56 protein-coding genes and 5 tRNA genes (1 of these 61 cut by a window edge) are annotated in these 57549 nt (G+C 54.2%); 30 read left to right on the plus strand and 31 right to left on the minus strand.

From position 1 onward, the window contains the following. The first annotated feature begins 365 nt into the window (after positions 1 to 365). Complete coding sequence (gene alaE / locus ACLD4F_RS08845) at positions 366 to 815, plus strand: L-alanine exporter AlaE (RefSeq protein WP_023201822.1); 450 nt, start codon at positions 366 to 368, stop codon at positions 813 to 815. Positions 816 to 849: 34 nt separating this feature from the next. Here the strand turns inward: alaE and ACLD4F_RS08850 are convergent, their stop codons facing one another. After that, positions 850 to 1200, minus strand: a complete 351-nt coding sequence (locus tag ACLD4F_RS08850) for a DUF2002 family protein (protein ID WP_000281305.1) — start codon at positions 1198 to 1200, stop codon at positions 850 to 852. A gap of 161 nt (positions 1201 to 1361) precedes the next feature. Between ACLD4F_RS08850 and ACLD4F_RS08855 the strand changes: the two genes are divergently transcribed. Continuing rightward, positions 1362 to 1688 carry a DUF883 domain-containing protein gene (locus ACLD4F_RS08855; RefSeq protein ID WP_001519557.1) on the plus strand — a complete coding sequence of 109 codons (327 nt, stop codon included), beginning with the start codon at positions 1362 to 1364 and terminating at the stop codon, positions 1686 to 1688. An 83-nt stretch (positions 1689 to 1771) separates the two neighbouring features. On the opposite strand, the gene ACLD4F_RS08860 is transcribed toward ACLD4F_RS08855, so the two are convergent. Next, a complete protein-coding gene (locus tag ACLD4F_RS08860) occupies positions 1772 to 3106 on the minus strand; it encodes a PLP-dependent aminotransferase family protein (RefSeq protein ID WP_411010798.1) in 1335 nt (444 codons plus the stop codon). Positions 3107 to 3194: 88 nt separating this feature from the next. On the opposite strand from ACLD4F_RS08860, the gene ACLD4F_RS08865 reads away from it, so the two are divergent. The 12 genes from ACLD4F_RS08865 (at position 3195) to emrB (ending at position 16543) form a co-directional block, all read left to right on the plus strand. Continuing rightward, positions 3195 to 3626 (plus strand): carboxymuconolactone decarboxylase family protein, encoded by a 432-nt coding sequence (locus ACLD4F_RS08865; RefSeq protein ID WP_023204257.1) that lies wholly within the window; start codon positions 3195 to 3197, stop codon positions 3624 to 3626. Between the two features lie 271 nt (positions 3627 to 3897). After that, positions 3898 to 4143, plus strand: coding sequence for a glutaredoxin-like protein NrdH (gene nrdH / locus ACLD4F_RS08870; RefSeq protein WP_000028870.1), 246 nt, complete (start codon positions 3898 to 3900; stop codon positions 4141 to 4143). Beyond that, complete coding sequence (gene nrdI, locus ACLD4F_RS08875) at positions 4140 to 4550, plus strand: class Ib ribonucleoside-diphosphate reductase assembly flavoprotein NrdI (RefSeq protein ID WP_001275402.1); 411 nt, start codon at positions 4140 to 4142, stop codon at positions 4548 to 4550. Before nrdH ends, nrdI begins: the two co-directional genes overlap by 4 nt. Next, the gene (gene nrdE, locus ACLD4F_RS08880) at positions 4550 to 6667 is read left to right on the plus strand and encodes a class 1b ribonucleoside-diphosphate reductase subunit alpha (RefSeq protein ID WP_411010835.1); all 2118 of its coding nucleotides are present in this window, start codon (positions 4550 to 4552) and stop codon (positions 6665 to 6667) included. Before nrdI ends, nrdE begins: the two co-directional genes overlap by 1 nt. Before the next feature lie 10 nt (positions 6668 to 6677). Beyond that, positions 6678 to 7637, plus strand: a complete 960-nt coding sequence (nrdF, locus tag ACLD4F_RS08885; protein WP_079943986.1) for a class 1b ribonucleoside-diphosphate reductase subunit beta — start codon at positions 6678 to 6680, stop codon at positions 7635 to 7637. 354 nt (positions 7638 to 7991) lie between these two features. Continuing rightward, positions 7992 to 9194, plus strand: coding sequence for a glycine betaine/L-proline ABC transporter ATP-binding protein ProV (gene proV / locus ACLD4F_RS08890; RefSeq protein ID WP_000985529.1), 1203 nt, complete (start codon positions 7992 to 7994; stop codon positions 9192 to 9194). Further along, a complete protein-coding gene (gene proW / locus ACLD4F_RS08895) occupies positions 9187 to 10251 on the plus strand; it encodes a glycine betaine/L-proline ABC transporter permease ProW (protein WP_023244300.1) in 1065 nt (354 codons plus the stop codon). Before proV ends, proW begins: the two co-directional genes overlap by 8 nt. 69 nt (positions 10252 to 10320) lie before the next feature. Continuing rightward, entirely contained in the window at positions 10321 to 11316 is a 996-nt protein-coding gene (gene proX / locus ACLD4F_RS08900) for a glycine betaine/L-proline ABC transporter substrate-binding protein ProX (RefSeq protein ID WP_001216613.1), read from the plus strand. A 164-nt stretch (positions 11317 to 11480) separates the two neighbouring features. Next, entirely contained in the window at positions 11481 to 12665 is a 1185-nt protein-coding gene (locus ACLD4F_RS08905; RefSeq protein WP_000165759.1) for an MFS transporter, read from the plus strand. 496 nt (positions 12666 to 13161) lie between these two features. Continuing rightward, complete coding sequence (mprA, locus tag ACLD4F_RS08910) at positions 13162 to 13692, plus strand: transcriptional repressor MprA (RefSeq protein ID WP_000378431.1); 531 nt, start codon at positions 13162 to 13164, stop codon at positions 13690 to 13692. A 126-nt stretch (positions 13693 to 13818) separates the two neighbouring features. Further along, entirely contained in the window at positions 13819 to 14991 is a 1173-nt protein-coding gene (gene emrA, locus ACLD4F_RS08915; RefSeq protein ID WP_017441159.1) for a multidrug efflux MFS transporter periplasmic adaptor subunit EmrA, read from the plus strand. A 16-nt stretch (positions 14992 to 15007) separates the two neighbouring features. Then, a complete protein-coding gene (gene emrB, locus ACLD4F_RS08920; protein WP_023253897.1) occupies positions 15008 to 16543 on the plus strand; it encodes a multidrug efflux MFS transporter permease subunit EmrB in 1536 nt (511 codons plus the stop codon). A gap of 48 nt (positions 16544 to 16591) precedes the next feature. Here the strand turns inward: emrB and ACLD4F_RS08925 are convergent, their stop codons facing one another. From ACLD4F_RS08925 to pncC, 15 genes are all read right to left on the minus strand, one after another. Next, positions 16592 to 17962: a carbohydrate porin gene (locus tag ACLD4F_RS08925; protein WP_000645137.1), complete on the minus strand. Its 1371-nt coding sequence runs from the start codon at positions 17960 to 17962 to the stop codon at positions 16592 to 16594. 345 nt (positions 17963 to 18307) lie between these two features. Continuing rightward, positions 18308 to 18823 carry an S-ribosylhomocysteine lyase gene (gene luxS / locus ACLD4F_RS08930; RefSeq protein WP_001130194.1) on the minus strand — a complete coding sequence of 172 codons (516 nt, stop codon included), beginning with the start codon at positions 18821 to 18823 and terminating at the stop codon, positions 18308 to 18310. A 149-nt stretch (positions 18824 to 18972) separates the two neighbouring features. Continuing rightward, positions 18973 to 20529 (minus strand): glutamate--cysteine ligase, encoded by a 1557-nt coding sequence (gshA, locus tag ACLD4F_RS08935; RefSeq protein WP_000611821.1) that lies wholly within the window; start codon positions 20527 to 20529, stop codon positions 18973 to 18975. Positions 20530 to 20605: 76 nt separating this feature from the next. Continuing rightward, positions 20606 to 21031, minus strand: coding sequence for a YqaA family protein (locus ACLD4F_RS08940; RefSeq protein ID WP_001279499.1), 426 nt, complete (start codon positions 21029 to 21031; stop codon positions 20606 to 20608). Further along, on the minus strand, positions 21028 to 21594 hold the full coding sequence (gene yqaB, locus ACLD4F_RS08945) for a fructose-1-phosphate/6-phosphogluconate phosphatase (protein ID WP_000271291.1): 567 nt from the start codon (positions 21592 to 21594) through the stop codon (positions 21028 to 21030). The genes ACLD4F_RS08940 and yqaB overlap by 4 nt, the downstream gene beginning before the upstream one ends. A gap of 235 nt (positions 21595 to 21829) precedes the next feature. Next, a tRNA-Arg gene (locus ACLD4F_RS08950) sits at positions 21830 to 21906 on the minus strand. A 193-nt stretch (positions 21907 to 22099) separates the two neighbouring features. Beyond that, positions 22100 to 22176, minus strand: a tRNA-Arg gene (locus ACLD4F_RS08955). Between the two features lie 61 nt (positions 22177 to 22237). Next, positions 22238 to 22314 (minus strand) — tRNA-Arg (locus tag ACLD4F_RS08960). A gap of 61 nt (positions 22315 to 22375) precedes the next feature. Continuing rightward, a tRNA-Arg gene (locus tag ACLD4F_RS08965) sits at positions 22376 to 22452 on the minus strand. 3 nt (positions 22453 to 22455) lie between these two features. Continuing rightward, positions 22456 to 22548, minus strand: a tRNA-Ser gene (locus ACLD4F_RS08970). Positions 22549 to 22851: 303 nt separating this feature from the next. Continuing rightward, positions 22852 to 23037 carry a carbon storage regulator CsrA gene (csrA, locus tag ACLD4F_RS08975; protein ID WP_000906486.1) on the minus strand — a complete coding sequence of 62 codons (186 nt, stop codon included), beginning with the start codon at positions 23035 to 23037 and terminating at the stop codon, positions 22852 to 22854. A gap of 234 nt (positions 23038 to 23271) precedes the next feature. Further along, positions 23272 to 25902, minus strand: coding sequence for an alanine--tRNA ligase (alaS, locus tag ACLD4F_RS08980; protein ID WP_000047228.1), 2631 nt, complete (start codon positions 25900 to 25902; stop codon positions 23272 to 23274). 235 nt (positions 25903 to 26137) lie between these two features. Further along, entirely contained in the window at positions 26138 to 26638 is a 501-nt protein-coding gene (gene recX, locus ACLD4F_RS08985) for a recombination regulator RecX (protein WP_001294861.1), read from the minus strand. Between the two features lie 116 nt (positions 26639 to 26754). Continuing rightward, a complete protein-coding gene (gene recA, locus ACLD4F_RS08990; RefSeq protein ID WP_000963150.1) occupies positions 26755 to 27816 on the minus strand; it encodes a recombinase RecA in 1062 nt (353 codons plus the stop codon). 84 nt (positions 27817 to 27900) lie between these two features. Next, positions 27901 to 28398 carry a nicotinamide-nucleotide amidase gene (gene pncC, locus ACLD4F_RS08995; RefSeq protein WP_010835022.1) on the minus strand — a complete coding sequence of 166 codons (498 nt, stop codon included), beginning with the start codon at positions 28396 to 28398 and terminating at the stop codon, positions 27901 to 27903. 195 nt (positions 28399 to 28593) lie between these two features. Here pncC and ACLD4F_RS09000 point away from each other — a divergent pair, with 195 nt between their 5' ends. After that, positions 28594 to 28839: a hypothetical protein gene (locus ACLD4F_RS09000; RefSeq protein WP_001519391.1), complete on the plus strand. Its 246-nt coding sequence runs from the start codon at positions 28594 to 28596 to the stop codon at positions 28837 to 28839. A 37-nt stretch (positions 28840 to 28876) separates the two neighbouring features. On the opposite strand, the gene mltB is transcribed toward ACLD4F_RS09000, so the two are convergent. Next, complete coding sequence (mltB, locus tag ACLD4F_RS09005; RefSeq protein WP_411010799.1) at positions 28877 to 29956, minus strand: lytic murein transglycosylase B; 1080 nt, start codon at positions 29954 to 29956, stop codon at positions 28877 to 28879. 252 nt (positions 29957 to 30208) lie between these two features. On the opposite strand from mltB, the gene srlA reads away from it, so the two are divergent. The 7 genes from srlA (at position 30209) to gutQ (ending at position 35270) form a co-directional block, all read left to right on the plus strand. Then, positions 30209 to 30772 (plus strand): PTS glucitol/sorbitol transporter subunit IIC, encoded by a 564-nt coding sequence (gene srlA, locus ACLD4F_RS09010; protein ID WP_000573333.1) that lies wholly within the window; start codon positions 30209 to 30211, stop codon positions 30770 to 30772. Beyond that, positions 30769 to 31740: a PTS glucitol/sorbitol transporter subunit IIB gene (locus ACLD4F_RS09015; RefSeq protein ID WP_000199039.1), complete on the plus strand. Its 972-nt coding sequence runs from the start codon at positions 30769 to 30771 to the stop codon at positions 31738 to 31740. The genes srlA and ACLD4F_RS09015 overlap by 4 nt, the downstream gene beginning before the upstream one ends. An 11-nt stretch (positions 31741 to 31751) precedes the next feature. Then, positions 31752 to 32114 (plus strand): PTS glucitol/sorbitol transporter subunit IIA, encoded by a 363-nt coding sequence (srlB, locus tag ACLD4F_RS09020; protein WP_000111553.1) that lies wholly within the window; start codon positions 31752 to 31754, stop codon positions 32112 to 32114. Between the two features lie 11 nt (positions 32115 to 32125). Beyond that, a complete protein-coding gene (srlD, locus tag ACLD4F_RS09025) occupies positions 32126 to 32905 on the plus strand; it encodes a sorbitol-6-phosphate dehydrogenase (RefSeq protein WP_001077372.1) in 780 nt (259 codons plus the stop codon). Positions 32906 to 32981: 76 nt separating this feature from the next. After that, positions 32982 to 33341, plus strand: a complete 360-nt coding sequence (gutM, locus tag ACLD4F_RS09030) for a transcriptional regulator GutM (RefSeq protein ID WP_000255198.1) — start codon at positions 32982 to 32984, stop codon at positions 33339 to 33341. A gap of 197 nt (positions 33342 to 33538) precedes the next feature. Next, on the plus strand, positions 33539 to 34312 hold the full coding sequence (gene srlR / locus ACLD4F_RS09035) for a glucitol operon DNA-binding transcriptional repressor SrlR (protein ID WP_000804536.1): 774 nt from the start codon (positions 33539 to 33541) through the stop codon (positions 34310 to 34312). Then, on the plus strand, positions 34305 to 35270 hold the full coding sequence (gene gutQ, locus ACLD4F_RS09040; protein WP_001278201.1) for an arabinose-5-phosphate isomerase GutQ: 966 nt from the start codon (positions 34305 to 34307) through the stop codon (positions 35268 to 35270). Before srlR ends, gutQ begins: the two co-directional genes overlap by 8 nt. Here the strand turns inward: gutQ and norR are convergent. Further along, positions 35267 to 36787: a nitric oxide reductase transcriptional regulator NorR gene (norR, locus tag ACLD4F_RS09045; RefSeq protein ID WP_000010808.1), complete on the minus strand. Its 1521-nt coding sequence runs from the start codon at positions 36785 to 36787 to the stop codon at positions 35267 to 35269. The genes gutQ and norR overlap by 4 nt on opposite strands. Positions 36788 to 36972: 185 nt before the next feature. On the opposite strand from norR, the gene norV reads away from it, so the two are divergent. Together norV and norW are read left to right on the plus strand one after the other, a co-directional pair. Then, positions 36973 to 38412, plus strand: a complete 1440-nt coding sequence (gene norV / locus ACLD4F_RS09050; protein WP_000026012.1) for an anaerobic nitric oxide reductase flavorubredoxin — start codon at positions 36973 to 36975, stop codon at positions 38410 to 38412. Then, positions 38409 to 39542: an NADH:flavorubredoxin reductase NorW gene (gene norW / locus ACLD4F_RS09055; protein ID WP_079943982.1), complete on the plus strand. Its 1134-nt coding sequence runs from the start codon at positions 38409 to 38411 to the stop codon at positions 39540 to 39542. The genes norV and norW overlap by 4 nt, the downstream gene beginning before the upstream one ends. Before the next feature lie 98 nt (positions 39543 to 39640). Here the strand turns inward: norW and hypF are convergent, their stop codons facing one another. The 12 genes from hypF to hycA all read right to left on the minus strand — a co-directional run bounded on the left by hypF (position 39641) and on the right by hycA (position 51492). Continuing rightward, positions 39641 to 41881 carry a carbamoyltransferase HypF gene (hypF, locus tag ACLD4F_RS09060; RefSeq protein WP_079943981.1) on the minus strand — a complete coding sequence of 747 codons (2241 nt, stop codon included), beginning with the start codon at positions 41879 to 41881 and terminating at the stop codon, positions 39641 to 39643. Between the two features lie 145 nt (positions 41882 to 42026). Continuing rightward, a complete protein-coding gene (hydN, locus tag ACLD4F_RS09065; protein ID WP_001078791.1) occupies positions 42027 to 42572 on the minus strand; it encodes an electron transport protein HydN in 546 nt (181 codons plus the stop codon). Between the two features lie 200 nt (positions 42573 to 42772). Continuing rightward, positions 42773 to 43582 (minus strand): hypothetical protein, encoded by an 810-nt coding sequence (locus ACLD4F_RS09070; RefSeq protein WP_078057679.1) that lies wholly within the window; start codon positions 43580 to 43582, stop codon positions 42773 to 42775. Positions 43583 to 43608: 26 nt separating this feature from the next. Continuing rightward, positions 43609 to 44079 carry a hydrogenase maturation peptidase HycI gene (gene hycI / locus ACLD4F_RS09075; RefSeq protein WP_000132984.1) on the minus strand — a complete coding sequence of 157 codons (471 nt, stop codon included), beginning with the start codon at positions 44077 to 44079 and terminating at the stop codon, positions 43609 to 43611. Next, positions 44072 to 44482 (minus strand): formate hydrogenlyase maturation HycH family protein, encoded by a 411-nt coding sequence (locus ACLD4F_RS09080; protein ID WP_000003725.1) that lies wholly within the window; start codon positions 44480 to 44482, stop codon positions 44072 to 44074. Before ACLD4F_RS09080 ends, hycI begins: the two co-directional genes overlap by 8 nt. Next, the gene (gene hycG, locus ACLD4F_RS09085) at positions 44479 to 45246 is read right to left on the minus strand and encodes a formate hydrogenlyase subunit HycG (RefSeq protein ID WP_000067419.1); all 768 of its coding nucleotides are present in this window, start codon (positions 45244 to 45246) and stop codon (positions 44479 to 44481) included. Before hycG ends, ACLD4F_RS09080 begins: the two co-directional genes overlap by 4 nt. Beyond that, on the minus strand, positions 45246 to 45788 hold the full coding sequence (gene hycF / locus ACLD4F_RS09090) for a formate hydrogenlyase subunit HycF (RefSeq protein WP_000493773.1): 543 nt from the start codon (positions 45786 to 45788) through the stop codon (positions 45246 to 45248). Before hycF ends, hycG begins: the two co-directional genes overlap by 1 nt. Positions 45789 to 45797: 9 nt before the next feature. Then, a complete protein-coding gene (gene hycE / locus ACLD4F_RS09095) occupies positions 45798 to 47507 on the minus strand; it encodes a formate hydrogenlyase subunit HycE (protein ID WP_001288155.1) in 1710 nt (569 codons plus the stop codon). 17 nt (positions 47508 to 47524) lie between these two features. Continuing rightward, entirely contained in the window at positions 47525 to 48448 is a 924-nt protein-coding gene (locus tag ACLD4F_RS09100; protein WP_000110562.1) for a respiratory chain complex I subunit 1 family protein, read from the minus strand. A gap of 2 nt (positions 48449 to 48450) precedes the next feature. Then, on the minus strand, positions 48451 to 50277 hold the full coding sequence (gene hycC, locus ACLD4F_RS09105) for a formate hydrogenlyase subunit 3 (protein WP_000097040.1): 1827 nt from the start codon (positions 50275 to 50277) through the stop codon (positions 48451 to 48453). Further along, on the minus strand, positions 50277 to 50885 hold the full coding sequence (hycB, locus tag ACLD4F_RS09110) for a formate hydrogenlyase subunit HycB (protein ID WP_001079164.1): 609 nt from the start codon (positions 50883 to 50885) through the stop codon (positions 50277 to 50279). Before hycB ends, hycC begins: the two co-directional genes overlap by 1 nt. Positions 50886 to 51030: 145 nt before the next feature. Next, positions 51031 to 51492: a formate hydrogenlyase regulator HycA gene (hycA, locus tag ACLD4F_RS09115; protein ID WP_000158075.1), complete on the minus strand. Its 462-nt coding sequence runs from the start codon at positions 51490 to 51492 to the stop codon at positions 51031 to 51033. A 209-nt stretch (positions 51493 to 51701) separates the two neighbouring features. Here hycA and hypA point away from each other — a divergent pair, with 209 nt between their 5' ends. From hypA to flhA, 6 genes are all read left to right on the plus strand, one after another. Beyond that, complete coding sequence (hypA, locus tag ACLD4F_RS09120) at positions 51702 to 52058, plus strand: hydrogenase maturation nickel metallochaperone HypA (RefSeq protein WP_000544461.1); 357 nt, start codon at positions 51702 to 51704, stop codon at positions 52056 to 52058. A 68-nt stretch (positions 52059 to 52126) separates the two neighbouring features. Next, positions 52127 to 52999: a hydrogenase nickel incorporation protein HypB gene (gene hypB, locus ACLD4F_RS09125; protein WP_000337631.1), complete on the plus strand. Its 873-nt coding sequence runs from the start codon at positions 52127 to 52129 to the stop codon at positions 52997 to 52999. Next, positions 52990 to 53262 (plus strand): hydrogenase 3 maturation protein HypC, encoded by a 273-nt coding sequence (hypC, locus tag ACLD4F_RS09130; protein WP_000334871.1) that lies wholly within the window; start codon positions 52990 to 52992, stop codon positions 53260 to 53262. The genes hypB and hypC overlap by 10 nt, the downstream gene beginning before the upstream one ends. After that, positions 53262 to 54383 carry a hydrogenase formation protein HypD gene (gene hypD / locus ACLD4F_RS09135; protein ID WP_001212962.1) on the plus strand — a complete coding sequence of 374 codons (1122 nt, stop codon included), beginning with the start codon at positions 53262 to 53264 and terminating at the stop codon, positions 54381 to 54383. The genes hypC and hypD overlap by 1 nt, the downstream gene beginning before the upstream one ends. Further along, positions 54380 to 55390 (plus strand): hydrogenase expression/formation protein HypE, encoded by a 1011-nt coding sequence (gene hypE / locus ACLD4F_RS09140; protein ID WP_001059962.1) that lies wholly within the window; start codon positions 54380 to 54382, stop codon positions 55388 to 55390. Before hypD ends, hypE begins: the two co-directional genes overlap by 4 nt. Positions 55391 to 55608: 218 nt before the next feature. Then, a protein-coding gene (gene flhA / locus ACLD4F_RS09145) for a formate hydrogenlyase transcriptional activator FlhA (protein ID WP_000122681.1) crosses the window boundary here: on the plus strand, positions 55609 to 57549 show its 5' portion. 138 nt of this gene lie beyond the right edge of the window; only the first 1941 of its 2079 coding nucleotides appear in the window; its start codon is at positions 55609 to 55611; its stop codon lies beyond the right edge, outside the window.

Genomic DNA, 57549 nt, shown 5'->3' on the forward strand with positions numbered 1-57549 from the left:
GCTTTATGCTAAAAATCAGCCTGCAATAGCTATAATTATGCTGAGAAAAGTAGAACGCGTGCCGTTAGCCGAGAATACATCGCATCTGACAACATTTGGAATGTGGCTGAAAATCGCCAGAAAAACAATGCATTATAATACATTGATTTAAAAGTAATTAATGACTAACAACAACGAAAATCTCGCCGCGAGCAAAAAACACACAATCACAGAGTATTTTATCGACAAAAAACCTATAAATAAAAATATCACACTAGTTGATAGTTATTATATAGGGATATACTCTATGCAAAGACAAAAGTGCTTTATGATTTCACTACCAACCATCACCTCATTCTGATCGATACACTACAAGGAGCATTAACATGTTCTCTCCACAGTCACGCTTGCGTCATGCCGTAGCAGACACGTTTGCGATGGTTGTTTACTGTTCTGTTGTGAACATGTTGATCGAGATATTCCTCTCCGGAATGAGCTTTGAGCAGTCGCTTTCTTCCAGGCTGGTGGCGATACCTGTCAACATTTTGATTGCATGGCCATACGGCGTTTACCGCGATCTGATTATGCGCGTCGCGCGTAAGGCAAGCCCGGCGGGATGGGCCAAAAACCTGGCGGATATATTGGCTTATGTCACCTTTCAGTCACCCGTTTATATTATCATCTTGCTGACCGTCGGCGCCGGCTGGCATCAGATAGTGGCCGCCGTGAGTTCAAACATTGTTGTTTCAATGTTAATGGGCGCGGTTTATGGCTACTTCCTGGATTATTGTCGTCGCCTGTTTAAAGTGAGCAGCTATCATCAGGCTAAGGCGTAAGTTAGAGTCGCGACTGGCATTGCCAGTCGCGCTTTTAGTCGGTTTTTTCGTCGCCAAAAAGCCCATTCAGATAACGTTCTAACGCTATTCGGGAGCTAAAGCCGTGGGGAATACCGTAATGTTCGTGGGTCTCGCCGCCTAAATAGAGCGGAAAATTTTGGTAGTGATCGCAGGTTTTAATATCCGAAGCCGGGTCAGCCAGTGATGAGCTACGGTCTTTTAATCTGGGGTGAATGATCAGCGCGGTACGCCCCATACGCGCCTCGCGGTTAACATAAACATAATTCTCGCCGCGTCGATAACCATACGTCTTATTCGTCACCACATCGACGGTAAACCCTGCCTTTTCCAGTACCCGCGCCACCTCGTCAGGTCGTAAATACATATTTTATCCTCATTCTCTTGTACTGCGGGCTTACCTTACCCGATAGCGCGTTATCAACGCTTTCAGAAAAGTCCAGAAACGCATGATATCGCCGTAACAAGCCTCAGCAGGTAAAAATATGAACTACACTGAAAGCTACATCGAAATCAATGGAGGATCATATGCTTAACAAACCGAACCGAAACGACGTCGATGATGGTGTTCAGGATATTCAGAATGATGTCAATCGATTAGCCGACAGTCTGGAAGATGTCCTTAAATCCTGGGGAAGCGATGCGAAAGACGAAGCCGAGGCTGCGCGACGTAAAGCACAGGCGTTGCTGAAAGAGACCCGGGCGCGGATGCAGGGTCGTACTCGCGTAAAACAAGCCGCCTGTGATGCGATGGGGTGCGCGGATACGTTTGTGCGTGAAAAACCCTGGTGTAGCGTAGGAACCGCCGCAGCGGTAGGAATTTTTATCGGGGCGCTGCTTAGCCTGCGTCGCTAACGACGTGCGCTGCCGGATGGCGACATACTTTATTGGGCCTGCATCATTGCCGCAGGCCCAGGTCGCGCCATTCGGCGAAACGGTTACTGTATCGCCTGTCGAAGCTGCCATGCGACCTGTTTCGCCATGCCAGCGGAAGTAATATTGGTAAACGACAGTAAAATGCCCCCCTTTCCTGACGAAACCACTCGCCAACGGCTTAACGCCTGTACCGCCAGTCCGGCCTGATTCGCTTTTGCTACCTGCGCTTTATCATCGCCTTCAACCTCAATAACCAATTGAATACCGCCTTTCTGTAATGTCACGACAAATCCCTGTTCTGCCAGCGCCTCTTCAATCCATAACCGTCGCTGAGCATAATGTTGACGCATCTTTTTCAGATGCCGCCAGAAATGGCCATCACGGATAAAATCAGCCAGCGTGTGCTGCCATAACAACGGTACGCTACAGGGCATCAGCGACGCCTGCTGGCGGAAAGGCTCAATCTGCTTTATCGGCACCACCAGCCAGGCGGTACGTAATGCCGGAAAGAGCGACTTACTGAACGTTCCGGCGTAAATCACTCGCTGCGGGGCATCCAGACTCTTGAGCGGCGGAAGCGGTTTACCGTGATAACGAAATTCGCTGTCGTAGTCATCTTCAATAATCCAGGCCTGCACATTCGCCGCCCATGCCAGAAGTTGCCGTCGGCGAGTTAACGACAGCGCTACCCCCAAAGGACTTTGGTGGGCGGGCGTCACCAATGCAAAGCGCCCCTGCAGGCAATCCCGCATCCCCGCCGCGACATTCAGCCCATCGGCATCGACCGGAATCGGCGCCAGCGTAATCCCCTCCTGCGTTATCACCGGGCGAATTAACGGAAAACCGGGATCTTCCACCCACATGCTGTCTCCCGGCACAGACAATGTACGCAGGATTAGCCGCATAGAATCCGCATATCCGGAGGTAATAAATACCTGTTCCGGCAGACATTCAATACTACGCGAAACCCGCAGGTAATCGACTATCGCCTGGCGCAAAATCGCCTCGCCGCAGACGTCGCCTAATGCCAGATCGAAGCGCGTCTGCGTGCGCAACCGACGCCCCATCACTCGCGCCCACTTCTCGCGTGGAAAGAGATCCAGCGCCGGTAACCCCATCTGAAAGGGTTTCGGCTCCGGACTTTCTCCGGCAAAAACGGCGGGTATCGGCGGCGCCGTCTCAAACCGTAGAGCGTTGCTCACAAACGTGCCTGCCTGGCCACGTCGCTCCAGCCAGCCCTGCGCCACCAGCTCGCCATAGGCATTTTCCACCGTGGCGCGAGAAACACCCAGTTCCTGCGCCCACGTCCGGCTGGAAGGCAAACGCGTTCCGGGCGCGAGTTCTCCTTGCTCAATGGCTGTTTTTAACTGACGAGCGATGTGCTGATAGCGCGGCATATGGTCTGCTTTTTCTGTAAAAATATGGCTCTCTTTTACAGACCATTATAGTGCTACAGTGCTCGTCATCAACACGAGGAGAAACATGATGACGACGTTACGCCAACCCTATTATGAACTGAGCCCGGAGGTTTATAGCGCTCTGGTGCAGGCGAAAAACGCGCTGGAAAAGAGCACGCTTGACCTCACTCTGATGGAGCTGATTTACCTGCGTGTTTCGCAAATAAATGGCTGTGCATTTTGCCTGGAGATGCACAGTAAAGCGCTGCGTAAGGCTGGCGTAAATCAAGCTAAATTAGATGCGCTGGCAGGATGGCGGGTAAGCCACCATTTCAGCGAGCAAGAGTGCGCGGCGTTAGCCTGGACGGAATCGGTGACGCACATTGCTGAAACCCACGCCGAAGATAATGTTTACCTGCCGCTGCTCGATCATTTCAGCGCGCGTGAAATCAGCGATCTGACCTTCGCTATTGGTTTAATGAACTGCTTTAACCGTCTGGCGATCGGTATGCGAATGTGACGCATTGTTGCCGGATGGCGCTGATGTCAGCCAACTCTGTTATGCGTGAACCTGCAGGCCGGATCGGGCATTCACGCCGCCATCCGGCAAAAATTAGCCATGCCGCCCCTACCCCACTGCGTTCATCAGCGGCGTTAAAATCAATCGAAAATTCCCATATCTTGTATGGTTGAATCTTAATTCAACTACATCTAGTATTTCCTGTATCAACACACGACAATCCGACGCGTTTCATCGCGCCGTTTTCTCATTTTAAATGGAAATACGAATCATGAGCATTACTATTTACACTCGCAATAACTGTGTTCAGTGCCACGCCACAAAGCGGGCGATGGAAAGCCGTGGATTTGAATTTGAGATGGTGAACGTCGATCTGGTGCCGGATGCAGCGGATACGCTCCGGGCGCAAGGGTTTCGTCAATTACCGGTGGTGATGGCGGGCGATTTGAGCTGGTCTGGCTTCCGCCCGGACATGATTAACCGTCTGCACCCGACACCCCACGCGGCAAACGCATGAGCGCGCTCGTCTACTTCTCCAGCAGCTCTGAAAATACGCACCGCTTTATGCAGCGTCTGGGGCTGCCTGCCACGCGTATTCCGCTCAATGAGCGGGAGCGAATTCAGGTAGACGAACCGTACATTCTGGTTGTGCCGTCATACGGCGGCGGCGGGATGGCCGGTGCGGTGCCGCGACAGGTGATCCGCTTTTTAAATGATGAACACAACCGGGCGCGCATTCGCGGCGTTATTGCCTCCGGTAACCGCAATTTCGGCGATGCCTGGGGATGCGCTGGCGATGTGATAGCACAAAAATGCGGCGTTCCCTGGCTGTACCGCTTTGAGCTCATGGGCACACAACGCGACATCGATAACGTCCGAAAAGGAGTAAATGAATTTTGGCAACAACTATCCCGGAGCGCGTAATGCAGGAAACCATGGATTACCACGCCCTGAACGCGATGCTGAATCTTTATGATAAAGCAGGCCATATTCAGTTCGACAAGGACCAGCAGGCGATCGACGCCTTCTTTGCCGCCCACGTCCGCCCGCATTCCGTGACGTTTGCCAGCCAGCATGAACGTCTGGAAACGCTGGTTCGGGAAGGGTATTACGATGACGCTGTCCTCGCGCGTTACGACCGCGCCTTCGTCCTCCGCCTGTTCGAGCACGCCCACGCCAGCGGCTTTCGCTTCCAGACGTTTCTTGGCGCCTGGAAGTTCTATACCAGTTACACGCTGAAAACCTTCGACGGCAAACGTTATCTGGAACACTTTGAAGATCGGGTGACAATGGTGGCGTTGACGCTGGCGCAGGGTGACGAAACGCTGGCCACCCAACTGACCGATGAAATGCTTTCTGGTCGCTTTCAGCCCGCCACCCCGACTTTTTTAAATTGCGGTAAACAGCAGCGTGGGGAACTGGTCTCCTGCTTCCTGCTCCGTATCGAAGACAATATGGAGTCGATCGGGCGGGCGGTGAATTCGGCGCTACAACTCTCCAAACGCGGCGGCGGCGTCGCGTTTTTACTCTCCAATCTGCGCGAGGCGGGCGCGCCGATCAAACGCATTGAGAATCAGTCTTCCGGCGTGATCCCGGTGATGAAAATGCTGGAAGACGCGTTTTCGTATGCCAACCAGCTTGGCGCGCGCCAGGGGGCCGGCGCGGTTTATCTCCATGCGCACCATCCGGATATTCTGCGTTTTCTGGATACCAAACGGGAAAATGCTGACGAAAAAATCCGGATCAAAACGCTCTCTCTCGGCGTGGTGATCCCGGATATCACCTTCCGGCTGGCGAAAGAAAACGCGCAAATGGCGCTCTTTTCGCCCTATGACGTACAACGACGCTACGGCAAACCGTTTGGCGATATCGCCATTAGCGAACGGTACGATGAATTAATTGCCGATCCGCACGTGCGTAAAACCTATATTAACGCCCGTGACTTTTTTCAAACACTGGCGGAGATTCAGTTCGAATCCGGGTATCCCTACATCATGTTTGAAGATACGGTAAACCGCGCGAATCCCATTGCTGGGCGCATTAATATGAGTAATCTGTGCTCGGAAATTTTACAGGTCAATAGCGCCTCCCGTTACGACGATAACCTTGACTATACCCACATCGGGCATGACATCTCCTGCAATCTCGGCTCGCTGAATATCGCTCACGTCATGGATTCACCGGACATTGGCCGTACCGTAGAAACCGCTATTCGCGGCCTGACGGCGGTGTCGGACATGAGCCATATACGCAGCGTGCCCTCAATAGCCGCCGGTAATGCCGCCTCTCATGCCATCGGTCTGGGCCAGATGAATCTGCATGGCTATCTGGCGAGAGAAGGCATTGCCTACGGTTCGCCGGAGGCGTTGGATTTCACCAATCTCTATTTTTACACCATTACCTGGCATGCCGTGCATACTTCAATGCGGCTGACCCGCGAACGCGGCAAAACCTTCGCCGGATTTGCGCAGTCGCGCTATGCCAGCGGCGACTATTTTACGCAGTATTTACAGGACGACTGGCAACCGAAAACAGCGAAAGTCAGGGCGCTATTTGCCCGCAGCGGCATTACGCTGCCCACACGAGAAATGTGGCTAAAGCTGCGCGACGATGTGATGCGCTATGGCATCTATAACCAAAATTTGCAGGCGGTGCCGCCGACCGGTTCGATTTCTTACATTAATCATGCGACCTCCAGCATTCATCCGATTGTGGCCAAAATTGAGATTCGCAAAGAGGGCAAAACCGGGCGTGTGTATTACCCCGCGCCGTTTATGACCAATGAAAATCTGGACATGTATCAGGATGCTTACGATATCGGTCCGGAAAAAATTATTGATACCTATGCCGAGGCCACGCGCCACGTCGATCAAGGGCTGTCGCTCACCCTGTTTTTCCCCGATACCGCCACGACCCGCGATATCAACAAAGCGCAGATCTATGCCTGGCGAAAAGGTATTAAGTCCCTGTATTACATCCGGCTTCGCCAGTTGGCGCTGGAAGGTACTGAAATTGAAGGCTGCGTATCCTGCGCGCTATAAGGAAAGCCATATGAAATTATCTCGTATTAGCGCCATCAACTGGAACAAGATCCAGGACGACAAAGATCTGGAGGTGTGGAACCGGCTGACCAGTAACTTCTGGCTGCCGGAAAAAGTGCCGTTATCGAATGATATTCCGGCCTGGCAGACGCTGAGCGCCGCCGAACAGCAGCTCACCATTCGCGTGTTTACGGGACTTACGCTGCTTGACACTATCCAGAACATCGCAGGCGCGCCGTCGTTAATGGCAGATGCCATCACGCCGCATGAAGAGGCAGTGCTGTCGAACATCAGCTTTATGGAAGCGGTACACGCCCGCTCTTACAGTTCTATTTTTTCCACGCTGTGCCAGACGAAAGAGGTTGATGCCGCCTACGCCTGGAGCGAAGAAAACCCGCCGCTTCAGCGTAAGGCGCAGATTATTTTGGCTCATTACGTCAGCGATGAACCGCTAAAGAAAAAAATTGCCAGCGTCTTTTTAGAGTCTTTTCTGTTCTATTCCGGCTTCTGGCTGCCAATGTATTTCTCCAGCCGCGGTAAGCTCACGAACACTGCCGACCTGATTCGTTTAATCATTCGCGATGAAGCGGTTCACGGTTATTATATTGGCTATAAGTATCAGATAGCGCTACAAAAACTATCGGCAATCGAGCGTGAAGAGTTAAATCTTTTCGCGCTGGATTTGTTGATGGAACTGTACGACAACGAAATCTGCTACACAGAAGCGTTATATGCGGAAACCGGCTGGGTTAACGACGTCAAAGCCTTCTTGTGCTACAACGCCAATAAAGCCTTAATGAACCTGGGTTATGAGGCGTTATTTCCGCCGGAGATGGCAGACGTGAATCCCGCAATCCTTGCTGCGCTCTCGCCGAATGCCGACGAAAATCATGATTTCTTTTCCGGATCAGGTTCATCTTATGTGATGGGGAAAACAGTCGAAACCGAAGACGAAGACTGGAATTTTTAACCTTGCGGGCATGGGAAATAACGTTACATTTTCCATGCCTTTATTTCAAGCAATACCGGGTTAAATCGCGAAAATATTACAACATGTCCTACACTCAATACGAGTGACATTATTCACCTGGATTCCTCCAATTCAGGTGGATTTTTGCTGGTTGTCTCAAAAAATATCTCTCCCTCCCCATTCGCGTTCAGCCCTTATATCATGGGAAATCACAGCCGATAGCACCTCGCAATATTCATGCCAGAAGCAAATTCAGGGTTGTCTCAGATTCTGAGTATGTTAGGGTAGAAAAAGGTAACTATTTCTATCAGGTAACATATCGACATAAGTAAATAACAGGAATCATTCTATTGCATGGCAATTAAATTAGAAGTGAAGAATCTGTATAAAATATTTGGAGAGCATCCGCAGCGTGCCTTCAAATATATTGAAAAGGGACTATCGAAAGAGCAAATACTGGAAAAAACGGGGCTATCGCTTGGCGTTAAAGACGCCAGTCTGGCCATTGAAGAAGGCGAGATATTTGTCATCATGGGATTATCCGGCTCGGGTAAATCCACAATGGTACGCCTTCTCAATCGCCTGATTGAACCCACCCGCGGACAGGTACTGATTGACGGCGTTGATATTGCCAAAATATCAGACGCTGAGCTTCGCGAGGTGCGCAGGAAAAAGATTGCGATGGTCTTCCAGTCATTTGCGCTCATGCCGCATATGACCGTGCTGGATAATACGGCATTCGGTATGGAATTAGCGGGCATCGCGGCGCAAGAGCGTCGAGAAAAAGCGCTGGACGCCTTGCGTCAGGTGGGGCTTGAGAATTACGCTCACGCCTACCCGGATGAACTTTCCGGTGGGATGCGTCAGCGTGTTGGGCTTGCCCGCGCGCTGGCAATCAACCCTGATATCTTATTAATGGATGAAGCGTTTTCCGCCCTCGATCCATTAATTCGTACCGAAATGCAGGATGAGCTGGTGAAATTACAGGCGAAACATCAGCGCACCATTGTCTTTATTTCCCACGATCTTGATGAGGCTATGCGTATTGGCGACAGGATTGCCATTATGCAAAATGGCGAGGTTGTACAGGTTGGTACGCCGGATGAGATCCTGAATAATCCGGCAAATGATTATGTCCGCACGTTCTTCCGTGGCGTGGATATTAGTCAGGTCTTTAGCGCCAAAGATATTGCCCGTCGCAGTCCGGTCGGATTAATTCGTAAAACGCCAGGTTTCGGTCCCCGTTCGGCACTGAAATTATTACAGGATGAAGACCGTGAATATGGTTACGTCATTGAGCGTGGCAATAAATTCGTGGGCGTCGTGTCCATCGACTCATTAAAAGCGGCATTAAGCCAGGCGCAAGGGATTGAAGCGGCGCTTATCGACGACCCTTTAGTCGTTGATGCGCAAACCCCACTCAGCGAGTTGCTCTCTCACGTCGGTCAGGCGCCCTGCGCGGTGCCGGTTGTCGATGAAGAACACCAGTATGTTGGCATTATTTCAAAACGTATGTTGCTACAGGCTTTAGATCGCGAGGGGGGTAACAATGGCTGATCAAACGAATCCGTGGGATACCGCACAGGTAGCCGATACGACGACGCAAACAGCTGATGCCTGGGGAACACCGGCAGGCGTAGCCACGGACGGCGGCAGTACCGACTGGTTGAACAGCGCGCCCGCGCCAGCCCCTGAACACTTTTCTCTTCTGGACCCGTTCCATAAGACGCTGATCCCGCTGGATAGCTGGGTCACAGAGGGAATCGACTGGGTCGTCACCCATTTCCGTCCCCTTTTTCAGGGGATTCGTGTGCCGGTGGATTACATCCTTAACGGCTTTCAGCAACTGCTGCTGGGAATGCCCGCCCCTGTGGCGATTATTCTCTTTGCGCTGATTGCCTGGCAGGTTTCCGGCGTGGGCATGGGGATCGCGGCGCTGATATCGCTGATCGCCATCGGCGCGATCGGCGCCTGGTCGCAGGCGATGATTACCCTGGCGCTGGTGCTGACCGCCCTGTTGTTCTGCGTCGTGATCGGATTACCGATGGGAATCTGGCTGGCGCGCAGCCCGCGCGCGGCCAAAATAGTTCGTCCGCTGCTGGATGCGATGCAGACCACGCCCGCGTTTGTCTATCTGGTGCCGATTGTCATGTTATTCGGCATAGGTAACGTACCGGGCGTGGTGGTGACGATTATTTTTGCGCTACCGCCGATTGTACGCCTGACGATCCTGGGCATTAACCAGGTGCCTGCCGACTTAATTGAAGCGTCGCGCTCATTCGGCGCCAGCCCGCGCCAAATGTTGTTCAAAGTGCAGCTACCGCTGGCGATGCCCACCATTATGGCAGGCGTTAATCAGACGCTGATGCTGGCTCTCTCGATGGTCGTCATCGCCTCGATGATTGCGGTCGGCGGGCTTGGCCAGATGGTACTACGCGGCATTGGTCGTCTTGATATGGGGCTGGCAACCGTCGGCGGCGTCGGCATTGTGATTCTCGCCATCATTCTGGACCGTCTGACGCAGGCCGTCGGGCGCGACTCGCGTAGCCGCGGTAACCGTCGCTGGTATACCACCGGTCCTGTTGGGCTAATCACCCGCCCTTTCGTTAAGTAACTCTCCTGACGCCCGGTGACGCTGCGCTTACCGGGCTTACAACTCCCTACCATAATTAAAGGAACAACGATGCGACATACTGTGATATTTGCCTCAGCGTTTGCCACCCTTGTCACCGCCAGCGCTTTCGCTGCCGACCTGCCTGGCAAAGGCATTACCGTTCAACCTATCCAAAGCACGATTTCTGAAGAGTCCTTCCAGACGTTACTGGTCAGCCGGGCGCTGGAAAAGTTGGGTTATACCGTAAATAAGCCGAGTGAAGTCGATTACAACGTAGGCTATACCTCCATCGCCTCTGGCGATGCGACGTTTACCGCCGTGAACTGGCAGCCGCTGCATGATGATATGTATGCCGCAGCAGGCGGAGACAAAAAGTTTTACCGCGAGGGCGTCTTCGTCTCCGGCGCTGCGCAGGGCTATCTGATCGATAAAAAAACCGCCGAGCAGTACAACATCACCAATATCGCTCAGCTAAAAGATCCGAAAATCGCCAAAATCTTCGATACCAATGGCGACGGAAAAGCGGACATGATGGGCTGCTCGCCGGGCTGGGGCTGCGAAGCCGTGATCAATCACCAGAATAAAGCGTTTGATCTGCAAAAAACCGTTGAGGTCAGCCACGGTAACTATGCGGCGATGATGGCTGATACCATTACCCGTTTTAAAGAAGGCAAGCCGGTGCTGTATTACACCTGGACCCCGTACTGGGTGAGCGACGTAATGAAGCCGGGTAAAGATGTCGTCTGGCTACAGGTGCCGTTCTCCTCCCTGCCGGGCGAACAGAAAAATATTGATACTAAACTGCCGAACGGCGCGAACTATGGGTTCCCGGTTAATACCATGCATATTGTCGCCAATAAGGCATGGGCGGAGAAAAACCCGGCGGCGGCGAAACTGTTCGCCATCATGAAGCTGCCGCTGGCGGATATCAACGCGCAGAACGCCATGATGCATGCCGGTAAATCGTCTGAAGCCGATGTTCAGGGCCACGTGGACGGCTGGATCAACGCCCACCAGCAGCAGTTTGACGGCTGGGTGAAAGAAGCGCTGGCCGCGCAGAAATAAGATCGTTTTTTATGCCGGATAAAGCGCAGTTCATGCGCCGCTATCCGGCCTATTCAATCTCTCCTCAAAGCGCACGATTCATCACGTCACCGTTCCCCTTTATTCATCAACATCCGCTATGATTGTTTTCCCAGGAAATAATTATCTGAATCACGATTACCATAATGACGAAACCCACTCATGAGCTTAGCCCGGCGCTGATCGTTTTAATGTCTGTGGCCACGGGTCTGGCGGTCGCCAGCAACTACTATGCCCAGCCGCTGCTTGATACCATCGCGCATCACTTTTCGCTTTCCGCCAGCTCCGCAGGGTTTATCGTTACCGCCGCGCAGTTGGGCTATGCCGCTGGCCTGTTGTTTCTGGTGCCGCTCGGCGACATGTTTGAACGCCGAACGCTGATTGTCTCCATGACGTTGCTGGCGGCTGGCGGAATGCTGATCACCGCCAGCAGTCAGTCGCTTAGCATGATGATACTCGGAACGGCCTTAACCGGACTGTTCTCTGTGGTGGCGCAAATTCTGGTTCCGCTGGCCGCCACGCTTGCGACGCCCGCCACCCGCGGTAAAGTGGTCGGCACCATTATGAGCGGCCTGTTGCTGGGAATCCTGCTGGCGCGAACGGTCGCCGGACTGCTGGCAAACCTCGGCGGTTGGCGCACCGTATTTTGGGTAGCGTCGGCGCTGATGGCGCTGATGGCCGTCGCGTTATGGCGCGGACTGCCAAAGCTCAAATCCGACACCCATCTTAACTACCCGCAACTGTTGGGTTCTGTATTCAGCCTGTTTATTCACGATAAGCTGCTGCGTACCCGCGCAATGCTGGGCTGCCTGACCTTTGCTAATTTCAGCATCCTCTGGACGTCAATGGCCTTTTTGCTCGCCGCGCCGCCGTTTAGCTATTCCGAGGGGATGATTGGCCTGTTTGGCCTGGCGGGGGCCGCCGGCGCTTTAGGCGCGCGTCCGGCTGGCGGATTTGCCGATAAAGGTAAATCTCACCTCACCACCACGTTCGGCTTACTGCTGCTGTTACTCTCCTGGCTGGCTATCTGGCTTGGGCACACCTCGGTACTGGCGCTGATTATTGGCATTCTGGTACTGGACCTCACCGTTCAGGGGGTACATATCACCAATCAGACGGTCATCTATCGTTTGCATCCGGATGCGCGTAACCGGCTCACCGCCGGCTATATGACCAGCTACTTTATCGGTGGCGCTGCAGGGTCGCTGATTTCCGCCTCCGCCTGGCAACATGCCGGCTGGGCCGGCGTTTGTCTGGCGGGTGTCACGGTAGCCTTACTTAATTTACTGGTCTGGTGGCGAGGTTTTCACCGACAGGAAGCCGTAAATTAAGCGGATAGTGAGCGTTTACCTTTGTTTAAGCTCCTTAGGGTGTTAAGGAGCTCCCCAGTCTGTTAAGGTTATGCTATTCATTTATCATGGTTATTTTTATACCGGTGAAGAATAATATAATTCTATGGAAAGCCCTGCATCCCCATCTGCTTCCAGGCCAATAGCGCCCGTTCAAGGATTCGAAGGTCGTTCACCGATAGCTATCCGTGATATTCCGGTGGCTTTTGCATCGGGTTGTAAGGCCGTTTACCCGGCTTTCGCCCCTCCCGCTTATCGTTCTCTCCTGATTTTTTCATGCAGGCACTCACGCTTTTCTCGTCATTCCTGGATTTGCCGCAGGCGGCGCTTTACCGGGCCCAATGTTCCCGCTGGCGTCTCAGTCTGCGTATCATTGGTTGCTTTATAGCCTGAAAGAATGATTTTGTATTAATAATACATTTACTTTATTTGTCACTGTCGTTACTATATCGGCTGAAATTAATGAGGTCATGCCCAAATGGATAGTTCGTTTACGCCCATTGAACAAATGCTAAAATTTCGCGCCAGCCGTCACGAAGACTTTCCTTATCAGGAAATTCTTTTGACTCGTCTTTGTATGCACATGCAAGGCAAGCTCCTGGAAAACCGCAATAAGATGCTGAAGGCTCAAGGGATTAACGAGACGTTGTTTATGGCGTTGATTACGCTGGAGTCTCAGGAAAACCACAGTATTCAGCCGTCTGAATTAAGCTGCGCGCTGGGTTCATCTCGCACCAATGCGACACGCATTGCAGATGAGCTGGAAAAACGCGGCTGGATTGAGCGTCGTGAGAGCGATAACGACCGCCGTTGCCTGCATCTGCAATTAACGGAGAAAGGCCAGGCATTTTTGCAAGAAGTGCTTCCGCCTCAGCATCATTGTCTGCATCAACTCTGGTCATCACTTAGCACTGCCGAAAAAGATCAACTTGAGCACATCACTCGTAAACTCCTGACGCGTCTTGATCAAATGGAGCAGGAAGGCACTGTTCTTGAGGCGCTGCGCTAAAGCGCCGACCCGCTCAAAAATCCAGATTAATAACAGGAAAGCGGACAGGCCGGCACGCGTTACTGCTGGCCTTTCTGACAACAGGTCGGCTCAGCCGATGTGAATAATAAGATCGTGGAGAACAACATGAGCGCAAATGCGGAGATCCAAACCCCGCAGCAACCGGCTAAGAAGAAAGGCAAACGCAAAACAGCGCTGCTACTTCTTACCTTGCTCTTTGTTATTATTGCCGTGGCATATGGAATTTATTGGTTTTTAGTATTGCGTCATATTGAAGAGACAGATGATGCTTACGTGGCAGGGAACCAGGTTCAAATCATGGCGCAGGTGTCAGGCAGCGTGACGAAAGTCTGGGCTGATAACACCGACTTTGTAAAAGAGGGCGATGTTCTGGTCACGCTCGATCAGACTGACGCCAAACAAGCGTTTGAAAAAGCTAAAACGGCGCTGGCCTCCAGCGTGCGTCAGACGCACCAGTTGATGATTAACAGCAAGCAGTTGCAGGCGAATATCGACGTGCAAAAAACCGCCCTGGCGCAAGCGCAAAGCGACCTTAACCGTCGTGTGCCGCTGGGTAACGCCAATCTTATTGGCCGTGAAGAGCTGCAACACGCCCGCGATGCCGTCGCCAGCGCGCAGGCACAGCTGGATGTCGCCATTCAACAGTACAATGCCAACCAGGCAATGATACTCAACAGTAAACTGGAAGATCAGCCCGCGGTTCAACAAGCGGCGACCGAAGTGCGTAACGCCTGGCTGGCGCTGGAGCGTACCCGCATCGTCAGCCCAATGACCGGTTATGTCTCCCGCCGCGCCGTCCAGCCTGGCGCGCAAATCAGCCCCACCACGCCGCTGATGGCCGTGGTGCCTGCAACCGATCTGTGGGTGGACGCTAACTTTAAAGAGACCCAATTAGCGAATATGCGCATTGGGCAGCCAGTGACGATTATTACTGACATTTATGGCGACGACGTAAAATACACCGGTAAAGTCGTCGGTCTGGATATGGGGACAGGCAGCGCCTTCTCCCTGCTGCCCGCGCAAAATGCGACGGGTAACTGGATTAAAGTGGTTCAACGTCTGCCGGTACGCGTCGAACTGGATGCCCGCCAGTTAGAACAACATCCGCTGCGCATTGGTTTATCGACGCTGGTCACCGTGGATACCGCTAATCGCGACGGTCAGGTACTGGCCAGCCAGGTACGAACGACGCCGGTTGCCGAAAGTAACGCACGCGAAATTAATCTCGCGCCGGTCAATAAACTGATCGACGACATCGTACAGGCTAACGCGGGTTAATCCTGAGGTGCGTGTGATGCAACAGCAAAAACCGCTGGAAGGCGCGCAGCTCGTCATCATGACGATCGCGCTGTCGCTGGCGACATTCATGCAGGTGCTGGACTCCACCATTGCCAACGTGGCGATTCCGACCATCGCCGGGAACCTGGGTTCTTCCCTAAGCCAGGGGACATGGGTTATCACCTCTTTCGGGGTGGCGAACGCTATCTCGATTCCCTTAACCGGCTGGCTGGCGAAACGTTTTGGCGAAGTCAAACTGTTCATGTGGTCGACGGTCGCCTTTGCCGCGGCCTCCTGGGCCTGTGGCGTATCCAGCAGCCTGAATATGCTGATCTTCTTCCGCGTGGTGCAGGGCGTGGTCGCCGGGCCGCTGATTCCGCTCTCGCAAAGCCTGTTGCTGAATAACTATCCGCCTGCAAAGCGCTCCATTGCGCTGGCGCTCTGGTCAATGACCGTCATTGTCGCGCCGATTTGCGGCCCGATTCTGGGGGGCTACATCAGTGATAATTACCACTGGGGATGGATTTTCTTCATCAACGTGCCGATTGGCATCGCCGTCGTCCTGATGACGTTACACACGCTGCGCGGACGTGAAACGCATACCGAACGGCGACGTATTGACGCCGTCGGGCTGGCGTTACTGGTGATTGGCATCGGCAGCCTGCAAATTATGCTCGATCGCGGTAAAGAGCTGGACTGGTTCTCCTCGCAGGAAATTATCATCCTGACCGTGGTCGCCGTCATCGCCATCAGTTTCCTGATCGTCTGGGAACTGACCGACGATCACCCTATCGTCGATCTTTCTCTTTTTAAATCGCGTAACTTCACTATTGGCTGCTTGTGCATCAGCCTTGCCTATATGCTCTATTTCGGCGCCATTGTTCTACTGCCGCAGCTTTTGCAAGAGGTGTACGGCTATACCGCAACGTGGGCAGGTCTGGCGTCGGCGCCAGTCGGCATTATTCCGGTAATTTTGTCGCCGATTATCGGACGCTTCGCGCATAAACTGGATATGCGCAGGCTGGTCACGTTCAGCTTCATTATGTACGCCGTCTGTTTTTACTGGCGCGCCTGGACGTTCGAACCGGGTATGGATTTCGGCGCTTCCGCATGGCCGCAGTTTATTCAGGGATTTGCCGTCGCCTGCTTCTTTATGCCGCTGACCACCATTACGCTCTCCGGGTTACCGCCAGAACGGCTGGCGGCGGCATCAAGCCTGTCGAACTTCACGCGAACGCTGGCGGGCTCCATCGGCACCTCGATTACCACCACTATGTGGACCGATCGTGAGTCGCTACACCATGCGCAGCTCACCGAGTCGATTACGGCGTATAATCCAAACGCTCAGGCTATGTACGATAAACTGGAAGGCTTAGGGATGACGCACCAACAGGCGTCAGGCTGGATAGCCCAGCAAATCACGAATCAGGGGCTGATTATTTCCGCCAACGAAATCTTCTGGATGTCGGCGGGGATCTTCCTGGTGCTGCTCGGCCTGGTGTGGTTCGCCAAACCGCCCTTCGGTGCGGGCGGCGGCGGCGGCGCGCACTAACTATCTGATAAAAGGGATCTGCGGATCCCTTTTTTAGTAGACCAACAATCAGAAGAAATATTTGAATCTCAGACGCCCGCCGTAACGCGCATCTTCACTGTTATCGCCATTATTCGGATTGGCCTCTACCCATGAAGCATAGGCACCGAGGTAGATGTTAAAGTTTTTCATATCCATCACGTTGGGGAATAAATATGAGGCATGAATAGTGTGAATGTCATAATTGCCGGGATCGGTGATCCAACAATCGTCCTCACAAACGGCATCGATATTAGTAGCATTGAAGGCTTCGATTTTGTTATGCGCATAGATATAACCCAGTTCAAATCGATGCCACAGCGCATTCACCCCAGCGGTAAAATCTGTCTCATCGGTCGCATCCATATAGGCGGTATTCAGGTTAATCACTGCGCCATCTTCCGGGTCAGTTTTTTGACCATTCCAGGTCATGGTAAAACCATAGCCCGTACGATCTGACTGATCGATCCACTTCCCATTCTCATAATAGCCATAGGCGTTGTTAACGACGTTACTTTCCATCGCTATCGCCGTTGAAAAACGCCCGTTTTGCCAGGCGATAACCGGACGGACGTAAGCCACGTTTTTATCGTTGGTTAAATCCATTCCGTGGTACTGCTTCTCGGTATATAACGTACTGCCATTTTCCAGCAATGTGTTAACTTCGAAATACCAGTTGTCGATGGTTTTACTCAGCAGGAAGTTACCCCCACTGTCGCTACGTCCCCGTCCTTCTTTCATCATATAGATATAGCCGTAACCGTCACTGTAAAGATCGTTCGCTGTATTCCCCGAATATTCAATAAACGTATCCTGATTCAGCGGGAACATATCGTAGGCTTCAAAACGACCAACCTTAATTTTCCAGTCATTCTCACGACCAAAGAAGAAAACGGCATCATCAAGGTTCATTTTTCCGGTCAGGTCCGCCAGAGGCTGTACAGAGAATCCGGCAAAATTACCGTTGTCCAGCCGCTGGTAGCCATCAAAGCCCAACAACAGGCGTCCGTTAATATCCCAGCGTTCATTGGTTCCTGATGCCCAATCTTTATTCGCTGACGTTCTCATCGAGGTCAGGCTACCGGAACGGCTTGCCGCATCCATATTAAATTCGACATCGCCATAGAACTTAATATCGCTGAATCCGGATAAGGTCAGCTTCGGCGGCGTTTTATCTGCTGCAATGGGCTCGGCGGACTGGACATTCACCGTCGGCGTAGCGGCGACCTGCTGCTGTTTCAACGAGCGAATTTGCGCCTCGGCATCGGATGCCCGTTTTTCAGCATTAACAACACGTTGCTCCAGTTCAGCCAGACGCTGCTCAATAGTGATATTATTCGCTGCCCAAAGGTTATGAGAAAAGCAAGCACCGATCATCAGCGCCAAATATTTAGCCTTCATTTTTTATCCCTTAAGTTTGATGTATACCAGATAAGATTTGCTAAAAACCCCATCGACCGGCTATTAGTAGAGTCTTGTTATTACCTGGATATCTGGCGCATTCCATTATGTTTTTCTATTAATTATTTATGATTTTTAGTTTATGTGATCAATACACTCTGGCATCGTGAGTTATCCGCCTTTTCTGTTTGCCAGATCACATTTTATTATTTAACAGGCCAGGCATTACTTAATTTAAAATGTATTCTCGCCGCAAATATAATAAACGCAAATTATATTAAGCAATAAAAAACCCCGGCCATAAACCGGGGTTAATTTAAATACTGGAACCGCTTACCAATAAGACTAAATATGCAGTTCCTGCAGCTTTTCTTTCGGCAGCGCCAGCTCTTTATTGCTGTTCACGCGCACATCACGCTCCAGAATATGACGGGCAATGTCCTGCGCTTCACTGAGCGAGTGCATCTGATACGTACCGCACTGGTAAACGTTCAGCTCCGGGATCTGGTTTTGATCCTGCACTTTCAGCACATCCGCCATCGCCGCTTTCCAGGCGTCGGCAACACGCTGCTCGTCCGGCGTGCCAATCAGGCTCATGTAAAAGCCGGTGCGGCAGCCCATCGGCGAGATATCGATAATCTCAACGCCGTTACCGTTGAGGTGGTCGCGCATAAAGCCAGCAAACAGATGCTCAAGCGTATGAATCCCTTTTTCCGGCATCACTTCTTTGTTCGGAATGCAAAAACGCAGATCAAACACGGTGATTGCGTCGCCATGCGGGGTGTTCATCGTTTTTGCAACCCGGACCGCCGGCGCTTGCATCCGGGTATGATCGACTGCGAAGCTATCTAATAATGGCATTTAGTCACCTCCGATAATTTTTTAAAAATAAACTGAACTCTTTGTTCCGGGGCGAGTCTGAGTATATGAAAGACGCGCATTTGTTATCATCATCCCTGTTTTCAGCGATGAAATTTTGGCCACTCCGTGAGTGGCCTTTTTCTTTTGGGTCAGGCGTGTTTTGCAAGCCACGCGGCAAACGGCTCGGTATCCGCCGCCTCAATCTCCTGCTGACGACGTACTGAAGCGTCACGTTCAGCAATAAACTCTTCTTCCTGTAAAATCTCCAGCGGCTCTTCGCGTAACAGATTACGGTAAGCCTCACCGAACGCTTTCCCGGTGCCGCCAATGCCTTCATCAATCATAGACCGTAGGATCCGGGCGGAGAATGTCAGTTCAGGATTATCAAAGCAGGCGACCAACTCGTCACACACCTTTTGATACTCCTCTCCCCCGTGGATACTGTCCAGCGTTTGCGCCACGCGTTTCAGATCGCGGAAAAGATCTTTCCCGACTTTGGGCAGCGGGAATTGCGCAGTTTCACAGCCAATGCCTAACGTCAGGCCCGGCTTACGCCCTTCCAGAATAACGCGATTCCAGTTAGTACGCGTACATAACAGCTCATCGCTACTCATTTCCGGCGCATCGGCCAATACGCACCAGACCATAAACAGATCGAGGAAGCGCACCTGTTGCTCGTCTACGCCGATCGGTGAGAACGGATTAATATCGAGAGAACGAACTTCAATATACTCAATACCACCACGCAGAAGCGCGTCAGAAGGCGATTCGCCGCTGCGCGTCACGCGCTTGGGACGAATGGGCGCGTACAGCTCATTTTCAATTTGCAGAACGTTGCTGTTAATCTGTAGCCGCTTACCGTCTTTTTCCACACCAATCCGCGCGTACTCCTCGGAAGGGGTTTTAATCGCCCGCTTCAGACCTGCCACATACTCATGCAAATCGTTAAACGTAATTCCGAGATTGCTTTGCGACTTATTGGTATAGCCCAAATCACTCAAACGCAGCGACGTCGCATATGGCAGGTAGTACATGCCGCAGTCCGTTTTTTCAAACGGTAATGTGGTTGGCTTTCCTTGCAGGAAAGAGGAACAAATGGCCGGAGACGCGCCAAACAGATAGGGGATGACCCAGCCAAAACGGTAATAGTTGCGAATCAGACGAAAATAGCCGGCAGAAATTTTTTCTTTTGCCGCTTCGCCTTCCGTAACGCCGCATTTCGCCTGCCAGAACGCCATCGGTAATGAAAAATTGTAATGTACGCCGGAGATGGTTTGCATCAAAGCGCCATAACGATTTTTCAGCCCTTCGCGATAGAGCGTCTTAAAGCGCCCGGTATTGGATGTGCCGTACTGCGCCAGCTCTATGTCCTGCCCTTCCGCAATATAGCAGGGCATACTTAATGGCCACATCCGCTCATCGCCCAGTTTCCTGGCCGTATACCGATGGAGATCGCGCATAAAAGTGAGCATATGCTGGATATCGCCATCGACTGGCGTAATAAACTCCAGTAGGGCTTCCGCAAAATCCGTGGTAATCCATTTATGGGTCAGCGCTGAACCTAACGCTTCAGGATGACCTGTTGTCGCCAGCGTGCCATCAGCATTGACACGCAGCGTTTCGCGCTCTAACCCGCGCTGTATCCCCTTTAACGCCTGAGGATGTTTTTCCAGCCAGGCCAGAGCCTGTGATACGTCCGGGATCAAATTGACCTCCCGCCTGTCCAAATCGTTTTAATAAGCATAACTGTAATGGCGGCCATACATGCCAAACCTACAATTATTACCACCACATCATGCCCTGAACCGTCGCCGCTGCGAGCGCAACATAGCGCAGCGCCTTACCAAGACACAAAAAAAAGATCGTCCGCCCCCACGGGATGCGCATCCATCCCGCTAACAGGCACAACAAATCACCGATGACCGGCATCCAGCTTAATAATAGTGTGGCTGCGCCATAACGCTTTAGCCAGCCAGTCGCTTTTTCCTGCCAGCGCGACGTTTTGCGCAGCGGAAAGAAACGCCCAAGAATAACGTTAGTTACCCCTCCAAGGCTATTACCCATTGTTGCTGTTAAGACTAAGACCCAAGGATGGCTGACGCCGGAGACCAGCATAGCAACCAAAACCACCTCAGAATTACCGGGTAACAGCGTCGCGCTGAGAAAACTACTGGCAAACAGAGACAGGAGCGACAGTCCGTCACTCACAATAGTCGGACATCCACGGCATCCATTCCCGCCGCCCGCGCCGCCTGTAAACCAAAATCGGCATCTTCAAATACCACGCACTGCGTCGGCATGACGCCCATCTGCTGGGCGCACAGTAGGAAGGTGTCAGGCGCAGGTTTGTGATGCTGTACGTGATCTGCCGCCACAACCGCATCAAAATAACGACGCAGCCCCAGATGCGCTAACAAGGCTTCCGCGATAGCGCTTTCGCTACCGGTACCGACCGACATGGGACGCCGCCCATGCCACGCTTTAACCACCTCAACCAGCGGCAGCGGTTCTACGCAGTCCAGCAGGATGCTTTTTACCGCGTCGGTTTTCTCACGCGCCAGTGACAGGGGATCAAGATCGGCATGGTTAAGCTCAATGATTGACTGGGCGATAAGCCAGGTTGGCGAACCGTTAAGCGCGACCATTGCCTGTTCATCAAAACGAAGACCATAGCGCCCCAAAACCTCACGCCACGCTTTGCGATGCGTGGGTTCGGTATCCAGGAGAGTACCGTCCATATCAAAAATCAAACCAGCATAACGTGCGTACATCGTGTTCTCGCAAACCGAATAACCAGACAGTACTTTATCGCAATTGGTTGATTTTGTCGCTAATAGAGATGAAGAGGTATGTTCAGGATAAGGGGAAAAGCGATTGCGGGGCAGTGACGTATCCGGGAGGATTATTCGCCTTATGGGCCGTTGCTGACGCAACGTTATCCTTCTGATGCCAGCGGTGATTACCGCTATCTTATCTGCATCTTCATCGCTGAAAGTACGGAGAATATGGTGCATCCGGGAGGATTCGAACCTCCGACCGCTCGGTTCGTAGCCGAGTACTCTATCCAGCTGAGCTACGGATGCATTGGAAATGATGTTTACTACAAGATTTGATGTCGCATTTACTGCCACACTAAATAAGATGGCGCATCCGGGAGGATTACTCGCCTTAAGGCTCGCCCTTCGGGCCGTTGCTGATGCAACGTTATCCTTCCTGGTGCCAGCGGTGATTACCGCTATCTTATCCGTATCTTCATCACTGAAAGTACGGAGAATATGGTGCATCCGGGAGGATTCGAACCTCCGACCGCTCGGTTCGTAGCCGAGTACTCTATCCAGCTGAGCTACGGATGCATCGGGAAACTTACTTTACTGCAGATTTTGATACCGCGGGAAAGCCGTATCAAGTAAGAGATGGTGCATCCGGGAGGATTCGAACCTCCGACCGCTCGGTTCGTAGCCGAGTACTCTATCCAGCTGAGCTACGGATGCATCGGGAAACTTACTTTACTGCAGATTTTGATACCGCGGGAAAGCCGTATCAAGTAAGAGATGGTGCATCCGGGAGGATTCGAACCTCCGACCGCTCGGTTCGTAGCCGAGTACTCTATCCAGCTGAGCTACGGATGCAAATGGCGGTGAGGCGGGGATTCGAACCCCGGATGCAGCTTTTGACCGCATACTCCCTTAGCAGGGGAGCGCCTTCAGCCTCTCGGCCACCTCACCACACGCCTCTTACGAGTGCTTCGAAGAACTTGTTCTGCTCATCGTCGCTGCGTGGCGCACATATTACTTTCTGGGACTTATAAGTCAAACAATTTTTCCAGAGCTTTTATCGTTTGCACACTTCACGCTCAATTAGTCTGTAAAAAAGCCAAAAAGAGTGTTTTATCAACAGATAATTTGATGACACGCTGGCCGCCAAAAGCGCACCATATCAACAGTGAGGTTGAAAAAAGTCATGAAGGGACAACGCGGGCGAGCGAGAAGAGAGGCTGCGTCTCACCCGAAAAGTGAGACGCGAAAACCTTAGTAACTGGACTGCTGGGATTTTTCAGCCTGGATACGCTGGTAGATCTCTTCACGATGGACAGAAACTTCTTTCGGGGCGTTCACGCCAATACGCACCTGGTTGCCCTTCACCCCTAAAACTGTCACGGTGACCTCATCGCCAATCATGAGGGTCTCACCAACTCGACGAGTCAGAATCAGCATTCTTTGCTCCTTGAAAGATTAAAAGAGTCGGGTCTCTCTGTATCCCGGCATTATCCATCATATAACGCCAAAAAGTAAGCGATGACAAACACCTTAGGTGTAAGCAGTCATGGCATTACATTCTGTTAAACCTAAGTTTAGCCGATATACAAAACTTCAACCTGACTTTATCGTTGTCGATAGCGTTGAAGTAAACGCCGCAGCATGGGCTGCGGCGCCAACGAACGCTTATAATTATTGCAATTTTGCGCTGACCCAGCCTTGTACACTGGCTAACGCTGCAGGCAGAGCTGCCGCATCCGTACCACCGGCTTGCGCCATGTCCGGACGACCGCCACCCTTACCGCCCACCTGCTGAGCGACCATACCAATCAATTCCCCTGCTTTAACCCGGTCGGTCACATCCTTCGACACGCCCGCAATCAGAGAAACCTTACCTTCAACAACCGTTGCCAGTACGATAACGGTAGACCCCAGTTGATTTTTCAGATCATCAACCATGGTTCGCAGCATTTTCGGCTCAATACCAGCAAGCTCGCTGACCAGGAGCTTCACGCCGTTGAGATCGACCGCTTTACTGGAAAGATTTGCACTCTCCTGCGCTGCGGCCTGGTCCTTCAACTGCTGCAACTCTTTTTCCAGCTGACGTGTACGTTCCAGCACGGCGCGCACTTTGTCGCCCAGATTCTGGCTGTCGCCCTTCAGCAGATGCGCAATATCGTTTAAGCGATCGCTTTGCGCATGAACGGTGGCCATAGCGCCTTCACCGGTTACCGCCTCAATACGACGAATGCCCGCTGCGGTGCCGGACTCAGAGATAATACGGAATAGACCGATATCACCGGTACGACTGGCGTGAGTACCGCCGCACAGTTCGGTAGAGAAATCGCCCATGCTCAGAACGCGTACACGTTCGTCGTATTTCTCGCCAAACAGCGCCATAGCCCCTTTCGCCTTCGCCGCGTCGAGATCCATGATGTTCGTTTCAATCGGCAGGTTGCGGCGAATTTGCGCATTCACCAAATCTTCAACCTGACGAATCTCCGACGGCTTCATCGCTTCATTGTGCGAGAAGTCGAAGCGCAGCACTTTATCGCTAACCAGCGAACCTTTCTGCGCAACGTGTGTCCCAAGCACCTGGCGCAACGCCGCGTGCATCAGGTGCGTGGCGGAGTGGTTCAGGCGGATACGTGCGCGGCGCGCTTCATCTACGTCAGCCTGTACCGCATCGCCCACTTTCAGAGCGCCCGCAGACAATTTGCCGAGGTGACCAATCGCCTGACCATATTTTTGCGTGTCGTCCACAGCGAAAGTAAATCCAGCGCCTTTCAGCTCGCCTTTATCGCCAACCTGACCGCCTGATTCCGCATAGAATGGGGTCTGATCCAGCACGACAACCGCTTCCTGTCCCGCGTTAATCGCTTCAACCGCTTTACCATCGACAAACAGCGCAGTCACTTTGCCGTTCAGTTCCAGATGGTCATAACCTTTAAATTCAGAAGCGCTATCAACGCGGATCATCGCGTTGTAGTCCGCGCCAAAACCGCTAGCTTCGCGCGCACGACGGCGTTGCTCTTCCATAGCGGCTTCAAAACCGGCTTCATCGACTTTGATGTTGCGCTCACGGCAGACGTCCGCCGTTAGATCGACCGGGAAACCATAAGTATCATACAGACGGAAAGCTGTTTCGCCGTCCAGGGTGTCGCCCTGCAATTTCGCCAGTTCTTCATCCAGCAGCGCCAGACCGCGCTCCAGCGTACGGGCGAACTGCTCTTCTTCCGTTTTCAGAACCTGCTCGACCTGCGCCTGCTGACGTTTCAACTCTTCGCCTGCGGAGCCCATTACCTCAATCAGCGGCCCAACCAGCTTGTAGAAGAAGGTCTCTTTCGCGCCCAGCATGTTGCCGTGACGAACCGCGCGACGAATAATGCGACGCAGCACATAGCCACGGTTTTCATTCGACGGCAGCACGCCATCGGCAACCAGGAATGCGCAAGAACGGATGTGGTCGGCGATAACGCGCAGCGATTTATTACCCAGATCGGTGGCGCCGGTGACTTTCGCTACCGCTTCAATCAACGTGCGGAACAGGTCGATGTCATAGTTAGAGTTAACGTGTTGCAGTACCGCGGCAATACGCTCCAGCCCCATACCGGTATCTACAGACGGTTTCGGCAATGGTTCCATAGTCCCGTCAGCCTGACGGTTGAACTGCATAAAGACGATGTTCCAGATCTCAATATAGCGATCGCCGTCTTCTTCCGGGCTTCCCGGAGGGCCGCCCCAGATGTGGTCGCCATGATCGTAGAAGATTTCGGTGCACGGACCGCAGGGACCGGTGTCGCCCATCTGCCAGAAGTTATCCGATGCGTATGGCGCGCCTTTATTGTCGCCGATGCGGATAATACGCTCGCGCGGGATGCCGACTTCTTTTTCCCAGATCTCATAGGCTTCGTCGTCGGTTTCATAAACGGTGACCCATAAACGCTCTTTTGGCAGAGCAAACCAGTTTTCACCGGTCAGTAATTCCCATGCGAACTGAATGGCGTCGTGTTTGAAGTAATCGCCGAAGCTGAAGTTGCCCAGCATTTCGAAGAAAGTATGGTGACGTGCAGTGTATCCGACGTTTTCCAGATCGTTGTGTTTACCCCCCGCGCGTACGCAACGCTGGGAAGTGGTTGCACGGGAATAATTACGTTTATCGAGCCCAAGGAAAACATCCTTGAACTGGTTCATCCCGGCATTGGTAAACAACAGAGTGGGGTCATTGTTAGGCACCAGGGAACTGCTGGCAACTACCTGATGCCCTTTACTATGGAAAAAGTCGAGAAACGCCTGACGGATCTCAGCGGTGCTCTTGCTCATAATTATCCTGAAATCAAGCTACACTTCATCCTTCAGGCCGCCTCTGCGTTGGCTGCGAGTTTCCCGGTCACGCGTTCCCGAGGCTCACTTGCCGCTTTGATGCGGCTTGAATGATTTTGTGTATTTAAGGAATATTCGTCGCAGACGCTGTTCGCCGTTAAGCAACCCGCGTCCAGACGGAAAAAGTGGGAATAAGATAAGTTTTCTTTACCGGGAAGTAAAATCCCGTATGCGCTCAATCTGCAAAATTTCGCCATATTTGCTGGATATCGTCCATCAGATACCCGCGATAGAGCAAAAAGCGCTGTACCTTAACCTTTTCTGAAAAGTTTGAAGGGAGCGGCTCGCCATATTTGCGAACGGCCTGTTCATGTGCCATTTCACTCCAGTCAATTTCACATTCTCGCATCGCTTTTTCAGTCGATTCACGGGAAATGCCTTTCTGATTCAACTCCTGGCGAATACGCGCCGGGCCATAGCCTTTGCGGCTACGACTGGCGATAAAGCGCATCACGAAGCGCTCGTCATCAAGATAGTGATGTTCGTGGCACCAGGCGATCACGCGTTCATAATCGTCTGCCGTCGCATCAATCTCTTCCGGCCCATTTTTGCCCATCACCGGCGCGGAGAGTTTACGCCGTAATTCCTGCTCGCTGTGATCGCGGACAGCAAGAATACGTACCGCACGATCAAGGAGACGAGCATAAGCGGGACGGCGCGATGTGGGTTCACTCATAAAAAACCTTAACAGGGAGAAATGCCAAAAGGGCCGCATAAATGCAGCCCTTTATGGTAATTTAACGTTTTGCTGAATGGCGGCTTCGTTTTGCCCGACCCACCATCACCTGATGATTAAAAATCTTCGTTGGTTTCTGCAACGCCTTCGCTATCGTCAACGGCGAAATCGGGCGTGGCATTCTGATTACTCAACAGTAATTCACGAACCCTTTTCTCGATCTCTTTCGCTGTCGCCGGGTTCTCTTTCAGCCAGGTAGTCGCGTTCGCTTTACCCTGGCCAATCTTCTCGCCGTTGTAGCTGTACCATGCGCCCGCTTTCTCGATCAGCTTCTCTTTCACGCCCAGGTCAACCAGTTCGCCATAGAAGTTGATGCCTTCACCGTAGAGGATCTGGAACTCGGCCTGCTTAAACGGCGCGGCGATTTTGTTTTTCACCACTTTCACACGCGTTTCGCTACCCACGACATTATCGCCCTCTTTCACCGCGCCAATACGACGGATATCAAGACGAACAGAGGCGTAGAATTTCAGCGCGTTACCGCCGGTGGTGGTTTCCGGGTTACCGAACATCACGCCAATCTTCATACGGATCTGGTTGATGAAAATCAACAGCGTGTTGGACTGTTTCAGGTTCCCCGCCAGCTTACGCATCGCCTGGCTCATCATACGCGCCGCGAGGCCCATGTGAGAGTCGCCGATTTCGCCTTCGATTTCCGCTTTCGGCGTTAGCGCCGCTACGGAGTCGACCACAATGACGTCCACCGCGCCTGAACGCGCCAGCGCGTCACAGATTTCCAGCGCCTGCTCGCCGGTATCCGGCTGAGAGCAGAGCAGGTTATCGATATCGACGCCCAGCTTGCGTGCGTAAACAGGGTCAAGCGCGTGTTCCGCATCGATAAACGCACAGGTTTTACCTTCACGCTGCGCAGCGGCAATCACCTGTAGCGTCAGGGTCGTTTTACCGGAAGATTCCGGCCCGTAAATTTCGACGATACGCCCCATCGGCAGACCGCCCGCACCGAGTGCGATGTCCAGTGAAAGCGAACCGGTGGAGATAGTTTCCACATCCATAGAACGGTCTTCACCCAGACGCATGATGGAGCCTTTACCAAATTGCTTTTCAATTTGGCCCAGTGCTGCCGCCAACGCTTTCTGTTTGTTTTCGTCGATAGCCATTATTACTCCTGTCATGCAACTTGGTATTGAACCGGATAGTGAATTCGTACTGTTGAAGCAATTATACTGTATGCTCATACAGTATCAAGTGTTTTGTAGAAATTGTTGCCACAGGGTTTGTAGCGCGTACGTCGTCGCCTGTCGACGCACCGATTCACGGTCGCCGCTGAAGCATTCCCGACGCGTAATCCCTTCTCCACTGACGCTGGCGAAAGCAAACCACACCGTACCAACCGGCTTTTCTTCACTGCCGCCATCCGGCCCGGCAATCCCGCTAATAGCGACAGCAAAATCGGCGCGAGCGGCCTTCAGCGCCCCGATCGCCATTTCGACCACTACGGGTTCGCTGACCGCGCCATGCTGCGCCAGAGTCTCTTCACGCACGCCAATCATCTGCGCTTTGGCTTCATTACTATAGGTGACAAAGCCGCGTTCAAACCAGGCGGAGCTTCCGGCGGTGTCGGTAATGGCTTTCGCCAGCCAGCCGCCGGTACAGGACTCTGCTGTCGTTACGGTCGCCCCGCGCGCTTTTAACGCCAGCCCGACCTGCTCGCTAAGCCGCATCAGTTCACTGTCAGTCATCATGACCTCTGTCAGTTAGAAATCCTGCCGCACAAGATAGCACTTTCTCACCAGAGATGGGGACGAGCAGTCGATTTTACGAGTCGGATTCCGAAAAAATGCCAGCAGGTTATTTATGCAGAATGAAATGAGGTAGCACATGACTAAATAGCAGTACCATGTCGCTAAATTTACACGCACGGAGAGAAAGCAAGGATGTCACTCAAAAAAACGGAAAGCACACAGCACAAACTGAAACAAACCTGTCAACTACGGCTGTGGTTAATTGTGGGTGGAGTATGTTCATTAGGAATGGGAGTACTGAATATATTGTCGTCAGGCTATTTTGAACCGTATGACGGCGGTCAAATTATCTTAGGCCTGGGATGTCTGGGATATAGTCTGGCACTATCAAAGAAGATATCCCACTTGCAGGCAGAGAATCAGCCCAAAAAGCCATAATAATAGCGGAGGGGGTGCTCCCCTCCCTAAGCGTAAATTAGCGCACCCGCGCCAGCGCTACCGCCTGGCCCAGTTGCCAAACCGCCATCGCATAATGCGTGCTGTGGTTATATCGGGTAATGGTGTAGAAGTTCGGCAGGCCGTACCAGTACTGGTAGCCCGTACCGATATCCAGACGCAGCAGGCTGGCTTCCTGATGATTGCCCAACAATTGCTGCGGCGTTAAGCCTGCGGCGGCAAGCTGAGAGAGGCTGTATTTTGTTTTGAAACCATTCGCCAGTCCCGGCGCCTGACCATTCGCTGGCACCGCAACCGTATCGCCTTTCACCCAACCATGCGCCTTGAAGTAGTTCGCCACACTGCCGATGGCATCTACCGGATCCCACAAGTTAATGTGCCCATCGCCATTGAAATCGACCGCATATTCTTTATAGGAAGACGGCATAAACTGGCCGTAGCCCATCGCGCCGGCAAAGGAACCTTTCAGATTGAGCGGATCGTCTTGCTCATCGCGCGCCATGAGCAGGAAGGTTTCCAGCTCGCCGGAGAAATATTCCGCCCGGCGCGGATAGTTAAATGACAGCGTCGCCAGCGCGTCCAGAATCCGCGTTTTCCCCATGATACGTCCCCAGCGGGTTTCCACGCCGATGATGCCCACGATGATTTCCGGCGGTACGCCGTATACCTGCCAGGCGCGGTTCAGCGCGTCTTCATACTGATTCCAGAACGCGACGCCGTTTTGCACGTTATCCGGCGTAATAAATTGTTTGCGGTAGCGCAACCAGGCGCCATTTGGTCCAGCGGGCGGCTGAGTGGTCGGCGCTTGTCTGTCCATCAGACGCAGGACGTAATCCAGTCTTTTAGACTGCGAGAGGATCTCCTGCAGTTGCTGACGGTCGAAACCGTGTTTACTGACCATTTTATCAATGAACTGCTGCGCATTAGGGTTGTTGGCGAAGTCGCCGCCCATTTGCATGACGTTATGCTGCGGCTCAAGCAGGAAGCCGCCGGAAGACGTGCCCGTCGTCGCTTGAGTCTCGGAAGATTTTGGCGTGCTGCTACAGGCAGCAAGCAATACGCAAAGTGGAAGTAACGCTACATAACGACGCTTGAACATGAGAGATCCATTAAACAAATTCAGCCAGGGAGAAGTATGGTAAAGCATCCCCCGCCGCACAAGGAAGCGGCACAAGAGAATAAATCACCTTTCTCCTCTTTTCAGTTTGTATCTGCTCCCCCACCCCACAAACTTTCAACTTAAAATATTTTTCTTTTATTTTGCGATCACAATAACACTTTTGAATCTTTCAACATGATTAAAATGAACAGGAAATTAGCAAGAAAACTAAAAACCCTACAGGAGAGAACAATGATCGAAACCATTACACATGGTGCGGAGTGGTTCATCGGGTTATTCCAGAAAGGCGGAGAGGTGTTTACCGGTATGGTGACCGGTATTCTTCCGCTACTGATAAGCCTGCTGGTTATCATGAATGCGCTCATCAATTTTATCGGCCAGCAGCGTATTGAGCGTTTTGCCCAACGTTGCGCCGGAAATCCGCTATCTCGTTACCTGCTTTTACCGTGTATCGGGACATTTGTTTTTTGTAATCCGATGACCCTGAGTCTGGGACGCTTTATGCCGGAGAAGTACAAGCCGAGCTATTACGCGGCGGCCTCCTATAGCTGTCACTCCATGAACGGTCTGTTTCCGCATATCAATCCCGGCGAACTGTTTGTTTATCTGGGTATCGCCAGCGGACTCACCACGTTAGGGCTTCCTCTCGGCCCGCTCGCGGTGAGCTATCTGCTGGTAGGTCTGGTGACGAACTTCTTCCGCGGTTGGGTCACCGATCTCACCACCGCTATTTTTGAGAAAAAAATGGGGATTCAACTTGAGCAGAAAGTACATCTGACAGGAGCGGTATCATGACACGGGTTCGTATTGAGAAAGGCGCCGGCGGCTGGGGTGGCCCGCTTGAGCTGGACGTTACGCCAGGCAAAAAGATCGTCTATATCACAGCCGGTACGCGCCCGGCGATCGTCGACAAACTGGCGCAACTAACAGGCTGGCAAGCGGTGGACGGCTTTAAAGAAGGCGAACCGCCGGAAGCGGAGATCGGCGCGGCCATTATCGACTGTGGCGGTACGCTGCGCTGCGGTATCTATCCGAAACGCCGGATTCCAACCATTAATATTCACTCGACGGGTAAGTCCGGCCCACTGGCGCAGTATATTGTTGAGGATATTTATGTCTCCGGCGTAAAAGAAGAAAACATTACTCTTGTCGGCGAAACGCCTGCCAGTCCCCAGCCTGCCAAAACGACATTAGGACGTGACTACGACACCAGCAAAAAAATCACCGAGCAGAGCGACGGGCTGCTGGCAAAAGTCGGTATGGGAATGGGCTCCGCCGTGGCGGTACTGTTCCAGTCCGGTCGCGACACCATTGATACGGTTCTGAAAACAATCCTGCCGTTTATGGCGTTCGTTTCGGCGCTGATCGGCATCATTATGGCCTCAGGTCTTGGCGACTGGATCGCCCACGGCCTGGCGCCATTAGCCAGCCATCCACTGGGGCTGGTGACGCTGGCATTGATCTGCTCTTTCCCGCTGCTGTCGCCCTTTCTCGGCCCTGGCGCGGTTATCGCTCAGGTCATTGGCGTCCTGATCGGCGTTCAGATAGGCCTGGGCAATATCCCCCCGCATCTGGCGCTTCCCGCCCTGTTCGCGATTAACGCGCAGGCGGCCTGCGACTTTATCCCGGTCGGCCTGTCACTGGCGGAAGCGAAACAAGACACCGTTCGCGTCGGCGTACCTTCTGTGCTGGTCGGACGCTTCCTGACTGGCGCGCCCACGGTACTTATCGCCTGGTTTGTTTCCGGCTTTATCTATCAATAAGAGGTTCAGACATGAGCGTGATTTATCAAACCACCATCACCCGTATCGGCCAGAGCGCGAAGGAGGCGCTCGGCGAACAGATGCTGATTACGTTTCGGGAAGGCGCGCCGGCGGATATCGAAGAATTTTGCTTCATCCATTGTCATGGCGAACTGACCGGCGCGCTGCAGCCTGGCGCGCGGTGTGAATTGGGCCAACATTGCTATCCGGTCACGGCGGTCGGCAGCGTAGCCGAGCAAAACCTGCGTGAACTGGGGCATATCACTTTGCGCTTCGATGGTCTGCGTGAAGCGGAATTTCCCGGCACCGTGCACGTTGCGGGGCCTGTACCGGACGATATCGCGCCGGGCTGTATTTTGACGTTTGTCGCTTAAGGAGAAAAAACATGAATCAAGTTGCCGTTGTCATTGGCGGAGGCCAGACCCTGGGGGCATTCCTTTGCCGTGGGCTTGCAGAAGAAGGATACCGCGTGGCGGTCGTTGATATTCAAAGCGATAAAGCCGCGAATGTCGCCCAGGAAATTAACGCCGATTTTGGCGAAGGTATGGCGTACGGTTTTGGCGCTGACGCTACCAGCGAGCAGAGCGTGCTGGCGCTGTCCCGCGGCGTAGACGAGATTTTCGGGCGCGTCGATCTGCTGGTTTACAGCGCGGGTATCGCCAAAGCGGCGTTTATCAGCGATTTCCAGCTGGGCGATTTTGACCGCTCGCTACAGGTGAATCTGGTGGGCTATTTCCTCTGCGCCCGGGAGTTTTCCCGCCTGATGATCCGCGACGGCATTCAGGGGCGCATTATTCAGATTAACTCTAAATCCGGCAAAGTGGGCAGTAAACACAACTCCGGCTACAGCGCGGCGAAATTCGGCGGCGTGGGGTTAACCCAGTCTCTGGCGCTGGATCTGGCGGAATACGGCATTACCGTACACTCGTTGATGCTCGGCAACCTGTTGAAATCGCCAATGTTCCAGTCACTGCTGCCGCAATACGCCACTAAACTGGGCATTAAGCCCGACGAGGTGGAACAGTATTACATTGATAAGGTACCGCTCAAACGCGGGTGTGATTATCAGGATGTGCTGAACATGCTGCTATTTTATGCCAGCCCGAAAGCGTCTTATTGCACCGGGCAGTCGATCAACGTAACCGGCGGTCAAGTGATGTTCTGACCGTGAATTGCCGGATGGCGCCGTAGGCCGGATAAGACGGTTACGCCGCCATCAGGCAAACCAACAGGAGCACATTATGGTTTCCACTCTGATTACCGTCGCCGTTATCGCCTGGTGTGCGCAACTGGCGCTGGGCGGCTGGCAGATTTCCCGCTTTAATCGAGCTTTCGATAAACTTAGCCAACAGGGGCGGGTCGGCGTCGGGCGCTCCGGCGGGCGTTTTAAGCCCCGGGTGGTGGTTGCCGTGGCGCTGGACGAACAGCAGCGGGTGACGGACACTTTATTGATGAAAGGCCTTACGGTATTCGCCAGACCGGTTAAAATTGCCGCAATGCAAGGAAAACATTTGCATGAATTACAGCCTGATGTGATCTTTCCCCATGATTCGCTCGCGCAGAATGCACTATCATTGGCGCTTAAACTGAAACATGGGTAATTTCGTTGTGAATGCGTATAGCTTGCGAAATTATCATTTTGCAACCAATACCCTAAATAATTCGAGTTGCAGGAAGGCGGCGACGCAGTGAATCCCAGGAGCGTACATCAGTACGTGACCGGGGTGAGCGAGGAAAGCCAACGCACATGCAGCGTGAAGTATGACGGGTAAATACATAAGTCAGGGTAATCACGCCTATGAAACCTCGTCAGCGTCAGGCCGCGATTCTGGAGCACCTGCAAAAACAGGGAAAATGCTCGGTTGAAGAACTGGCCCAGTACTTTGACACGACAGGCACCACTATCCGTAAAGATCTGGTCATTCTGGAAAATGCCGGAACCGTCATCCGCACCTATGGCGGCGTGGTGTTGAATAAAGAAGAGTCCGATCCGCCTATTGATCACAAAACGCTTATCAACACCCACAAAAAAGCGCTGATAGCCGCAGCCGCTGTGAAATATATCCATGATGGCGATTCCATTATTCTGGACGCCGGAAGTACCGTGTTACAGATGGTGCCGTTGCTTTCGCGTTTTAGCAACATCACGGTGATGACCAACAGCCTCCATATTGTTAACGCGCTATCGGAACTGGACAACGAACAAACTATCCTGATGCCCGGCGGCACCTTCCGTAAAAAATCGGCGTCGTTTCACGGTCAACTGGCGGAAAACGCCTTTGAGCAATTCAGCTTTGATAAACTTTTCATGGGAACTGACGGTATTGACCTGAACGTCGGTGTGACCACGTTCAATGAGGTTTACACCGTCAGTAACGCAATGTGCAATGCAGCACGCGAGGTGATTCTGATGGCGGACTCCTCAAAATTTGGTCGTAAAAGCCCCAATGTGGTGTGCAGTCTGGAAACCGTCGACAAACTGATCACGGACGCGGGGATCGATCCGGCATTTCGTCAGGCGCTGGAAGCAAAAGGGATTGAAGTAATCATAACCGGAGAAAGCAATGAGTGATGCACTACTAAACGCAGGCCGTCAGACCTTAATGCTGGAGCTACAGGAAGCCAGCCGTCTGCCGGAGCGTCTGGGCGATGATTTTGTCCGCGCCGCCAATATCATTATTCACTGTGAAGGCAAAGTGATCGTTTCCGGCATTGGCAAGTCAGGTCATATTGGTAAAAAAATCGCCGCGACGCTTGCCAGTACCGGTACTCCCGCTTTTTTTGTTCATCCGGCGGAAGCACTGCATGGCGATCTGGGGATGATTGAAAGCCGCGACGTGATGTTATTTATCTCCTATTCCGGCGGCGCAAAAGAACTCGACCTCATCATCCCGCGTCTGGAAGATAAATCCGTCGCGCTGCTGGCGATGACCGGTAAACTTCACTCTCCGCTGGGGCGAGCGGCAAAAGCCGTTCTGGATATTTCCGTCGAGCGAGAAGCCTGCCCGATGCATCTGGCGCCGACATCCAGTACCGTCAATACGCTGATGATGGGCGATGCGCTGGCGATGGCGGTCATGCAGGCGCGCGGTTTTAACGAAGAAGATTTCGCCCGTTCGCATCCGGCTGGCGCACTGGGCGCGCGTTTGCTCAATAATGTGCATCACCTGATGCGCCAGGGCGATGCAATACCGCAGGTGATGCTCGCCACCAGCGTGATGGATGCCATGCTGGAACTTAGCCGTACCGGGCTGGGGCTGGTGGCGGTTTGCGATGAGCAACATGTTGTGAAAGGCGTCTTTACCGACGGCGACCTGCGTCGTTGGCTGGTGGGCGGCGGCGCGCTCACCACGCCGGTAAGCGAAGCCATGACGCCCAACGGTATTACGCTCCAGGCGCAAAGCCGCGCCATTGACGCCAAAGAGCTCCTGATGAAACGCAAAATTACCGCCGCGCCAGTGGTCGATGAAAACGGCAAACTCACCGGCGCCATTAACCTACAGGATTTCTACCAGGCGGGGATTATCTAATCCTTCAGTCCCAGACGCTTCGCCAGCCGATGCAGGTTGGCGACGTCGGTTTCCAGCGCCCGCGCGCTGGCCGCCCAGTTATGATTATTTTGCGCCAGCGCCTGGCGAATCATCTCTCGCTGGAAGTTCTCCGTCGATTCGCGCAAATTGCGGCAAGTCGGCAGCGCCAGAAAGCTTTCCGCAGGCGGCGCGGGTAAAACGTCCTCTGACAAGGCAAAATGCTGTGCCTCCAGTATCACCTCATCCCCTGCCCGGGTCGCTCTCGCCAGTACAACCGCACGGTGAATGGCATGTTCCAGCTCCCGGACGTTGCCCGGCCAGCCATAGTTGAGCAAATGGCGGCGCGCGTCGGGACTCAGCACCACGCGGGACAGCCCCAGCCGCAGTCGGCACTGCTCGCAAAAATAGCCCGCCAGCAGCACCACATCATCGCCGCGCTCGCGCAGCGGCGGCACAAAGAGCGGGAAAACGCTCAGGCGATGGAACAGATCGGCGCGAAAACGCCCTGCCAGCACCTCTTCACGCAGGTCACGGTTGGTTGCCGCCAACACCCGCACATCCACGCGCAGGCTACGATCGTCGCCGACGCGCTGAATATCGCCATACTGCAACACGCGAAGTAGCTTGGCCTGTAGCGCCAGCGACAGTTCGCCAATCTCATCCAGAAACAGCGTACCGTTATCCGCCATTTCGAACTTACCGCTACGATTACTGATAGCCCCGGTAAAAGCCCCTTTTACATGACCAAACAACTCGCTCTCCGCCACGCTTTCCGGCAGCGCGGCGCAGTTGAGATAGACCAGCGGATTGACCGCTCTGGGGGAGCCCTGGTGAATAGCTTTCGCCACCAGCTCTTTACCGGTCCCCGTTTCACCGCCGATCAGCACGTTAAGATCGGAGCCCGCCACAATCTCGATCTCTTTTTTCAACTGCGTCATCGCCGGCGACAGGCCGATCATGTGCGTCTCTTTTATCGGTTCAAACACGCCTGACGACCCCGGCAACATGTTCTGGCTTTCCAGTTGTTCAATTAACAGCGCATTACTCAATGCCCCGGCGGCCAGCGCGGCGACAAGCCGTAGTTCTTCATCGCTAAATACCTCGAACTGCTCCGGCGTCATAGCATCAAGGGTCAGCGCACCGATGAGGTTCTGTCCGGCAAACAGCGGCAGACCAACACAGGCGTGGACTTTCAGGCTTTCCTGTCCGGGAATTAACCCGTCATACGGATCGGGCAAATCGCTATCAGCCGGAAAACGCACCACGTCCCCCGCGCGGGCGATGGCTTCCAGGCGCGGATGCCCTTCCAGGGTAAAACGTCTGCCGAGGACGTCCTGCGCCAGGCCATCAATCGCCAGTGGAATAAATTGTCGTGATTCATAGCGCAGCAGCGCCGAGGCGTCGCACGCCAGCACCTGACGCAGCGTAGTAATCAGCCGCTGAAAACGATCCTGATGCCCAATGCCGCGTTGTAACTCAATGGCGATGCCCGCCAATACCTCCACGGAAAAACTCATGGTTACCTCATTGTCATTTTGACAATCTATAGTGTCATATTGACAGCATCATTTATAGTCTTTTTGACTATACCAAAAATACAAAATTATTATAATTTCACATAAATCAATAAGATGTAAAGTTGGCACACTACCTGCAATAAGCAAAACAACTTTTTGCAAACGTTGAATGAATTGAGGTGGTTATGTCTATTCTGGTTAAAAATAATATTCATTGGGTTGGCCAACGCGACTGGGAAGTACGTGATTTTCACGGCACTGAATACAAAACGCTGCGCGGCAGCAGCTATAACAGCTATCTCATTCGTGAAGAAAAGAATGTGCTGATCGATACCGTCGATCATAAGTTTAGCCGTGAGTTTGTGCAAAACCTGCGCAGTGAAATCGACCTCGCGGATATCGACTACATCATCATTAACCATGCCGAAGAAGACCATGCAGGCGCGCTGACCGAACTGATGGCGCAGATCCCGGACACGCCTATCTACTGTACCGCCAACGCCATTGATTCTATCAACGGCCATCATCATCATCCGGAATGGAATTTTAAGGTGGTGAAAACCGGCGATACGCTGGATATCGGCAACGGCAAGCAGTTGATCTTCGTGGAAACGCCGATGCTGCACTGGCCGGACAGCATGATGACCTATATGACCGGCGACGCGGTGTTATTCAGCAACGACGCCTTTGGTCAGCACTACTGCGACGAGCGCCTGTTCAATGATGAAGTGGACCAAACCGAACTGTTTGAACAATGCCAGCGCTACTACGCCAATATCCTGACGCCGTTCAGCCGTCTGGTAACGCCAAAAATTACCGAAATCCTCGGCTTCAACCTGCCGGTGGATATGATTGCGACCTCACACGGCGTGGTATGGCGCGACAACCCAACGCAAATCGTGGAGCTGTATCTGAAATGGGCGGCAGATTATCAGGAAGATCGTATCACTATTTTCTACGATACCATGTCGAACAATACTCGCATGATGGCGGATGCCATCGCACAGGGTATCAACGAAGTGGACCCCAACGTGGCGGTCAAAATCTTTAACGTCGCCCGCAGCGATAAAAATGAAATACTGACCAATGTCTTCCGTTCGAAAGGCGTGCTGGTCGGCACTTCTACCATGAACAACGTGATGATGCCGAAAATCGCTGGTCTGGTGGAAGAGATGACCGGCCTGCGCTTTCGCAACAAACGCGCCAGCGCCTTCGGTTCTCATGGCTGGAGCGGCGGCGCTGTGGATCGACTGTCCACGCGCTTACAGGATGCCGGTTTTGAAATGTCCCTGAGTCTGAAAGCGAAATGGCGTCCGGATCTGGATGCGCTGGAGTTGTGCCGTCAGCACGGTCGCGACATCGCGCGTCAGTGGGCGCTTGCTCCGCTGCCGGAAACCACACAGAAAACCGCGCCAGTCGAAGAAACCACAACCTGCGCCGCCGCAGACCTCGGCCCCAAAATGCAATGCAGCGTATGCCAGTGGATTTACGACCCTGCGCTGGGCGAGCCGTTGCAGGATGTCGCGCCGGGTACGCCGTGGAGCGACGTGCCAGATAACTTCCTGTGCCCGGAATGTTCATTAGGTAAAGACGTGTTCGACGTACTGGCGACGGAGGCAAAATGAGTCGGGGAATCATCATTATTGGGTCGGGCTTCGCCGCCCGCCAGCTCGTCAAAAATATTCGTAAACAAGATGCGCATGTGCCGTTAACTCTGATTGCGGCGGACAGCATGGATGAGTACAACAAGCCCGATCTCAGCCACGTTATCAGCCAGTCGCAGCGCGCCGATGATCTCACCCGCCAGTTAGCGGGGGAATTTGCTGAACAGTTTAATCTGCGACTGTTCCCGCATACCTGGGTTGCTGACATTGATGCCGATGCCCATGTGGTGAAAAGTCAGGATAAGCAGTGGCAGTACGACAAGCTGGTACTGGCGACCGGGGCAACAGCCTTTGTGCCGCCGATTGCAGGACGTGAGTTAATGCTTACTTTGAATAGCCAGCAGGAGTACCGCGCCTGTGAGACACAACTGCGCGACGCGCAGCGAGTGCTGATTGTCGGCGGCGGTCTCATTGGCAGTGAATTAGCGATGGATTTCTGCCACGCCGGGAAAACGGTAACGCTGATGGATAACGCCGCCAGCCTTCTCGCCTCACTGATGCCACCAGAAGTGAGCAGTCGCTTACAGCATCACCTGACCGATATGGGGGTGCATCTGCTGCTGAAATCGCAGTTGCAAAAACTGGAGAAAACCGAAGCCGGTATCCGCGCTACGCTGGTAAGCCAGCATAGTATTGAGGTCGATGCGGTGATTGCCGCCACCGGCTTACGCCCGGAAACCGCTCTGGCGCGCCGCGCCGAGGTAGCCGTCAACCGCGGCGTCTGCGTGGATAGCTATCTACAGACCAGTCACCCGGATATTTATGCGATCGGCGACTGCGCGGAGATCAACGGTCAGGTGCTGCCCTTCCTGCAACCGATCCAGTTAAGCGCGATGTACCTGGCGAAAAATCTGCTCGGCGGCAACGCGCCGCTGAAGCTACCGGCGATGCTGGTCAAAGTCAAAACGCCGGAACTGCCGCTGCATCTGGCGGGAGAAACTCAGCGCCGTGATTTAAGCTGGCAGATTACCGCAGAATCTGACGGTATGATTGCCAAAGGCATGAGTGGAGAAGGCCAGCTACGCGCCTTTGTGGTGAGTGAAGACCGCATGAAAGAGGCCTTTGCACTGCTGAAAACGTTGTCCGTATAAGCCTGTGATGCCGGATGGCGCCGCTTCGCGTCTTATATCCGGCCTACGAGTGAGCATCTGTTTACAGGCCGAATAAGGCGCAGCCGCCATCTGGCACCCTACACTTCCCTTAATGCTCGCGCTGCGGCAATCACGCCCTGTCCAAACGACAGCCCGCCGTCGCCCGCTGGTAACCGCTGCGGAAATAACAATTTAAAATCAGAAAGATAAAAGGCAAGACGCGCGCGCAGTAAGCGGTTGTGTATCACCCCGCCGCTGAAGACCAGAGTGGTTATCCCCCGCGCCGTAGCCTGCTGGCGCATTAGCGTGGCAAACCCGCACGCCAGCGCATCATGAAAAGCCCAGGCGCGTTGCGCGGGCGTGGCCTGCCAGTTCAACCATTGCCGCCAGAAAACAGCGACGTCCAGTTGAGCGCCGTTAAGCGGCATCGTTACCGGATGCTCAACGTTAGCGCATTGAGAGGCCAGCGCCTCCAGCGCGCAGGCGGCCTCGCCCTCATAGCTAAGCGATGCTGGCGCGCAGCGAAGCGCGGCAGCCACCGCGTCAAACAACCTCCCGCAGGAAGAGGCCAACGGGGCATTGACGCCGCGCTCAATGGCACGCGCCAGGACACTCCAGTTTTGCTGTTGCAGCCCCGCTGTCTCCGGGTAATCCTGCCAGTCCGGCACAAAGCGCAGGCACTGCGCTAACAGATTACGCCACGGCTGTTTGGCAGCCAGATCGCCTCCCGGCAGCGCCACGGCGGGTAAACCACCTAAATGTTCGCATTCGCGATAATTGACCCGCAAACATTCTCCGCCCCATAGCGCGCCATTCTTACCCATGCCGATACCGTCTACCGTCAGGGCAATCACCTCTCCGCCGTCCAGCGGCCAACCATGCTCGGCCAGGCAAGCCGCCGCATGGGCATGATGGTGTAACACCGTCTCTGTCGGCAGACGCATCTCACTGGCCCACTGACTGGAAACATAGCCCGGATGCGCATCACAGACGATACGCTCTGGCGTAAAATCGTAGATTGACTGGATCAAACGCAATGCCTCGCGCCACTGCGCCTGGATACCGTCATCGCTGAGATCGCCTAAATGTTGGCTGACAACCGCCTGTTCGCCGCGTACCAGACAGAACGTGTTTTTCAGATCCGCGCCCAGACAAAGTATCGGCGGCACATCGCGAAATCCGGGCGGCAACGCAATCGCGTCCGGCACGTATCCCCGCGAACGACGCAGCATTTCGCCGCTGTCGCGCACGACAGAGTCGTCCATGCGCTGTACAATGTCGCGATTGTGCAACAGAAAACCATCGGCAATATCGTGTAAATCGTCCAGCGCCTGTTCGTTGGTGATGGCGGGCGGTTTGCCGCTCAGGTTGCCGGATGTCATCACCAGCGGGTAATTGAGCGCCTGCAACAAGAGATGTTGCAATGGATTGGCTGGCAGCATCACACCCACTTCCGTAAGTCCTGGCGCGATGCCCTCACTCAGCGAAGGTACATACTGCTTATCCACCAGTACAATCGGGGCCGCTGGCGTGGTCAGCAGCGAACGCGCCGCGGTCGGCAGCGTTTGCGCCGTGGGCAACATCACCGCCAATGGTTTCGCCGGACGATGTTTACGCGCCCGCAGCATCGCCACTGCGTTAGCGTTGCGCGCATCGCAGGCCAGATGAAAACCACCCAGCCCTTTAACGGCAATAATGCCTCCGGCGTTCAGTTGGGCGACCGCCGCCTGCAAAGCCGCCTCTTTTTCCGCTCGTTCATGTTGGCTCCGCCACTCAAGATGCGGCCCGCATGACGGACAGGCAACGGGCTGGGCATGAAAACGGCGATCGTACGGATCCCGGTATTCGCTGTCGCATTCCGGACACAAGGGAAACGCCGCCATCACCGTAAATGGCCGGTCATAGGGCATAGCGCGAATAATGGTGAAGCGTGGTCCGCAGTGGGTGCAATTGATGAAAGGATAACGGTAGCGCCGCTCGCCTGGGGTATTCATCTCGGCAAGACATGCCGGGCAGGTCGCCGCATCCGGCACGATTTGCGTGTTCATCGAACCGCCTGCGCTCTGACGAATGGTGAAATCCGTCGGTGCGCGCTCCCATACCAACGACGCGTGTTCAACGCTGTCAATGCGCGCCAGCGGCGGGCAATCCTGATAGAGCGCGGCAATAAATTGCGACGGATCTTCCAGCAGCCGAACGACGACGCCGTCGCCGTCATTACACACGTCGCCGTGTAATTGCAACTGCTGCGCCAGCTGCCAGACAAAAGGACGAAAACCGACGCCCTGTACTTTGCCCCGAATGCGTAGCTGTACGCCGGAAGGTGTGTCTATCGCCATCTTATTTTCCCGCCATCATCGAACCCGGATGCCTGATGGCGCGACGCTTATCAGGCCTACAACCGCACGGACCGTAGACCGGATAAGGCATTGATGCCGCCATCCGGCAATGCTTTGTGGCGTATTCTACGCGCAATCGCAGAAATCAGAAAAGCAGCGATGCCGTTGAATCCAGCGCCGCACGACGGCGTTTTTCCGCGCTTAGCTGTTCAAGCTTATTGCGGTCCACGCAGATGAGGGCGTGCGTTGGGCAAGCGGCCATACAGGCCGGACCGGCTTCACGGTGGTGACACAGATCGCACTTGTTGGCTTCGGCTTTTTCGGCACGCACGTTCAGCCCCGCGCCGCTATTGCGAACCACCGGACGTACCACCACTTCCATGGCGCCGTAAGGACATGCCACTACGCAAGTTTTACAGCCAATGCAGCGTTCCTGCATCACATGAACAAAACCTTTGTCACGGCTGATGGCGCCATTCGGGCAAACGTTGGCGCACGGCGCGTCTTCACACTGGCGACACAGCGTTGCCGTGGAAACATTCACGCCTTTGATGACATGGATACGAGGTAAAAAGGTTTCAGGGGTCAGCGATGCGCAATCCTGATTTTCCTGATGGGATACGACGCAAGCCACTTCACAGGTACGGCAACCAATGCACTTACTCGCGTCTGCAATGATGAAACGGTTCATCAAATTCTCCAGCAATAACAGATGATGTGCCGATATATACACGAATCGTGCCAATTTTTATTTCATTGTTATTTAAGAATATTATTTCTATTTTCGTGAGCATTTACGTGTCATCGTCACAAGTGTCGATGACACGTAATGTCGCCAGTGGTGGTCAAGATTTGCAGTGATAGCCATCCGATTCTGCACCGCAACTGGCATCAATACTGATTAACGCCTGGCAATACGTTACCGCGTATTAAACAGCGCTGCGTAAGGGAAAGATCGTCCGTTTGCGGATTCCTTCCGGCAATAGGTTTGATAATTAATTTACGGCCAGGATAGTGATTAAAACGGGTCAGCGCCGGATAACTCAACCGGCCAAACCAGCCGTGTACGCGCTGCCAGCGGGCGTCCTTCACCTGATATAAATTGGTTATCCAGTAGCCTGAGTCAAACTGCATATCCAACAGTTGCGTGCGCCCATTGCCCTGTAAATCAAGCAAATCATCGACGCCAGTATCGGTGGCGGTATAAAACCCCCACGGTTCAAAGACGCAGGGGCGGCCATTCTTGAGAAAGGTGAAAATGATGTATTGCGCGCTCGGCGCCAGGCCCAACCCAGGATTGCCCAACCAGATAACCAGATCCTGAATGCCGTTACGATCGAGGTCAGCACGATAAAATTGCGCATTACCCGCCAAATTAATCAGCATTCCCACCGGGACAACCCATGAATTACCGGCTCTGTCTTTTCCGCTAATCCGCCATTCGTTATCTTTTTTCGGCTCCGGCAGTAGCGTCACGCCACTGACTCCGACCTGGCGAAAATACCAGGTCTGGTCGGGCGATACAGAATAAGGCAGGGTCAACAGCGGCTTCAGCGCACGCTTTTGCGCATATTCACTGTCGCTCATCGGCAGGTAACCGACAAAACCGGTGGCCAGTGCGCGCGCGGCGATGCAGAAAAATAGCAGTCCGCTCCATACGATAATCTTCACGTCCTTCTTACCGCCTATGCCGGGTAACACAAATTCTCCCTAAATATGTGCGCATTTTACGCCTCCGGCGCTTCCAGCGCGGCAAATCCGCCGTTTCCCTGCCAGCCTTCCAGACGCTGATAGACGATATTTACCGCGTCCTTAATCGGTTGAGTCATCGGATAATAAAACCCGACGATATCCGGCTGGATACCAACAAAAATCACCTCGCCGACATCCTCTTTCAGCTGATCGATAAGGTAGTTGAGCGGCATATTGTGGGTGGTCATCATAAACATTTCGGCGATATCATCCGGATCGATGATGCGGATCTCGCCCGGATTAAGTCCCATATCGGTGGCGTCGACAATCAACAGACGCTGCGGGCGCAGTTCGCGAATCGCCACAATGTCGTTTTCCGGCGCGCTGCCGCCGTCGATGACAACCCAGTTGCCCTTCGGCTGCGCCGCACACATTTCCGCCAGTAACGGGCCTGCGCCGTCGTCGCCCATCATGCTGTTGCCGACACAGAGTAAAACGTCAGTCACGAAGCCTCCTCACCATCAGGTAGATGGCGCTTTCCTGATGAATGTCATGCAACATACTGAGCATCAGTTTGCTCCATTCTTGCTGTTGCGGGGTCTGCGCGGCGCGCGCCTCATCAAACGCGCGCGCCAGCATTTGCACATGGTTGAAATCGATGACGATCTCGCCATACTTCGGCACGCCTTCCATTTTACGCCGGGCATCGCTACCGGCTTCCAGGGTGGCGATCCACGCCAGATACTCATCCCATGGGCAGGTGAGCGCGGCCTCCAGACAATCGATAACCCCCAGGTGGTGACCAATCGCCAGGCTGTAATAGACAACCTGCTGCGCCTCGGCGGGCGTCGCATCGTTCTCATCAATAAACTTACGGCTCAGTTGACTGAACACCACCTGTTCGCTCATCGGATACGCGCCTCTTCAACAACATGATTGAGATGGGTGACAATTTCGGTTAAACGCGGATCGTTTTCCGCTTCCAGCCAACGCGCCACTTGCTGCTCGCCCTGCCCCAACTGTGTCAGGTAATCATCGGCGATCTGACGACCATAGCGATAGCCCGCCAGCCGGCGCGCCGCGCGATCCACCTTCACGCGCAGCGGCTGCACCATATCCGGATGCAGGATCTCTGCGGGCTGATCGTCCAGCTCACCCGGCGCACGGGCGTGGATTTTCTGCTCCAGCAGGCCAAGCGCCATTGCAAATCCGTACAGCGTCGCCGCAGGCGTTGGCGGGCAGCCTGGAATATACACATCCACCGGGACGATTTTGTCGGTACCGCCCCAGACGCAGTAGAGATCGTGGAAGATACCGCCGCTGTTGCCGCAGGCACCGTAAGAGATACAAATTTTCGGGTCCGGCGCCGACTGCCAGGCGCGCAGCGCCGGAGAGCGCATGGCGCGGGTCACCGCGCCGGTAAACAGCAGAATATCGGCATGACGCGGCGACGGTACCACTTTGATACCGAAACGCTCGGCATCAAACAGCGGCGACAGCGTCGCAAAGATTTCGATTTCACAGCCGTTACAGCCGCCGCAGTCCACGCGGTAAACGTATGCCGAACGCTTAATATTTTTCAGTAGAGACGCTTTCATGCTGGCGATGGATTCATCCACCGTCATCGGTACCGGAATGCCGTTGGCGTCACGCGGGCCTAATAAATTGCTCATTAGCTGACCTCTTTCATATGGCGAGTCAGTTCAATACGGTCGGACGGCACCAGGCATTTCTGACGCTTACAGTCCGGGCAGGTCTCAAAGCTTTCGCGGTGGTTTTCCGCGCGGCTGTCGCCGTTGTGCGCAAGCAGCGCAATGGCGTAGTCAATCTCTTTCTGTACGGCGAAAGGACGATTACACACGCGGCAGTTGCACAGCGCAAAGCGGGACTGTTGCAGGAAATCTTCTTTCTTCCACACTGCCAGTTCGTACTCTTGCGACAGTTTGATCGCCGCCGTCGGGCAAACTTCTTCGCAGCGACCGCAGAAGATGCAGCGGCCAAGATTGAACTGCCACGCCAGCTCATTGGTTGCCAGTAAGGTTTCCACCGTCAGCGCGTTCGACGGGCAGGCATTAACGCAGGCGGCGCAGCCGATGCACTGCTGCGGATTATGTTCCGGCTTGCCGCGGAAGTTTTTATCAACCGCAATCGGCTCCAGCGGATAAGACGAGGTCGCCGTGCCGGTTTTGATAACTTTTTTGATAAAGGTAAACATGGCGATTCCTTATTTCAGCGGCGAGTTTTTACGCTCAATGCTGTAGCGCTCAAGTTCTTTGTACGGCACGACTTTGCTCTTCTTCTTACGCACATCGACCACGGTCATCCGGTCGGTACAGGAGTAGCAAGGGTCGAGGCTGCCGATAATCAGCGGCGCATCGGAGACGGTGTTGCCGCGCAGCATATAGCGCAGCGTCGGCCAGTTGGCGTAGGTCGCCGCACGACAGCGCCAGCGGTACAGCTTTTGGTTGTCGCCGGTCATGCTCCAGTGGATATCATCGCCACGCGGCGCTTCGGCAAAGCCGAGCGCAAAACGGTGCGGAATATAGGTAAAGCCTTCCACCATCAGCGGGCCGCCCGGTAGATTATCCAGACCGAAATCGATCATATTCAGCGAGGTGTAAACTTCGTTGATACGGACTTTCAGACGAGAAATCACATCGCAGCCCTGCTCGCTATGTACTTCCATCGGCAGCAGACCGTAACCGACAAACGGGTGGTCGGCGCGGGTGTCGCGGGCGTGACCGCTGGCGCGCACCATCGGGCCGACATTACTGAAGTCGCGGGCAATTTCCGGGTCCAGACGACCGATACCCACGGTACGCTGTTCCATATTCGGCGTGCTCAGCAGCATGTCCACCAGCTCCTGCACGTCACGACGCATCTGCTGCGCCAGTTGACGGGTCTGGATCATGTCCTCTTTGAGCAGATCGCGGCGAATCCCGCCGATCAGGTTCAGTCCGTAAGTTTTGCGCGCCCCGGTCAGTATCTCTGCCATTTTCATGGAGGTTTCACGCACGCGGAAGAACTGCATAAAGCCGGAGTCAAAGCCGGTGAAGTGACAGGCCAGGCCAAGGTTGAGCAGATGCGAGTGCAGGCGTTCCACTTCCAGCAGAATAGCGCGGATCATCTGCGCACGTTCCGGCACCTGAATGCCCATCGCGTTTTCCACGGAAGTGGTGTAGGCGGTGCTGTGGGCGAAGCCGCAGATACCACACACGCGATCCGACAGGAAGGTGACTTCGTTATAACCCATGCGGGTTTCCGCCAGTTTTTCCATACCACGGTGGACGTAGAACAGGCGGTAGTCGGCGTCGATAATGTTTTCGCCATCGACGAACAGACGGAAGTGGCCCGGTTCATCGGAAGTAACATGCAGCGGGCCAATCGGCACCACGTTATTTTTCTTGTCACCCAGCTCGTTAATGAACTCGTAGGTTTCCGCATCGGTGGTCGGCGCCGGGCGCTGACGATAATCCATGCTGTCTTTACGCAGCGGATAGAGTTCATCCGGCCAGTCGTCCGGCAGCACCAGACGGCGCTCGTCCGGCAGACCGACCGGGATTAAACCGTACATGTCGCGTACTTCGCGCTCACCCCACACGGCAGCCGGCACGCGCGGCGTAACGGATGGGAATTCCAGCTTATTGGCATCCACTTCAACGCGAACGGTAATCCAGCACTTCGTGCCCTGCTCCATCGACAGTACGTAATAAACGGCATAGTGGCCGCACAACTGGCGTTCGTCATTACCGAACAGCACCGACAGCCACCCACCCTGCTGGTAGTAAAGAAACTCCACCACTTCCGGCAGATAGTTTACTTTCACCGTAATAGTCAGCTGATCTTTGGTCTGCCAGGCTTCGTCCAGCACGACGCCCGGAAACGCCTGGTGCAGCGCCGCAAGGTATTGTTGACCTAATTTTTCTTCAGACATGCTCAAACTCTCTTAAATCACGCCGCCAGCAAGGAGACGAAGGCTAAAAACGCAAACCCAAAACCGGCCCAGGTCACGCGTGAAGTGGCGCAAAAACGCAGTCGCGCCATGCTGTTTTCAAACAGGGCGATCACCAGTACGCCGACAATCAGCTTGACGATGGCAATCACCAGCGCCAGCAACAGTCCGCCTGCGCTGAAGGTTTCCATCTGTCCCCACGGCAGAAACACGCCGACGAACATTTGCAGCACCACCAGTTGCTTAAGGCTGATGCCCCATTTCAGCACCGCAAAGCCGCTACCGCTGTATTCGGTCAACGGCCCTTCCTGCAACTCCTGCTCCGCTTCCGCCAGGTCGAACGGCAGCTTGCCCATTTCGATAAAGGTGGCGAAGGCGCAGGCGCACAGCGCCAGAATCAGCGGAATACTGCGCGCGACAGGCCAGTGATAAATGGTATCAGCGATATTGCTGATATGAGTTGAACCCGCCACCTGCGCGGCGACCCACAGACCCAGCAGCAGAATCGGCTCCACCAGCACGCCGAGCATCGCTTCACGGCTGGCGCCGATCGCGGTGAACGGACTGCCGGTATCCAGGCCTGCAATAGAGAAGAAGAAACGGGCGATGGCGAACAGGTAAATCAGGGTGATTAAATCACCCAGTTGCGGCAACGGAGATCCAACGGTGACGACCGGCAGCGCGGTGGCGATAGTCAGCATCACGCCGACCATCACAAACGGCGTCAGGCGAAAAACCCAGCCAGAATCAGCGGGCGCAATACTCTGACGACCGAGCAGTTTGATAATGTCGCGGTACTCCTGCAACACGCCCGGCCCTCGGCGATTGTGTAGACGGGCGCGCGCCACGCGAGTAATACCGGACAGCAATGGCGCAACGGCAAATAGCACCAGCGCCTGAATTAACGGATAAAACACACTCATTTTCAGGCTCCTCGTGAAACCACAATCACCACTAGCACCGCCAGCTCAATCAGCGCCAGACGACGGAACAGCACCGCGGCCGCCGCGTTCTGCCAGCCCGGAATCAACGATACCGGGTTGAGCCACTTACGCAGTTTAAGTACCGGGGCAAAGGCCTCTTTCACCGGCATGGCAAAACCGTGCGCGGTAATCACCATTGACTGCTCATGGTCGTAGCCGCACACCCAGGCCGCGCCGCGAGAACGCGACGGCAGACGGTTGCCTTTGAACATCGCCATAATGATGAACGGCAGTAGCGGACAGGCGACCAACAGCAGCGTGATCATCGGCTGCGATACGGTGGTGTGCGCGGTTTCCAGCGGCAACGGTACCGCAGTGGAAATCATCGGCAGCAGCCACGGCGCGGCAACCCCGCCCAGTACGCAGCAAATCGCCAATGCCACCACGCTGACGCCCATCAGGATCGGCGCGCAGCTGGCGTTTTCAGCTTCCTTCGTGCGCGGCGCGCCAAGGAACGTCACGCCGTAAACTTTCGCCATACACATCACCGCCAGCGCGCCGGTAATCGCCAGGCCAACCGCCAGCAGCGGTCCTAACAGACGACCAACAAATGCGCCGCTGTTGCCCAGTTTGAAGAAGGACTGGTAAATCACCCACTCGCCGGCAAAGCCGTTCAGCGGCGGCAACGCAGCCATCGCCATCAGACCGACCAGCATGGCGATAGAAATAACCGGCATCCGTTTACCAATACCGCCCAGTTTTTCGATATCGCGATGACCGGTACGGAACCAGATGCTGCCCGCGCCCAGAAACAGCACGCTTTTGAACAGGCTATGGTTCAGCAGGTGATAGAGCCCGCCGGTCAGACCCAGCGCGATCAGTACCGGCTGATTGAGAGCAATCCCGGTAACGCCTGCGCCCAGACCGAGCAAAATGATGCCGATATTTTCCAGCGTGTGATAGGCCAGCAGGCGCTGAATGTTATGCTCCATCAGCGCGTACAAACCACCGACAAAGGCGGTGATCATCCCAAGCACCAACAGCGCCACGCCCCACCACAGCGGCGCATTGCCGCCAAGCAGAGATAGCGTGAGAATGCCCAGCAGCCCGATTTTCATCACCACGGTCGAGAACAGCGCGGCGGCGGGAGCGCTGGCGTTGGCGTGCGCCTGCGGCACCCAACCGTGTAGCGGGATAATCCCGGCCAGCAGACCGAAGCCGATAACGCCGAGCAGCCAGATATCGGAGCCCAGCGGCAGTTGCTGAGCACGTTGATCCAGCAGCCCCAGATCCAGCGTGCCGTAGCGCTGCCACACCAGCCAGCAGGCGATTGCCAGCAGCAGCGTACCGAGACGGCCCAGCGCAAACCACAGTTTGCCCTCTTTGCTACCGCCGGTGAGGAACACGGCGCAGAGCGCCATGATTTCCGCCATCACCACCATCGTCCCCAGGTTACTGGCGACCACGGCGCAGACGGCTGCCGCCATCAGCAGGTTGATCAACAGTCCGTTGGCTTTTACCTGTGGATGGCGATGCCAGTCGATATTGAACAGGCTGACGAACAGGCCGCACAGCCCCAGCGTAATCAGCCAGATAGCATTCAGCGGCGTAATTTGCAGCATGTGACCGGTAAACGGCATCACGCCGCTCACCGTAACGGCGCTGGTCAGCGCGGTGAACCCCGCGCCTGCCGTACACAGGCTGCCGACCGCGCCGCCGATACCGGCAATCCAGCCGCTCAGCGCTTTATGAAACGAAAACAGAAACGCCAGAACGGCGGCGGCGGCAAACCACGCGACGCCGCTAGTAATCAGTGAAAGTGAACTCATTATGCATCCCCACTCTGAGCCTGCTGAAACAAGGTGAGATCGCCAAAATCGGTATTAAACGTCAGCTCACGTTTACGTTTGCTGGCGCGGGCGATATCCGTGTTCTCCACCAGGTGTAGCGCTTTAGTCGGGCACATCCGCACACAGGCCGGGCCTTGCTCGTCAAAGCTGCACAGGTCGCATTTCACCGCGATAGCGCGTACGCCCGGCACCCAGTCGAGCAACGTACTGACGCGCGCAGGCGCTGGCGGCGCGGGCGGCGCTTTCGGCGTATTGGCGTTCGCTGGAATATGCAGCGGACGGCTGCCGGAAAACTCAATAGCGCCAAACGGACAGGCAATACCGCACAGTTTGCAGCTCACGCACAGGCTTTCATTAAGCTGGACAGCGCCGTCAACGCGATTAATCGCGTTAACCGGGCATACCGTGGCGCATGGCGCATCTTCACAGTGGTGACAAAGCTGCGGCGCAGATTCTTTTTCATTCAGCATCACTTTCAGGCGCGGCATTGACTGCAGGCCATGCTGGCGATGCGTCTCTGAACAGGCGGCCTCACAGGTGTGGCAGCCGATACAGAGAGTGGAGTCAGCAATTACAAAACGATTCACCAGGCATTCCTCAGGTGATTGTCATTTTTGACGAAAACATGCCGTTGAAATGTCATTTTCGACACTTATCGACACGCCCATCCCCAAAACATTCATGACATGGCGCAACGCCATATCGAGAATCAAAGCGGGCAACACCTCAGGCTTATACCGCCGGGCTGTTTCCCTTTACCAATTGACGCAAATTAACCGGCGAGTTGGTTTCTACAGCGGTATAGAGGCTGTCGTAAACGCTGGCGATTTTTTCCAGATAGTGCTCCAGCACCTGCTCGCGATCGCGGTTGTTAACCCGTTCGTCAACCTTGCCGTCGATATCGAGCTGCGCCTGTGCAATCAATTGTTTATCTTCGCCATCTTTGGTTTCAACGTAGTACTCAATGGTGTGGCTGTTAAAACCATCCGCCAACGCGACGTAAATACGAAAGTGCTCAAACAGGACAAAGCAAAGATCCCTTTCCGGCGCGCAGCTCATTGCGTGATGCAGGCGCGCTTTCGAGAGGGTGATCCCCTGAACCAGCGAGTTGCAGTAAATATGCCACTGGTCCTGTAGGCGACGATGCCGTTGCGCGATGTAATCGGCCTTTTCGCTTATTTCCCAAATAGTCATGTCAGGTTACCCGTTTAACAGAGATGCCTGCGTTAAGCATTTTCCATGCCAATTTTTAACTTATTGTTTTTAATGGCAGACGAGCGCAGTTACTGCCGTTTCGACGCGGTGACGACATGTCATTTCGTCATCGTCGACATTAACCTGCCAGGGGATAAAAATATTGGCATAAATATTGCCTTACAGGGGCAACCACTACGGGAGGCGATATGCACGAAATCACCCTCTGCCAACGGGCACTGGAATTGATTGAACAACAGGCTTCAGCATACGGTGCAAAACGTGTGACAGCCGTCTGGATCAAAATTGGCGCATTTTCTTGCGTGGAAACCAGCGCTCTTTCCTTTTGTTTTGATCTGGTATGCCGCGGCACGATAGCAGAAGGTTGTAAACTGCACCTCGAAGAACAGGAAGCCGAATGCTGGTGTGAGCATTGTCAACAATATGTCACGTTGTTAACCCACCGTGTACGTCGTTGTCCGCAATGTCATAGCGATACGCTGCGAATTGTGGCCGATGACGGCTTACAAATTCGGCGCATAGAGATTGATGAAACTGAAGATTAATGCCGGATAGACGCTCGCGTCGCCATTCGGCAGAAAGCCTGTAACAAGAAAAAGATCAGGAGTAAGCGATGTGTACGACTTGCGGTTGCGCTGAAGGCAACCTTTATATAGAAGGCGATGAACATAATCCGCACTCAGCGTTTCGTAGCGCGCCCTTTGCCCCAGCGGCTCGCCCGGCGCTGAATATTACCGGCATTAAAAAGCCTGACTTTGCCCCAAGTCAGACCGCAGAAGGCGATCTGCATTACGGCCACGGCGAAGCCGGAACCCACGCGCCTGGTATGAGTCAGCGGCGGATGCTGGAGGTTGAAATCGACGTGCTGGACAAAAATAATCGTCTGGCTGAGCGCAACCGCGCCCGTTTCGCCGCCCGCCAGCAACTGGTGCTCAACCTGGTGTCCAGCCCCGGGTCCGGTAAAACCACCCTGCTGACCGAAACGCTGATGAAATTGAAAGACCGTGTACCGTGCGCGGTGATTGAAGGCGACCAGCAGACAGTGAACGACGCCGCCCGCATCCGAGCTACCGGCACGCCCGCCATTCAGGTCAACACCGGTAAAGGCTGCCATCTTGACGCGCAAATGATCGCCGACGCCGCGCCGCGCCTGCCGCTGGATGACCATGGTATTCTGTTTATCGAAAACGTCGGTAATCTTGTCTGCCCGGCCAGCTTCGATCTGGGCGAAAAGCATAAAGTCGCAGTGCTTTCCGTGACCGAAGGTGAAGATAAGCCGCTGAAATATCCCCATATGTTTGCCGCTGCGTCGCTCATGCTGCTCAATAAAGTCGATCTGCTGCCCTACCTCAATTTTGACGTTGAGAAGTGCATCGCCAGCGCGCGTGAAGTGAACCCGGAGATTGAAATTATCCTGATTTCCGCCACCAGCGGCGAAGGCATGGATCAGTGGCTGGCCTGGCTGGAGGCGCAGCGATGTGCATAGGCGTGCCGGGTCAAATCCGCGCCATTGACGGCAATCAGGCAAAAGTTGACGTCTGCGGCATTCAGCGCGACGTCGATCTCACATTAGTCGGCAGTTGTGATGAAAACGGTCAGCCGCGTCTGGGTCAGTGGGTGCTGGTTCATGTCGGATTCGCCATGAGCGTCATTAACGAAGCGGAAGCGCGCGACACGCTCGACGCGCTACAAAATATGTTTGATGTTGAGCCGGACGTCGGCGCACTGCTGTATGGTGAGGAGAGATAATGCGTTTTGTTGACGAGTACCGTGCGCCGGAACAGGTAATGCAGCTCATTGAACACCTGCGTGAACGCGCCGCCCTTCTTCCTTACACTGCCGAACGTCCGTTGCGCATTATGGAAGTCTGCGGGGGTCATACCCACGCAATTTTTAAATTTGGTCTCGATCAGTTACTGCCCGAAAACGTGGAATTTATTCACGGCCCCGGTTGTCCGGTCTGCGTGCTGCCGATGGGACGCATCGACAGTTGCGTGGAAATCGCCAGCCATCCGGAGGTGATTTTCTGCACCTTTGGCGATGCCATGCGCGTGCCGGGGAAACAGGGTTCTCTGTTGCAGGCTAAAGCGCGCGGCGCGGATGTCCGTATTGTTTACTCTCCGATGGACGCGCTGAAGCTGGCGCAGGATAACCCGACCCGCAAAGTGGTATTTTTCGGGCTGGGCTTTGAAACCACCATGCCGACCACAGCCATCACGCTACAGCAGGCAAAACAGCGTGACGTGCGAAACTTCTACTTTTTCTGCCAGCACATTACGCTGATCCCGACGCTGCGTAGCCTACTGGAGCAGCCGGACAACGGCATTGACGCCTTTCTTGCGCCAGGCCACGTCAGCATGGTCATCGGCACCGAGGCGTACCAGTTTATCGCCGCCGATTTTAATCGCCCGCTGGTGGTGGCTGGATTCGAACCGCTTGATCTACTGCAAGGCGTGGTCATGCTGGTTGAGCAGAAAATAGCGGCCCTAAGCCAGGTTGAAAACCAATACCGTCGCGTGGTGCCGGATGCCGGAAACATGCTGGCGCAGCAGGCCATCGCCGATGTGTTCTGCGTTAATGGCGATAGCGAGTGGCGCGGTCTGGGCGTGATTGAATCCTCCGGCGTCCACCTGACGCCAGAGTATCAGCGCTTTGACGCCGAAGCGCATTTCCGCCCAGCGCCACAGCAGGTCTATGACGATCCGCGCGCCCGCTGCGGCGAAGTGCTGACCGGCAGATGCAAGCCGCATCAGTGCCCGCTATTTGGTAAAACATGTAATCCAGAGACCGCGTTCGGCGCGCTGATGGTCTCTTCCGAAGGCGCATGCGCCGCCTGGTATCAGTATCGTCAGCAGGAGTGTGAAGTTTGAACAATATACAACTCGCCCACGGCAGCGGCGGCCAGGCTATGCAACAGTTGATTAATAGCCTGTTTATGGAGGCCTTTGCCAACCCGTGGCTGGCGGAACAAGAAGATCAGGCGCGTCTGGAGCTGGCGCAACTGACGGCGGAGGGCGACCGTCTGGCGTTTTCTACCGATAGCTATGTGATCGATCCGCTCTTTTTCCCCGGCGGCAATATCGGCAAACTGGCGATTTGCGGTACGGCGAACGACGTTGCGGTGAGCGGCGCGATCCCCCGCTATCTCTCCTGCGGCTTTATCCTTGAAGAAGGGCTGCCGATGGAGACGTTAAAAAGCGTGGTCAATAGCATGGCGGCGACCGCGCGGGAAGCGGGTATCGCCATTGTAACCGGCGACACCAAAGTTGTGCAGCGCGGCGCGGCGGACAAATTATTTATCAACACTGCCGGCATGGGGGCGATTCCCGCCGATATTCGCTGGGGCGCGCAAACGCTGAGCGTTGGCGATGTGCTGTTAGTCAGCGGTACGCTTGGCGATCACGGCGCCACTATCCTCAACCTGCGTGAGCAACTGGGACTGGATGGCGAGCTGGCGAGCGACTGCGCAGTATTAACGCCGCTTATTCAGACGCTGCGTCATATTGACGGAGTGAAGGCATTGCGTGACGCCACGCGCGGCGGCGTGAATGCGGTCGCCCATGAGTTTGCGGCGTCCTGCGGTTACGGTATTGAATTGTCCGAATCCGCACTGCCGCTCAAACCTGCCGTGCGCGGCGTCTGCGAGCTGTTGGGGCTGGATGCCCTGAACTTTGCCAACGAAGGAAAACTGGTGATTGCCGTTGAACGGCAGGCCGCAGATCGGGCGTTGGCGGCATTACGCGCGCATCCGCTGGGACGTGATGCAGCGCTGATTGGCGAAGTCGTGGAACGCAAAGGCGTTCGCTTAGCCGGACTCTATGGCGTGAAGCGAACCCTTGATTTGCCACACGCCGAACCATTACCTCGTATATGCTAGCAGCCTGTTGGCAGCATACTGTAGGCCGGATAAGACGCATTTGCGTCGACATCCGGCATTAACGCTGCATTAACGCCTGATGGCGCTTTGCTTATCAGGCCTACGGAGTGTGTGACCAGCGAGTTTGCGGTCAGCCATCCGGCAATAACTTACGACTTATACCTATAATTCATTTACCGTTTTCGCACCGTTTTGCGGTATTTTCCTGGATAAGCAACATGTCGTATACACCCATGAGCGATCTTGGACAGCAAGGCTTGTTCGATATCACTCGTACCTTATTGCAGCAGCCCGATTTGGCGTCGCTCAGTGAAGCGCTTTCGCAACTGGTAAAGCGTTCAGCGCTCGCCGACAGCGCCGGCATTGTGCTATGGCAGGCGCTGTCGCAACGCGCACAATATTATGCGACGCGAGAAAATGGCCGTCCTGTTGAATATGAAGATGAAACCGTACTGGCGCACGGCCCGGTACGTCGCATCCTTTCTCGCCCCGATGCATTGCACTGTAATTTCCATGAGTTTACCGAAACCTGGCCGCAGCTTGCCGCGAGCGGCCTCTACCCGGAATTTGGTCATTACTGTCTGCTTCCTTTAGCCGCGGAGGGCCGTATTTTCGGCGGCTGCGAATTCATCCGTCAGGAAGATCGCCCCTGGAGTGAAAAGGAATATGACCGTCTGCATACGTTTACCCAAATTGTCGGCGTGGTCGCCGAGCAAATTCAAAACCGGGTAAACAATAATGTCGATTATGATCTGTTGTGCCGCGAACGCGATAACTTCCGTATTCTGGTTGCGATCACCAACGCCGTCCTGTCGCGTCTGGATATTGATGAGCTGGTAAGCGAAGTCGCAAAAGAGATCCACCACTATTTCAATATCGACGCGATCAGCATCGTGTTGCGCAGCCATCGCAAAAATAAGCTGAATATCTACTCCACCCACTACCTTGATGAGCATCATCCGGCGCATGAACAGAGCGAAGTCGACGAAGCCGGCACGCTCACGGAGCGCGTCTTTAAAAGTAAAGAGATGCTGCTTATCAACCTCAACGAACGCGATCCGCTTGCCCCCTACGAACGCATGCTGTTCGATACCTGGGGCAATCAGATCCAGACGCTTTGCCTGCTGCCGTTGATGTCCGGCAAGACGATGCTTGGCGTGCTCAAACTGGCCCAGTGCGAAGAAAAAGTGTTTACCACCGCCAACCTCAAGCTGCTGCGTCAGATTGCCGAACGAGTAGCCATTGCCGTGGATAATGCGCTGGCCTATCAGGAAATCCACCGACTGAAGGAACGCCTGGTCGACGAAAACCTGGCGCTCACGGAGCAGCTTAATAACGTCGACAGCGAGTTTGGCGAGATCATCGGGCGCAGCGAAGCGATGTACAACGTGCTAAAGCAGGTTGAGATGGTGGCGCAGAGCGACAGTACCGTGCTGATTCTGGGCGAAACGGGAACCGGTAAAGAGTTGATTGCCCGCGCCATTCACAACCTGAGCGGACGTAGCGGGCGCAGGATGGTAAAGATGAACTGCGCCGCGATGCCGGCGGGGCTGCTGGAAAGCGATTTGTTTGGTCATGAGCGCGGCGCGTTTACCGGCGCCAGCGCGCAGCGGATTGGCCGTTTCGAGCTGGCGGATAAAAGCTCGCTGTTTCTGGATGAAGTGGGCGACATGCCGCTGGAGCTACAGCCTAAGCTACTGCGCGTCCTTCAGGAGCAAGAGTTTGAACGTCTCGGCAGCAATAAACTGATCCAGACCGACGTGCGGCTGATCGCCGCGACTAACCGCGATCTGAAAAAAATGGTCGCCGATCGCGAATTCCGTAACGATCTCTACTATCGGCTGAATGTTTTTCCGATCCAACTTCCTCCGTTACGCGAACGTCCGGAAGATATTCCACTACTGGTCAAAGCGTTCACTTTCAAAATCGCCCGCCGAATGGGGCGTAATATCGACAGCATTCCCGCCGAAACGCTGCGCACGCTCAGCAGCATGGAATGGCCGGGGAACGTTCGCGAGCTGGAGAATGTCGTCGAGCGCGCCGTGCTGCTGACGCGCGGCAATGTGCTACAACTGTCGCTGCCGGATATTACCGCCGTAACGCCCGATACCTCGCCTGTTGCGACTGAAAGCGCCAAAGAAGGCGAAGATGAATATCAG

Origin of the sequence: Salmonella sp. 741265050_HSA (assembly GCF_046569445.1) — a bacterium.
Taxonomy (GTDB): Bacteria; Pseudomonadota; Gammaproteobacteria; order Enterobacterales; family Enterobacteriaceae; genus Salmonella; species Salmonella enterica.

Excerpts from the sequence above, each read along its gene's own strand:
- hypD (WP_001212962.1), top strand. The coding sequence starts at position 53,262 with ATGCGTTTTGTTGACGAGTACCGTGCGCCGGAACAGGTAATGCAGCTC.
- hycC (WP_000097040.1), bottom strand. The coding sequence starts at position 50,277 with ATGAGTTCACTTTCACTGATTACTAGCGGCGTCGCGTGGTTTGCCGCC.
- nrdI (WP_001275402.1), top strand. The coding sequence starts at position 4,140 with ATGAGCGCGCTCGTCTACTTCTCCAGCAGCTCTGAAAATACGCACCGC.
- gutQ (WP_001278201.1), top strand. The coding sequence starts at position 34,305 with ATGAGTGATGCACTACTAAACGCAGGCCGTCAGACCTTAATGCTGGAG.
- ACLD4F_RS09100 (WP_000110562.1), bottom strand. The coding sequence starts at position 48,448 with ATGAGTGTGTTTTATCCGTTAATTCAGGCGCTGGTGCTATTTGCCGTT.
- recX (WP_001294861.1), bottom strand. The coding sequence starts at position 26,638 with ATGAGTGAACCCACATCGCGCCGTCCCGCTTATGCTCGTCTCCTTGAT.
- emrB (WP_023253897.1), top strand. The coding sequence starts at position 15,008 with ATGCAACAGCAAAAACCGCTGGAAGGCGCGCAGCTCGTCATCATGACG.
- hypC (WP_000334871.1), top strand. The coding sequence starts at position 52,990 with ATGTGCATAGGCGTGCCGGGTCAAATCCGCGCCATTGACGGCAATCAG.
- norW (WP_079943982.1), top strand. The coding sequence starts at position 38,409 with ATGAGTCGGGGAATCATCATTATTGGGTCGGGCTTCGCCGCCCGCCAG.
- mltB (WP_411010799.1), bottom strand. The coding sequence starts at position 29,956 with ATGTTCAAGCGTCGTTATGTAGCGTTACTTCCACTTTGCGTATTGCTT.
- hydN (WP_001078791.1), bottom strand. The coding sequence starts at position 42,572 with ATGAACCGTTTCATCATTGCAGACGCGAGTAAGTGCATTGGTTGCCGT.
- hycF (WP_000493773.1), bottom strand. The coding sequence starts at position 45,788 with ATGTTTACCTTTATCAAAAAAGTTATCAAAACCGGCACGGCGACCTCG.
- srlD (WP_001077372.1), top strand. The coding sequence starts at position 32,126 with ATGAATCAAGTTGCCGTTGTCATTGGCGGAGGCCAGACCCTGGGGGCA.
- nrdH (WP_000028870.1), top strand. The coding sequence starts at position 3,898 with ATGAGCATTACTATTTACACTCGCAATAACTGTGTTCAGTGCCACGCC.
- recA (WP_000963150.1), bottom strand. The coding sequence starts at position 27,816 with ATGGCTATCGACGAAAACAAACAGAAAGCGTTGGCGGCAGCACTGGGC.
- emrA (WP_017441159.1), top strand. The coding sequence starts at position 13,819 with ATGAGCGCAAATGCGGAGATCCAAACCCCGCAGCAACCGGCTAAGAAG.
- proX (WP_001216613.1), top strand. The coding sequence starts at position 10,321 with ATGCGACATACTGTGATATTTGCCTCAGCGTTTGCCACCCTTGTCACC.
- proW (WP_023244300.1), top strand. The coding sequence starts at position 9,187 with ATGGCTGATCAAACGAATCCGTGGGATACCGCACAGGTAGCCGATACG.
- ACLD4F_RS08860 (WP_411010798.1), bottom strand. The coding sequence starts at position 3,106 with ATGCCGCGCTATCAGCACATCGCTCGTCAGTTAAAAACAGCCATTGAG.
- ACLD4F_RS08850 (WP_000281305.1), bottom strand. The coding sequence starts at position 1,200 with ATGTATTTACGACCTGACGAGGTGGCGCGGGTACTGGAAAAGGCAGGG.
- proV (WP_000985529.1), top strand. The coding sequence starts at position 7,992 with ATGGCAATTAAATTAGAAGTGAAGAATCTGTATAAAATATTTGGAGAG.
- hypF (WP_079943981.1), bottom strand. The coding sequence starts at position 41,881 with ATGGCGATAGACACACCTTCCGGCGTACAGCTACGCATTCGGGGCAAA.
- mprA (WP_000378431.1), top strand. The coding sequence starts at position 13,162 with ATGGATAGTTCGTTTACGCCCATTGAACAAATGCTAAAATTTCGCGCC.
- hycG (WP_000067419.1), bottom strand. The coding sequence starts at position 45,246 with ATGAGCAATTTATTAGGCCCGCGTGACGCCAACGGCATTCCGGTACCG.
- ACLD4F_RS09080 (WP_000003725.1), bottom strand. The coding sequence starts at position 44,482 with ATGAGCGAACAGGTGGTGTTCAGTCAACTGAGCCGTAAGTTTATTGAT.
- srlB (WP_000111553.1), top strand. The coding sequence starts at position 31,752 with ATGAGCGTGATTTATCAAACCACCATCACCCGTATCGGCCAGAGCGCG.
- ACLD4F_RS09015 (WP_000199039.1), top strand. The coding sequence starts at position 30,769 with ATGACACGGGTTCGTATTGAGAAAGGCGCCGGCGGCTGGGGTGGCCCG.
- pncC (WP_010835022.1), bottom strand. The coding sequence starts at position 28,398 with ATGACTGACAGTGAACTGATGCGGCTTAGCGAGCAGGTCGGGCTGGCG.
- alaE (WP_023201822.1), top strand. The coding sequence starts at position 366 with ATGTTCTCTCCACAGTCACGCTTGCGTCATGCCGTAGCAGACACGTTT.
- ACLD4F_RS08855 (WP_001519557.1), top strand. The coding sequence starts at position 1,362 with ATGCTTAACAAACCGAACCGAAACGACGTCGATGATGGTGTTCAGGAT.
- ACLD4F_RS08905 (WP_000165759.1), top strand. The coding sequence starts at position 11,481 with ATGACGAAACCCACTCATGAGCTTAGCCCGGCGCTGATCGTTTTAATG.
- nrdF (WP_079943986.1), top strand. The coding sequence starts at position 6,678 with ATGAAATTATCTCGTATTAGCGCCATCAACTGGAACAAGATCCAGGAC.
- hycE (WP_001288155.1), bottom strand. The coding sequence starts at position 47,507 with ATGTCTGAAGAAAAATTAGGTCAACAATACCTTGCGGCGCTGCACCAG.
- ACLD4F_RS09000 (WP_001519391.1), top strand. The coding sequence starts at position 28,594 with ATGTCACTCAAAAAAACGGAAAGCACACAGCACAAACTGAAACAAACC.
- ACLD4F_RS08865 (WP_023204257.1), top strand. The coding sequence starts at position 3,195 with ATGACGACGTTACGCCAACCCTATTATGAACTGAGCCCGGAGGTTTAT.
- hypA (WP_000544461.1), top strand. The coding sequence starts at position 51,702 with ATGCACGAAATCACCCTCTGCCAACGGGCACTGGAATTGATTGAACAA.
- luxS (WP_001130194.1), bottom strand. The coding sequence starts at position 18,823 with ATGCCATTATTAGATAGCTTCGCAGTCGATCATACCCGGATGCAAGCG.
- gutM (WP_000255198.1), top strand. The coding sequence starts at position 32,982 with ATGGTTTCCACTCTGATTACCGTCGCCGTTATCGCCTGGTGTGCGCAA.
- hypB (WP_000337631.1), top strand. The coding sequence starts at position 52,127 with ATGTGTACGACTTGCGGTTGCGCTGAAGGCAACCTTTATATAGAAGGC.
- yqaB (WP_000271291.1), bottom strand. The coding sequence starts at position 21,594 with ATGTACGCACGTTATGCTGGTTTGATTTTTGATATGGACGGTACTCTC.
- csrA (WP_000906486.1), bottom strand. The coding sequence starts at position 23,037 with ATGCTGATTCTGACTCGTCGAGTTGGTGAGACCCTCATGATTGGCGAT.
- srlA (WP_000573333.1), top strand. The coding sequence starts at position 30,209 with ATGATCGAAACCATTACACATGGTGCGGAGTGGTTCATCGGGTTATTC.
- srlR (WP_000804536.1), top strand. The coding sequence starts at position 33,539 with ATGAAACCTCGTCAGCGTCAGGCCGCGATTCTGGAGCACCTGCAAAAA.
- nrdE (WP_411010835.1), top strand. The coding sequence starts at position 4,550 with ATGCAGGAAACCATGGATTACCACGCCCTGAACGCGATGCTGAATCTT.
- norV (WP_000026012.1), top strand. The coding sequence starts at position 36,973 with ATGTCTATTCTGGTTAAAAATAATATTCATTGGGTTGGCCAACGCGAC.
- norR (WP_000010808.1), bottom strand. The coding sequence starts at position 36,787 with ATGAGTTTTTCCGTGGAGGTATTGGCGGGCATCGCCATTGAGTTACAA.
- alaS (WP_000047228.1), bottom strand. The coding sequence starts at position 25,902 with ATGAGCAAGAGCACCGCTGAGATCCGTCAGGCGTTTCTCGACTTTTTC.
- hycA (WP_000158075.1), bottom strand. The coding sequence starts at position 51,492 with ATGACTATTTGGGAAATAAGCGAAAAGGCCGATTACATCGCGCAACGG.
- ACLD4F_RS08925 (WP_000645137.1), bottom strand. The coding sequence starts at position 17,962 with ATGAAGGCTAAATATTTGGCGCTGATGATCGGTGCTTGCTTTTCTCAT.